Origin of the sequence: Xanthomonas sp. 3075 (assembly GCF_014197275.1) — a bacterium.
GTDB lineage: Bacteria > Pseudomonadota > Gammaproteobacteria > Xanthomonadales > Xanthomonadaceae > Xanthomonas > Xanthomonas campestris_B.
The window spans coordinates 1-57,232 of record NZ_JACIFI010000023.1; the positions used below are offsets into that span (position 1 = coordinate 1).

The 57,232-nt window shown below is 64.9% G+C and carries 54 protein-coding genes (1 of these 54 cut by a window edge); 21 read left to right on the plus strand and 33 right to left on the minus strand.

Features of this window, described 5'->3' with window-relative positions:
• Positions 1-801 precede the first annotated feature (801 nt).
• Entirely contained in the window at positions 802-3,153 is a 2,352-nt protein-coding gene (locus GGR62_RS17590; protein ID WP_184409133.1) for a hypothetical protein, read from the plus strand.
• Between the two features lie 192 nt (positions 3,154-3,345).
• Here GGR62_RS17590 and glmS read toward each other — a convergent pair whose 3' ends face one another.
• Positions 3,346-5,175 (minus strand): glutamine--fructose-6-phosphate transaminase (isomerizing), encoded by a 1,830-nt coding sequence (gene glmS, locus GGR62_RS17595; protein WP_184409189.1) that lies wholly within the window; start codon positions 5,173-5,175, stop codon positions 3,346-3,348.
• 203 nt (positions 5,176-5,378) lie between these two features.
• Between glmS and GGR62_RS17600 the strand changes: the two genes are divergently transcribed.
• The 8 genes from GGR62_RS17600 (at position 5,379) to GGR62_RS17635 (ending at position 15,542) form a co-directional block, all read left to right on the plus strand.
• Complete coding sequence (locus tag GGR62_RS17600; RefSeq protein WP_184409134.1) at positions 5,379-6,650, plus strand: efflux RND transporter periplasmic adaptor subunit; 1,272 nt, start codon at positions 5,379-5,381, stop codon at positions 6,648-6,650.
• A gap of 162 nt (positions 6,651-6,812) precedes the next feature.
• Entirely contained in the window at positions 6,813-7,532 is a 720-nt protein-coding gene (locus GGR62_RS17605) for an ABC transporter ATP-binding protein (protein ID WP_184409135.1), read from the plus strand.
• A 12-nt stretch (positions 7,533-7,544) separates the two neighbouring features.
• Complete coding sequence (locus GGR62_RS17610) at positions 7,545-8,846, plus strand: ABC transporter permease (RefSeq protein WP_184409136.1); 1,302 nt, start codon at positions 7,545-7,547, stop codon at positions 8,844-8,846.
• A gap of 54 nt (positions 8,847-8,900) precedes the next feature.
• The gene (locus GGR62_RS17615) at positions 8,901-10,121 is read left to right on the plus strand and encodes an FtsX-like permease family protein (RefSeq protein WP_184409137.1); all 1,221 of its coding nucleotides are present in this window, start codon (positions 8,901-8,903) and stop codon (positions 10,119-10,121) included.
• Between the two features lie 42 nt (positions 10,122-10,163).
• Positions 10,164-11,492, plus strand: a complete 1,329-nt coding sequence (locus GGR62_RS17620) for an ABC transporter permease (RefSeq protein WP_184409138.1) — start codon at positions 10,164-10,166, stop codon at positions 11,490-11,492.
• Between the two features lies 1 nt (position 11,493).
• Positions 11,494-12,729 (plus strand): FtsX-like permease family protein, encoded by a 1,236-nt coding sequence (locus GGR62_RS17625; protein WP_184409139.1) that lies wholly within the window; start codon positions 11,494-11,496, stop codon positions 12,727-12,729.
• Between the two features lie 108 nt (positions 12,730-12,837).
• Positions 12,838-14,181 carry a sigma-54 dependent transcriptional regulator gene (locus GGR62_RS17630; RefSeq protein WP_184409140.1) on the plus strand — a complete coding sequence of 448 codons (1,344 nt, stop codon included), beginning with the start codon at positions 12,838-12,840 and terminating at the stop codon, positions 14,179-14,181.
• Between the two features lie 8 nt (positions 14,182-14,189).
• The gene (locus tag GGR62_RS17635) at positions 14,190-15,542 is read left to right on the plus strand and encodes a HAMP domain-containing sensor histidine kinase (RefSeq protein ID WP_184409141.1); all 1,353 of its coding nucleotides are present in this window, start codon (positions 14,190-14,192) and stop codon (positions 15,540-15,542) included.
• A 181-nt stretch (positions 15,543-15,723) separates the two neighbouring features.
• Here GGR62_RS17635 and GGR62_RS17640 read toward each other — a convergent pair whose 3' ends face one another.
• Positions 15,724-16,665: a right-handed parallel beta-helix repeat-containing protein gene (locus tag GGR62_RS17640; RefSeq protein ID WP_260306266.1), complete on the minus strand. Its 942-nt coding sequence runs from the start codon at positions 16,663-16,665 to the stop codon at positions 15,724-15,726.
• Between the two features lie 118 nt (positions 16,666-16,783).
• On the minus strand, positions 16,784-18,148 hold the full coding sequence (gene glmU, locus GGR62_RS17645) for a bifunctional UDP-N-acetylglucosamine diphosphorylase/glucosamine-1-phosphate N-acetyltransferase GlmU (RefSeq protein ID WP_184409143.1): 1,365 nt from the start codon (positions 18,146-18,148) through the stop codon (positions 16,784-16,786).
• A 144-nt stretch (positions 18,149-18,292) separates the two neighbouring features.
• Here glmU and GGR62_RS17650 point away from each other — a divergent pair, with 144 nt between their 5' ends.
• On the plus strand, positions 18,293-18,676 hold the full coding sequence (locus GGR62_RS17650; protein ID WP_184409144.1) for a GtrA family protein: 384 nt from the start codon (positions 18,293-18,295) through the stop codon (positions 18,674-18,676).
• A gap of 240 nt (positions 18,677-18,916) precedes the next feature.
• On the opposite strand, the gene GGR62_RS17655 is transcribed toward GGR62_RS17650, so the two are convergent.
• The 10 genes from GGR62_RS17655 to GGR62_RS17700 all read right to left on the minus strand — a co-directional run bounded on the left by GGR62_RS17655 (position 18,917) and on the right by GGR62_RS17700 (position 27,093).
• Positions 18,917-19,486, minus strand: a complete 570-nt coding sequence (locus GGR62_RS17655; protein ID WP_184409145.1) for a chorismate mutase — start codon at positions 19,484-19,486, stop codon at positions 18,917-18,919.
• Positions 19,487-19,721: 235 nt separating this feature from the next.
• Positions 19,722-20,144 (minus strand): F0F1 ATP synthase subunit epsilon, encoded by a 423-nt coding sequence (locus tag GGR62_RS17660; protein ID WP_184409146.1) that lies wholly within the window; start codon positions 20,142-20,144, stop codon positions 19,722-19,724.
• A 167-nt stretch (positions 20,145-20,311) separates the two neighbouring features.
• Positions 20,312-21,718 (minus strand): F0F1 ATP synthase subunit beta, encoded by a 1,407-nt coding sequence (gene atpD / locus GGR62_RS17665; protein WP_184409147.1) that lies wholly within the window; start codon positions 21,716-21,718, stop codon positions 20,312-20,314.
• 122 nt (positions 21,719-21,840) lie between these two features.
• A complete protein-coding gene (gene atpG / locus GGR62_RS17670; protein ID WP_184409148.1) occupies positions 21,841-22,704 on the minus strand; it encodes a F0F1 ATP synthase subunit gamma in 864 nt (287 codons plus the stop codon).
• Between the two features lie 112 nt (positions 22,705-22,816).
• Entirely contained in the window at positions 22,817-24,364 is a 1,548-nt protein-coding gene (gene atpA / locus GGR62_RS17675; protein ID WP_184409149.1) for a F0F1 ATP synthase subunit alpha, read from the minus strand.
• Between the two features lie 47 nt (positions 24,365-24,411).
• Entirely contained in the window at positions 24,412-24,939 is a 528-nt protein-coding gene (locus GGR62_RS17680) for a F0F1 ATP synthase subunit delta (protein WP_184409150.1), read from the minus strand.
• A gap of 3 nt (positions 24,940-24,942) precedes the next feature.
• Positions 24,943-25,413 carry a F0F1 ATP synthase subunit B gene (locus tag GGR62_RS17685; protein WP_184409151.1) on the minus strand — a complete coding sequence of 157 codons (471 nt, stop codon included), beginning with the start codon at positions 25,411-25,413 and terminating at the stop codon, positions 24,943-24,945.
• A 113-nt stretch (positions 25,414-25,526) separates the two neighbouring features.
• Positions 25,527-25,829: a F0F1 ATP synthase subunit C gene (atpE, locus tag GGR62_RS17690; RefSeq protein ID WP_002814105.1), complete on the minus strand. Its 303-nt coding sequence runs from the start codon at positions 25,827-25,829 to the stop codon at positions 25,527-25,529.
• Positions 25,830-25,901: 72 nt separating this feature from the next.
• Positions 25,902-26,702, minus strand: a complete 801-nt coding sequence (atpB, locus tag GGR62_RS17695; RefSeq protein ID WP_039421795.1) for a F0F1 ATP synthase subunit A — start codon at positions 26,700-26,702, stop codon at positions 25,902-25,904.
• A gap of 25 nt (positions 26,703-26,727) precedes the next feature.
• Positions 26,728-27,093, minus strand: coding sequence for a hypothetical protein (locus GGR62_RS17700; protein ID WP_016901016.1), 366 nt, complete (start codon positions 27,091-27,093; stop codon positions 26,728-26,730).
• A 543-nt stretch (positions 27,094-27,636) separates the two neighbouring features.
• Here GGR62_RS17700 and GGR62_RS17705 point away from each other — a divergent pair.
• Entirely contained in the window at positions 27,637-28,449 is an 813-nt protein-coding gene (locus GGR62_RS17705) for a hypothetical protein (protein WP_184409152.1), read from the plus strand.
• Between the two features lie 78 nt (positions 28,450-28,527).
• On the opposite strand, the gene GGR62_RS17710 is transcribed toward GGR62_RS17705, so the two are convergent.
• From GGR62_RS17710 to GGR62_RS17735, 6 genes are all read right to left on the minus strand, one after another.
• A complete protein-coding gene (locus tag GGR62_RS17710) occupies positions 28,528-29,121 on the minus strand; it encodes a DUF6624 domain-containing protein (protein WP_184409153.1) in 594 nt (197 codons plus the stop codon).
• Between the two features lie 239 nt (positions 29,122-29,360).
• Positions 29,361-31,196, minus strand: a complete 1,836-nt coding sequence (gene lpdA, locus GGR62_RS17715) for a dihydrolipoyl dehydrogenase (protein ID WP_184409154.1) — start codon at positions 31,194-31,196, stop codon at positions 29,361-29,363.
• Between the two features lie 16 nt (positions 31,197-31,212).
• Positions 31,213-31,860, minus strand: a complete 648-nt coding sequence (locus GGR62_RS17720) for a hypothetical protein (protein ID WP_184409155.1) — start codon at positions 31,858-31,860, stop codon at positions 31,213-31,215.
• On the minus strand, positions 31,857-33,635 hold the full coding sequence (locus GGR62_RS17725) for a dihydrolipoyllysine-residue acetyltransferase (protein WP_184409156.1): 1,779 nt from the start codon (positions 33,633-33,635) through the stop codon (positions 31,857-31,859). The genes GGR62_RS17720 and GGR62_RS17725 overlap by 4 nt, the downstream gene beginning before the upstream one ends.
• Before the next feature lie 128 nt (positions 33,636-33,763).
• On the minus strand, positions 33,764-34,531 hold the full coding sequence (locus GGR62_RS17730) for a DUF2884 family protein (RefSeq protein WP_184409157.1): 768 nt from the start codon (positions 34,529-34,531) through the stop codon (positions 33,764-33,766).
• Between the two features lie 154 nt (positions 34,532-34,685).
• Entirely contained in the window at positions 34,686-35,246 is a 561-nt protein-coding gene (locus GGR62_RS17735) for a DNA-deoxyinosine glycosylase (protein WP_184409158.1), read from the minus strand.
• Positions 35,247-35,388: 142 nt separating this feature from the next.
• Between GGR62_RS17735 and GGR62_RS17740 the strand changes: the two genes are divergently transcribed.
• Positions 35,389-36,060, plus strand: a complete 672-nt coding sequence (locus GGR62_RS17740) for an OmpW family outer membrane protein (protein WP_184409159.1) — start codon at positions 35,389-35,391, stop codon at positions 36,058-36,060.
• A gap of 229 nt (positions 36,061-36,289) precedes the next feature.
• On the opposite strand, the gene GGR62_RS17745 is transcribed toward GGR62_RS17740, so the two are convergent.
• The 5 genes from GGR62_RS17745 to GGR62_RS17765 form a co-directional block, all read right to left on the minus strand.
• Positions 36,290-36,847 (minus strand): DUF1453 domain-containing protein, encoded by a 558-nt coding sequence (locus GGR62_RS17745; RefSeq protein WP_184409160.1) that lies wholly within the window; start codon positions 36,845-36,847, stop codon positions 36,290-36,292.
• A 304-nt stretch (positions 36,848-37,151) separates the two neighbouring features.
• A complete protein-coding gene (locus GGR62_RS17750; protein WP_184409161.1) occupies positions 37,152-37,955 on the minus strand; it encodes a MetQ/NlpA family ABC transporter substrate-binding protein in 804 nt (267 codons plus the stop codon).
• A 121-nt stretch (positions 37,956-38,076) separates the two neighbouring features.
• Entirely contained in the window at positions 38,077-38,772 is a 696-nt protein-coding gene (locus tag GGR62_RS17755; RefSeq protein WP_184409162.1) for a methionine ABC transporter permease, read from the minus strand.
• On the minus strand, positions 38,769-39,776 hold the full coding sequence (locus GGR62_RS17760; protein ID WP_184409163.1) for a methionine ABC transporter ATP-binding protein: 1,008 nt from the start codon (positions 39,774-39,776) through the stop codon (positions 38,769-38,771). Before GGR62_RS17760 ends, GGR62_RS17755 begins: the two co-directional genes overlap by 4 nt.
• A gap of 140 nt (positions 39,777-39,916) precedes the next feature.
• Positions 39,917-40,813, minus strand: a complete 897-nt coding sequence (locus GGR62_RS17765) for a DMT family transporter (protein WP_184409164.1) — start codon at positions 40,811-40,813, stop codon at positions 39,917-39,919.
• A 107-nt stretch (positions 40,814-40,920) separates the two neighbouring features.
• On the opposite strand from GGR62_RS17765, the gene GGR62_RS17770 reads away from it, so the two are divergent.
• From GGR62_RS17770 to GGR62_RS17795, 6 genes are all read left to right on the plus strand, one after another.
• On the plus strand, positions 40,921-41,406 hold the full coding sequence (locus GGR62_RS17770) for a YajQ family cyclic di-GMP-binding protein (RefSeq protein WP_016903460.1): 486 nt from the start codon (positions 40,921-40,923) through the stop codon (positions 41,404-41,406).
• 145 nt (positions 41,407-41,551) lie between these two features.
• Positions 41,552-42,016: a hypothetical protein gene (locus tag GGR62_RS17775; RefSeq protein ID WP_184409165.1), complete on the plus strand. Its 465-nt coding sequence runs from the start codon at positions 41,552-41,554 to the stop codon at positions 42,014-42,016.
• A complete protein-coding gene (locus GGR62_RS17780; RefSeq protein WP_184409166.1) occupies positions 42,009-43,760 on the plus strand; it encodes an ATP-binding protein in 1,752 nt (583 codons plus the stop codon). Before GGR62_RS17775 ends, GGR62_RS17780 begins: the two co-directional genes overlap by 8 nt.
• Positions 43,732-44,562, plus strand: coding sequence for an alpha/beta fold hydrolase (locus GGR62_RS17785; RefSeq protein WP_184409167.1), 831 nt, complete (start codon positions 43,732-43,734; stop codon positions 44,560-44,562). The genes GGR62_RS17780 and GGR62_RS17785 overlap by 29 nt, the downstream gene beginning before the upstream one ends.
• Before the next feature lie 138 nt (positions 44,563-44,700).
• A complete protein-coding gene (locus tag GGR62_RS17790; RefSeq protein WP_184409168.1) occupies positions 44,701-45,258 on the plus strand; it encodes a DUF1415 domain-containing protein in 558 nt (185 codons plus the stop codon).
• A 104-nt stretch (positions 45,259-45,362) separates the two neighbouring features.
• Positions 45,363-46,169 carry an SDR family oxidoreductase gene (locus GGR62_RS17795; RefSeq protein ID WP_184409169.1) on the plus strand — a complete coding sequence of 269 codons (807 nt, stop codon included), beginning with the start codon at positions 45,363-45,365 and terminating at the stop codon, positions 46,167-46,169.
• 86 nt (positions 46,170-46,255) lie between these two features.
• Here the strand turns inward: GGR62_RS17795 and GGR62_RS17800 are convergent, their stop codons facing one another.
• Together GGR62_RS17800 and GGR62_RS17805 are read right to left on the minus strand one after the other, a co-directional pair.
• Positions 46,256-46,969 (minus strand): pseudouridine synthase, encoded by a 714-nt coding sequence (locus tag GGR62_RS17800; protein WP_184409170.1) that lies wholly within the window; start codon positions 46,967-46,969, stop codon positions 46,256-46,258.
• A complete protein-coding gene (locus GGR62_RS17805; RefSeq protein WP_184409171.1) occupies positions 46,966-48,033 on the minus strand; it encodes a class I SAM-dependent methyltransferase in 1,068 nt (355 codons plus the stop codon). Before GGR62_RS17805 ends, GGR62_RS17800 begins: the two co-directional genes overlap by 4 nt.
• 193 nt (positions 48,034-48,226) lie before the next feature.
• Here GGR62_RS17805 and GGR62_RS17810 point away from each other — a divergent pair, with 193 nt between their 5' ends.
• Entirely contained in the window at positions 48,227-48,487 is a 261-nt protein-coding gene (locus tag GGR62_RS17810) for a hypothetical protein (protein WP_326520271.1), read from the plus strand.
• Positions 48,488-48,741: 254 nt separating this feature from the next.
• Here GGR62_RS17810 and GGR62_RS17815 read toward each other — a convergent pair whose 3' ends face one another.
• From GGR62_RS17815 to GGR62_RS17835, 5 genes are all read right to left on the minus strand, one after another.
• Positions 48,742-50,076, minus strand: a complete 1,335-nt coding sequence (locus GGR62_RS17815; protein WP_184409172.1) for a sorbosone dehydrogenase family protein — start codon at positions 50,074-50,076, stop codon at positions 48,742-48,744.
• A gap of 107 nt (positions 50,077-50,183) precedes the next feature.
• A complete protein-coding gene (locus tag GGR62_RS17820) occupies positions 50,184-50,492 on the minus strand; it encodes a DUF3247 family protein (protein ID WP_184409173.1) in 309 nt (102 codons plus the stop codon).
• Between the two features lie 138 nt (positions 50,493-50,630).
• On the minus strand, positions 50,631-52,664 hold the full coding sequence (locus tag GGR62_RS17825) for a PAS domain-containing sensor histidine kinase (RefSeq protein ID WP_184409174.1): 2,034 nt from the start codon (positions 52,662-52,664) through the stop codon (positions 50,631-50,633).
• 118 nt (positions 52,665-52,782) lie between these two features.
• On the minus strand, positions 52,783-53,073 hold the full coding sequence (locus GGR62_RS17830) for a hypothetical protein (RefSeq protein ID WP_184409175.1): 291 nt from the start codon (positions 53,071-53,073) through the stop codon (positions 52,783-52,785).
• Positions 53,060-53,506 (minus strand): hypothetical protein, encoded by a 447-nt coding sequence (locus tag GGR62_RS17835; protein ID WP_184409191.1) that lies wholly within the window; start codon positions 53,504-53,506, stop codon positions 53,060-53,062. The genes GGR62_RS17830 and GGR62_RS17835 overlap by 14 nt, the downstream gene beginning before the upstream one ends.
• 249 nt (positions 53,507-53,755) lie before the next feature.
• On the opposite strand from GGR62_RS17835, the gene GGR62_RS17840 reads away from it, so the two are divergent.
• Positions 53,756-54,331, plus strand: coding sequence for a DUF3016 domain-containing protein (locus tag GGR62_RS17840; protein ID WP_184409176.1), 576 nt, complete (start codon positions 53,756-53,758; stop codon positions 54,329-54,331).
• 270 nt (positions 54,332-54,601) lie between these two features.
• Here the strand turns inward: GGR62_RS17840 and alr are convergent, their stop codons facing one another.
• A complete protein-coding gene (gene alr / locus GGR62_RS17845) occupies positions 54,602-55,711 on the minus strand; it encodes an alanine racemase (RefSeq protein WP_184409177.1) in 1,110 nt (369 codons plus the stop codon).
• Positions 55,711-57,000 (minus strand): D-amino acid dehydrogenase, encoded by a 1,290-nt coding sequence (locus tag GGR62_RS17850; protein WP_184409178.1) that lies wholly within the window; start codon positions 56,998-57,000, stop codon positions 55,711-55,713. Before GGR62_RS17850 ends, alr begins: the two co-directional genes overlap by 1 nt.
• Before the next feature lie 147 nt (positions 57,001-57,147).
• On the opposite strand from GGR62_RS17850, the gene GGR62_RS17855 reads away from it, so the two are divergent.
• A protein-coding gene (locus tag GGR62_RS17855) for an Lrp/AsnC ligand binding domain-containing protein (RefSeq protein WP_005992148.1) crosses the window boundary here: on the plus strand, positions 57,148-57,232 show its 5' portion. 395 nt of this gene lie beyond the right edge of the window; 85 of the gene's 480 nt are visible here — the first part of the coding sequence; the start codon lies at positions 57,148-57,150; its stop codon lies beyond the right edge, outside the window.

Below are 57,232 nucleotides of genomic sequence, written 5' to 3' on the forward strand. Positions count from 1 at the left end.
TGCCCAGGCCCTCAGCGTCACCGAACGTCAGTTGCATGGATCACTCCTCAACATCATGCGGGTAGTGTCGCGTATCTGTGGTGCGTTGTTCAGAGGTTCCCTAACGCGAGCAGTGCCCACGATCCTGAGCAATCGATAGCGAGGAGCCATTGCCATCCGCATTTGCGACATCCTTGCAGCGAGACGGGAGATGTTACCCCCCGCGACGCGCCGCTTACTTGCACATACCGCTGGAACACAAGGCACACAACACGGCTCCTGTCACGAGGTAGGCCAGCTGGTGGCGCATGCACCATGCCAGTGGCATCAAACCGCATCCCCATCGCAATGACCGTGCGGTTCTGTCCCACCTCGCTATACCGATGCCTCGGCATGTTGGCGAAACCTTCACCACCGCATGATCGGTCCGAAAAAGTGACTTGGCTCGCGCCGTGAGACATTGGCGTCAAACGAACCCAACTGTGTGATCCCTGTTCGCATTCAAACGCGTGCGTATCTCTAGGATGGCCGCTGCCCGGCAAGCCCCACGCAACTGGACACCATAGTTCTGCGATTGCAACGGCAACATGCGCATGCATGACGCCCAGCCTGTGCCTTCCTCCATCGACGGCCGCAAAACTGCCATGCGAGATCACGACGCGTGTTTTGCGCGCGCTCGCGCCTTCCGGAAGATGTTCGCTTCCGTATCAGGAGTCATTCGAGATGGTTGTAAAAACGTCCACGTTCATTGCGTTACTCGCATCGACACTATTCCTTTCAAGTAGCGATGGCGATGCGTCGCCACAATCAGGCGCGCCCGGCATGCGTGCACGCGCAGGCGCGGTGATCTCTCCTGCATCTGCGGCCTATCCAGGCCCGGCAGAAGTACCTGCCGGCACCGCGATCACGTTCTGGGCATCACAACCGGTCGATCGCGACGAGACGGTGGTAGTCAGCGGCGGCAACATCAGTCCCACCGCGACAGTGCGGCTTACCCGGCTCGACGATAGCGCGGCAGGCAATCCGCTGGAGACAGCAGACAGCGCCAACAATGGCTGGAGCAGCGTGACTCCGATCCAGGCTACCGAGCAATCGCTCAAGTTCCAACTTCCCGATATCGCGCGTGGCGTCTACGCGTATCAGATCGTCACCGGCAACGGTGCGGGTGCGACGACGCTGGTGAATGCCCCGGACATCTGGTTCGTGCAGGGCAATGTCGGCAGTGGTGCATCGCCGCGTGGCAGGCTCAATGTGTTCGGCACCGCATTGGGCAGGATGTCGGCATCGACCCAGCCTGTGCAGCTTGCGCTGGTCAGGAATGGCACCGTGCAACGCATCCTGATCGCCGACGAATCCAACCCCAAAGAAGGCATGTACGCACAGAGCTTCGCCATTCCGGCCGACATGCCCGAAGGCGATTACGAGCTGTATTTGCATAACGGCTCCGGCGGCCCAAGCGCATGGAGCCGCTATCAGAATTTCGGTGTCGGCGCAGATCGCACCGCTCCACGTCGCACCATCACCACCGTCAGCATTGCCTATCCGACCAACTGGCCGAACATCCAGTGCAGGGTGGCCCCGGCGATCGGCAATGGCGCACCGGACGATGCGAGTTTTGCCGCAGCATTCGCCTGCGCGGCCAACGGCGGTGTGGTGTCGATTCCCGCCGGCAGATACACCTTGTCGCAGCAATACGCACAAGGATTCAATCAGACGATTCCTAACCACGTGGTGATCGCGGGCGCGGGCAAGGACGCCACGGTGCTGTCCTTTCCGATTGCCAATAACACCACGTTGTTCAAGGGCAACGGCATCTTTTACACGCCGCCACGTCAACCCAAGTGCGATCAGCAGATCAACTGGGCCACCAACCTGTTTGGCATACGCGACCTGGCCATCGAAGCGCCCGCCATGCGCGAAGGAACCGGCATCGTGTTCGAGCATATGCCGCTGACGGATCTGCGCTCGGTCCCCTTCGTGCGCGATATCCGGCTCACCCTCGGCAGGCAAACCGATCGCACGGCCAGCGGGCCGCTGACGACCGGCATCCAGGCGAGCAATATCTCCAACCTGCAGATCAGCGGAAACGACATCACCGCCAGCAAGCCGATCACCATGGATAAGCATGTGTACGGCGCCACCGTGCAAAACAACACACTGCGTTGGCACGAGCTGGCACTGACCTTCAATCACGATGTGCAGAACGCGCTCATCACGCACAACCAGCACATCTCCGCCGGTGCGCCGTACCACAAGACGCCGTCGGAACTGGGCTTTGCTGCGCCTGGTCGTGATGTGTATTACGCAGACAATGCCAGCCAGTATCCGCAGGATGCGCAGCAGACCTGGCAGCTGACGATGGACGAAGGCATCGGCAACTATCTTGGCAAGGTCGCTGCCAGCTCTGGCACGACGCTGACGTTGGCCAGCAATGCAAAAGACGTTCCGTATCTGTGCGATCCCGATGGCAACTCGGTGATGATTGTCTCCGGCAAGGGCGCCGGCCAGATGCGTTACCTGATGGGCAATGCATCGCCGCTGGGCAACCGCGTGAACCTGGACCGTGCATGGGACATCCCGCCCGACCAGAGCTCCATCGTCACCATCGTGACGACCAATGGGCGGATGTTGTTCGTCAATAACGACCATGGTGGCGCTGGCCCGATCACCAACTTCTTTCCATCCGCCGACGTCATCCATGCATACAACCGGCTGCATCGCTTTGGTGCTGGAATCGTGCAGCCCACCGGGTTTTATACCGATGCCAACTCGCTACTGGCAGGCTGGCATTCGCAGATGCTCAATAATGAAATTACTGCAGATGCGGTTGCCAACCCGTCCTCGATCGGTGGCCAGACGGCAGTATTCAACCTGCAGGGAAGCAACCTGATGATCAGCGAAGGCAATCGAGAAAACGCCTGGTACACCGATGCGGTCACCAACACCGGCATCATCCGCAATAACCGCTTCGCTGTCGGCGCAACTGGCAGCGTGGGCCTTTGGGATCGGGTGAAGAACTCGCTGATCGAGAACAACATCACCCCGGAGGTCCGCATTCAAAACGAAAACGTCAAGGACGCATTGATCCGAGGCAACCGTACGGCAAGCGGGCAAACGTCGCCGGTCATCATGAATGAGCCACGCCCGGACAACGGCAATCTGGTGGTGCCGTAACGCGGATGTTTGCCGGTACGTTGCGTGCCCCTTGGGTCGCAACGTACCGGCTCATCGCCTCACGCGCGCAAATCAGCGCGCTGCACCCACAGCGTGGAGTGGATAACACACCGTAGCAGGCAGTCGTCGGCAGGATTCCGGGCATTGGGTGCGCCCATCGTGCAATGAGCGCAGCCCTTCGACGCGCCGCGCTTACTCCACCGTCACCGACTTGGCCAGATTCCGTGGCTTGTCCACATCGGTGCCGCGTGCCAGCGCGGTGTGATAGGCCAGCAACTGCACCGGGATGGTGTGGATCACCGGCGACAGCACGCCGGCGTGGCGCGGGGTGCGGATCACGTGCACGCCTTCGGATTCGCTGAAGTGACTGTCCTGGTCGGCGAACACGAACAGCTCGCCACCACGCGCGCGCACTTCCTGCATGTTGGACTTGACCTTTTCCAGCAGGCGATCGTTGGGGGCGATCACCACCACCGGCATCGCCGCGTCCACCAGCGCCAGCGGGCCATGCTTCAACTCGCCGGCCGGATACGCTTCGGCGTGGATATAGGAGATTTCCTTGAGCTTGAGCGCGCCTTCCAGCGCGATCGGGTAATGCAGGCCACGGCCGAGAAACAGCGCGTTTTGCTTCGGTGAGAAACGCTCGGCCCAGGCCACGATCTGTGGCTCCAGATTCAAGGCGTGCTGCACGCTGCCAGGCAGAAAACGCAACTGTTCCAGATAATCGGCTTCTTCTGCCGCGCTGATGCGCCCCTGCAACTTGCCCAGCACCATGGTCAGCTGGAACAGCACCGCAAGCTGCGTGGTGAATGCCTTGGTCGAGGCCACCCCGATCTCGGCGCCGGCACGCGTGTAGCAGACCAGTTCGCTGGCGCGTGGGATGGCGCTTTCCGGCACGTTGCAGATCGACAGCGTGTGCAGATGCCCCAGCGATTTGGCATATTTCAGCGCCTCCATCGTGTCCAGCGTTTCGCCGGATTGGGAGATGGTGACGATCAGATGTTTGGGGTTGGCATAGGCGGCGCGATAGCGGTATTCGCTGGCGATCTCCACGCTGCACGGCAAACCGGCAATGGCCTCGATCCAGTAGCGCGCGGTCATGCCGGCGTAGTAACTGGTGCCGCAGGCCAGGATCTGCACGCCTTCGATATCGCGCAACACCGCTTCGGCATGCGCGCCGAACAAAGAGGCAGGAAATCCTTTCGCATCGATCGCCGCCTCGATGGTATCGGCAAGCGCGCGCGGCTGCTCGTGGATTTCCTTCTGCATGAAGTGGCGGAACGGGCCCAGTTCCAGCGAGGCCAGCGACACATCCGACAGATGCAGCGGGCGTTGGACCGGCGCATCGTTGCCATCGAAGATCCGCACACCGTCGCGGCGCAATTCGGCCGTGTCGCCCTCTTCCAGGAAGATCACCTGGCGGGTGGCCTGCACGATGGCCGAGACGTCGGAGGCGACGAAGTTCTCGCCCTCGCCCACGCCGATCAGCAACGGGCAGCCCATGCGCGCGCAGACGAAACGCTCCGGTTCGGCCTGGCTCATTACCGCCAGCGCGTAGGCACCGGTGAGTTCCTTCACCGTGCGCTGCAGTGCGCTGAGCAGATCGCCCGCATCGGCCAGATGGTGATGGATCAGATGCGCGATGACTTCGGTATCGGTCTGCGACTCGAAGGTGTAACCGAGCGCGCGCAACTTCTCGCGCTGCTGCTCGTGGTTTTCGATGATGCCGTTATGCACCAGTGCCACGCCGGCACTGATATGCGGGTGCGCATTCGCCTCGGTGACACCGCCGTGGGTGGCCCAGCGCGTGTGGCCGATGCCCAGCGTCGCGCCGAACTGCTCGGCCTGCGCCGCCTGCGCCATCTCGGCCACGCGTCCGGTGCGGCGCACGCGGCGTACCTGCGCGCCATCGAGTACCGCGATGCCGGAAGAATCGTAGCCGCGGTATTCCAGGCGCTTGAGTCCTTCGATCAGGACCGGAACCACGTCGCGCCCGGCGATCGCTCCAACAATGCCGCACATAGGCCAACCCTTCAGAAATAAGCCACTCAGTTTAGCGTGTCCGATCTTGTCCACTCCATGACCGTGCCCGGACAGCGTGTCCGCGCCGGTGTCCGCGGACATCGCGGACACCGGCAGCTGGCGCACAAAACACATGTATTTCAACAAATTGAGAACTGGCACAGGTTCTGCTTGATCGCAGTGACGCCATCAAGCCAGCCGATATGATTCGCGATACTTCTGCCCAGGATCAGGTTCTCCGTACACCCGCCCAGGGCGCGCCATGGCGGCGTTGGCTGTGGCCCGGCATCGGTGTGGTGGCGGTGCTGGCCGGCATCGGCTGGGCGGTCAGCGCATGGAGCGCCGGCAGTCGCTCGTTCGATGCCGGCCGGGTGCGTATCGCCACGGTCGGCCAGGGCGACTTGGTGCGCGACATCGCCGCCGATGGCCGCGTCATCGCCGCCAACAGCCCGGTGCTGTACGCCATCTCCGCCGGCACGGTGACGCTGAGCGTGGTGGCCGGCGACGTGGTCAAGCAGGGCCAGGAGCTGGCGCGCATCGACAGCCCCGAGCTGCGCAGCAAGCTGGCGCAGGAGCAGGCCACGCTGGCCGGCCTGGAAGCCGAATCCAGCCGCACCGCCCTGGACGCGAACCTGGCGCGTGCCAACGCCAGCAGGCTCACCGACCAGGCCAAGATCGACAAGCAGGCAGCCGCACGCGACCTGGAACGCTACCAGCGCGGTTATGACGGTGGCGCCGTGCCGCAAGTGGAGTTGGCCAAGGCGCAGGACACCTTGAAGAAGACCGACATCGACCTGCAGCACGCCCAGCGCGATGCCTCATTGAAGAGCCAGGGCGCGGATCTGGATTCGCGCAACAAGCGCCTGCTGGCGGATCGCCAACGCGCGGTAGTGGCCGAGGTGCAGCGCCAGGTGGATGCGCTCACGCTGCTGTCGCCGTTCGATGGTCAGGTCGGCCAGGTACAAGCGGTGCAGCACACACAAGTCGCCGCTAACGCGCCGATCCTGGGCGTGGTGGATCTGTCCAACTTCGAAGTGGAGATCAAGGTGCCGGAAAGCTTCGCGCGCGATCTGGCGATCGGCATGCCCGCGCAGCTCACCAGCGGCAGCGGCGAGCCGTTTCCGGGCGCCATCTCGGCGGTATCGCCGGAAGTGGTCAATGGCGAAGTCACCGCACGTATCCGCTTCACCGACAAGCAGCCGCCCGGCCTGCGCCAGAGCCAGCGCATGAGCGCGCGCGTGGTGATGGACACGCGCCGCAATGTGCTCAAGGTCGAGCGCGGCCCGTTCGTCGAACAATCCGGCGGCAGCTACGCCTACGTGATGGACGGCAACACGGCGGTGCGCCGGCCGGTGCGCATGGGCGTCAGCAGCCTGGGCGAAGTGCAGGTGCTGTCCGGGCTGCAGGTCGGCGACCGTGTGGTGGTGTCGGGCGCGGATAACTTTGGCGATGCACCACGCGTCACCGTTCACTGAGCGCGGCGATCCATCTGCCCGCGCGCGCCGTGCGACAGGTGCCCGGAAGCCTCATGTAACACCTGTAGATTCCGCGTCCGCAACCGCCTGGCGACTGCTCGCCACGCATTGCTGACCACCCTGAATCCCGTTCGCACTCCTCTTTTTTGCAAGGACTCGGCAATGCTCAAGATGCAATCGGTCTCCAAGGTCTTCCGTACCGAACAGGTGGAAACGCACGCGCTGCGCTCGCTGGACCTGCATGTGCGCGAAGGCGAATTCGTTGCGGTCACCGGCCCTTCCGGCTCGGGCAAGACCACCTTCCTCAACCTGGCCGGGCTGCTGGAGACTTTCACCAGCGGGCAATACCTGCTCGACGGCGAAGACGTCAGCCATCTGTCCGACGACGCGCGTTCGCGCCTGCGTAACCGCAAGATCGGCTTCATCTTCCAGGGCTTCAATCTGATTCCCGATCTCAACCTGTTCGACAACGTCGATGTGCCGCTGCGCTATCGCGGCATGGCGGCGGCCGAGCGCAAGCAGCGCATCGAAGAAGCCCTGACCAAGGTCGGTCTGGGCTCGCGTTTGAAGCACTACCCCACCGAGCTGTCCGGTGGTCAGCAGCAGCGCGCCGCCATCGCGCGCGCGCTGGCCGGTAGCCCGCGCCTGCTGCTGGCCGACGAACCCACCGGCAACCTCGACTCGCAAATGGCACGCGGGGTGATGGAGCTGCTGGAAGAGATCAACAGCCAGGGCACCACCATCGTGATGGTCACCCACGACCCGGAACTGGCCGCACGCGCGCAGCGCAACGTGCATATCGTCGATGGCCAGGCCACCGACCTGGAACGCAATCCTGCCTTGATGCGCACGCGCGATGGCGCATCCACCCTGGCCGAGTAAGAGGCAGACCCCATGTTCGGCTACTACTTCAATCTGGCGCTACGCAGCTTCCGCCGCAACAAGGTGCTCACCGCACTGATGGTGCTGGCGATCGCGCTCGGCATCGGCGCCAGCATGACCACCTTGACGGTGTTCTATGTGCTGTCCGGCGATCCGATTCCGCACAAGAGCGATCGTTTGTTCAACGTACTGGTCGATCCACAACCCAAGGCCGGCTTTCAACCGGGCGAAGAGCCGGACGGCCAACTCACGCGCTTCGATGCCGAAACATTACTGCGCGAGAAGCGCGCCAAGCGCCAGGCGATGATGACCGGCGGCAAGGTTGCGATCGAGCCAGACAGGAGCGACCTGAGCGCTTTTCGGTCTGACGCCCGCTACACCTCGGCTGATTTTTTCCCGATGTTCGACACGCCTTTCCTGTACGGCCAAGGGTGGTCGGCCGCCAGCGACGAGCGGCATGAGCGGGTTGTGGTGATTACCAGGACGCTCAACGAAAAACTGTTCGACGGGGCCAACAGCGTCGGCCGCGAACTACGCATCAATCGAGCCACGTTTCGCATCGTCGGTGTACTCGCTGCATGGCAGCCCAACCCCCGGTTCTACGACCTCACCAACGCCTACGGCTCCGACGAGCAGGCCTACCTGCCGTTCTCGGTGGCCATTGACCTGAAGATGGAGCGTTACGGCAGCATGAATTGTTTTGGTGACGGGGACAACAGCGATCAAACCTCGCTCAATGCATCCTGCAGCTGGTTGCAGTACTGGGTCGAACTGGACAGCCCTGCGCAAGCGGGTGACTACAAGGCCTACCTGGAAAATTATTCCGACCAGCAACGCGCTGCCGGACGCTTCCAACGCCCCAACAACACGCGCTTGCGCAACGTCATGGAATGGCTGGAATACAAAAAGGTCGTTCCCAGCGACGTGCGTCTGCAGGTATGGCTTGCCATGGGCTTCTTGCTGGTCTGCCTGCTCAATACGGTGGGCCTGCTGCTGGCCAAGTTCATGCGGCGCAGCGGCGAGATCGGTGTACGCCGTGCGCTGGGCGCCTCTCGTCGCGCGATTTTCGCGCAGTGCCTGGTGGAGGCAGGAACTGTCGGCCTGGCGGGTGGCATCGCCGGACTGGGCCTGGCGTGGCTTGGGCTCTGGGCGGTGCGTCAGCAACCGGTCGACTATGCGTCGCTTGCGCATCTGGATCCAAGCATGTTGCTGCTGACATTCGTGCTGGCCTTGGGCGCCAGTCTATTGGCCGGCCTGCTGCCGTCCTGGCGTGCGATCCATGTCGCACCGGCGCTGCAGCTCAAGGCGTCCTGATCACCCCGTTCGTCGGTTTGCATCGGACCCGGCCTCTTATCGAAGGTATTGCCAATGGATATTCGCCCCATCATTTCCACATTGCGTCGGCACAAGACGGCTGCAGCATTGATCGTGCTTGAGATCGCATTGGCCTGCGCAATCATCTGCAACGCACTCTTCTTGATCGGCAACCGCATCGAGACGCTGCAAAGGCCCAGTGGCATTGCAGAATCCGAATTGCTCAGCATCGGCTTGAGCGGAATTGGCACCCAAGTCAACGCCGAGGTACGCACGCGCGAAGACCTGGCCGTACTGCGTAGCGTTCCGGGGGTGCGCAGTGCCATTATCACCAACCAGGTTCCGTTCGTGAATTACTCCTGGAACACCGGTATATCGGTGTCGCCCGACCAGGAGCGCTCCACGCTCAACGCAGCGCAGTACCTGGTGAGTGAGGGCGGGGTTGGCACCTTCGGCCTCCAGCTCGTCGCAGGCCGCGATTTCAGCGCAGACGAATACATGGACGATGCGGCATCCAACAAGATGCCTAATGACAAGGCGATGGCCATGATTGTGTCGCAGGCGACCGCCGACAAACTGTTTCCTGATCACAGCGCAGTCGGCAAGACGGTTTACGCAGGCAGAGCGCAACTGAAGATCGTCGGCATTGTGCAGACGCTGGCGCGCCCCAATCCCGCCAATGGCCTGAACCAGATCGATTACACGATCATGCTGCCGATACGCATCGCGTATACCGATGGACAATATATCGTGCGGGTCACCGATCCATCCCGGCGGCAGGAAGTCCTGCAGTCTGCCGTGAGCGCGTTGATGAAACTGGATGGCAGCAGATTGGTGCTGGAACAAAAAACCTACTCCGAGATCCGCGACAAGCACTTCCAGAACGACCGCGCAATGGTCTGGTTGCTTGGTGCGGTGTGCATCGCGCTGCTGATCGTCACCGCATTGGGCATTGTCGGCCTGGCCAGCTTCTGGGTGCAGCAGCGCACCAAGCAGATAGGCATTCGCCGCGCGCTGGGCGCCACACGCGGCCAGATCCTGCGCTATTTCCAGATCGAAAACTTTCTGCTGGCCTCGGTCGGCATCGTGCTCGGCATGTTGCTGGCTTACTCGATCAATGTCTGGTTGATGGCCCGCTACGAGCTGCCACGCCTGCCACTGCTGTATCTGCCGATCGGCGCGCTGCTGCTTTGGGTGCTGGGCCAGATCGCGGTGTTCTGGCCCGCCCGCCGCGCCGCGCTGGTGCCGCCGGCGGTGGCCACGCGTAGCGCGTGAGATGACCCGGATGCCGATCGACACCAGCAAAGGTCTTCGGTGATGTTCCGCTATTGCCTGCGGCTGGCGTGGCGTAGCCTGCGGCGCACCCCGATTGCCAGCGCACTGATGGTGCTGGCAATCGGTCTGGGCATTGGTGCGAGCATGACCATGCTGACCGTGCTGCATGTCATGTCGCGCGACCCGTTGCCGGCAAAAAGTCAGGTGCTCTACACGCCGCACCTGGACCCGTTACCAACCGACCTTCCCCGTGCGCAGGAATGGGGCGACCCCTCCGACAACCTGACATGGCCGGATGCAATGGCCTTGCTGCGGGCAGCGCCGGCTGTCCATCAGGCGGCAATGGCGAGCGGACAATCGCTGATCTGGCCGATGCAGGCCGCCACAGCGCCGCTCGACCTCAACGGCCGCTATACAACATCAGCGTTCTTTACGTTGTTCGGCATCCCGCTACAACAGGGGAACAGCTGGAGCACCCACGACGACCAGAATCATGCGCGCCTGATCGTATTGAGCCAGCGGCTGGCGAACACCTTGTTCGGATCGCGCGACCCGATCGGCCAGACGGTCGCCATCGGCGAGCAGCGCGTCGGCTTTCGCATCGTCGGTGTCATTGGCACATGGCATCCGCAACCGTTGTTCTATGCCGATCCAGGCCGCAAGGGCGCCTTCGGTGACCAGGACGAATTCTTTGTTCCGCTATCGACAGCGATGGAACTGGAGCTGGCGACCGGCAACAGCATCAGCAATTGGGAGACGCGCAGCGACAGTGGCGTCAAGCAACTCGAAAGCCCCTCCACCAGCTGGCTGCAGTTCTGGGCGCAGCTGGATACCCCACAGCAAGTCGCTGCCTACGAGCGTTTTCTCTACGACTACGCCGCGACCCAATATGCCAGCGGCCGCTTTCAGCGCCCGCCACAGACGGCTCGCCTGTATTCGCTGATGGGTTGGCTGGCGCACCTGCAGATGGTGCCGGATGACCTGCGCCTGCAGACGCTGTTGGCACTGGGATTTCTGTGGGTCTGCCTGATCAACGTGGTCGCCTTGTTGCTGGCAAAGTTCTTGCGGCGCAGTGGGGAAATCGGCGTGCGCCGTGCGCTCGGCGCTCGACGCCACCACGTGTTGCTGCAGTTCGCCACCGAAGCAGCGTTGATCGGAGGATTGGGCGGCTTGCTGGGCATCGCCATTGCCCAGGCAGGGCTCTGGAGTGTGCGCCAGCGCCCCGACGACTATGCCGCGCTGGCCCATCTCGATACGCCCATGCTGCTGAGCACCGTCGTGCTGGCCATCGTAGCCGCCCTGTTGGCCGGGCTGCTGCCGGCGTGGCGGGCCAGCCGCGTCAATCCGGCCCTGCAGATCAAGGACGTCTGAGATGCGCGTACCACTTCGCCCGATGCTTTCCAGCCTGGCACATCACCGGCTCACCGCCGGGCTGTTGGCCTTGCAGGTGGCACTCAGCTGCGCCTTCGTCACCAATGCGGTCTTTTTGATCGGCGACCGGGTCGACAGGCTGCGGACGCCGAGCGGCCTGCCCGAAGACGAAGTATCGCTGATCTCCGTGCGCGGCCTAAACAACAAGGCCGATGCGCAAGCACAATGGCAAGCCGACGTGATCGCGCTGCGCGGCATCCCCGGCGTCACGGCGGCCACCGCGATCGGCGCGACCCTTCCGCTGTCGGGCGGTGCCGACGACAGCGGCATCTGTGCCGATCAGCGCGCATTGGAGCGCGCGATCGCACTCCGTTCCAGCGGCGCTGCCGGTTGCGTGGATGTCAGCGCTTACACCGGTTCACCCGGGTTTGTGCAGGCCCTGGGTGCGCGCCTGATCGCCGGCCGCGATTTCCATCCGGCCGAGTACTCGACCTCCACGCCGAGCACGACCATCATCACCCGCGCGCTGGCACAGCAACTGTGGCCGGGGCAAGTGGCGGTCGGCAAGACACTCTACGGATGGGAGAGCCGAAGCACGGTCGTCGGCGTGGTGGAGGATGTGCTGCGGCCGAGACTGCGCAAGGCCGAGCTCGATCATCTGGTCACCTTGTCGCCGCAGCTACCCACCGGCAATCAGACGCACTATCTGTTGCGCAGCGCCCCGCAAGATCGCCGCCGCGTATTGGCGCAGGCGGCCGTCGTGCTTGCCACATCAGGACCGCTGCGGATCATCCCCGCCGACAAGCAACGCAGTTTTGCGCAGGTGCGCGCACGCTATTTCCAGCGCGACACGACGATGATCGGCCTGTTGCTTGCGGCCACCACGGGCCTGCTGTTCGTCACCGCGCTGGGCATCGCAGGACTGGCCAGTTTCTGGGTGCAACAGCGTCGCCGGCAGATCGGTATCCGCCGCGCCATCGGAGCGACCCGCCGCGACATCCTGCGCTACTTCCAGGCAGAGAATATGCTGATCGTCGGCAGCGGCAGCGCGTTGGGCATGCTGCTGGCGCTGCTGCTCAACCAATGGCTGATGCTTCGCTACGACGCTGTCCGCTTGCCGCCGATGTACGTGCCAGCCGGCGCGGTGGCCCTGTTGTTGCTCGGCCAGCTCGCGGTGCTATGGCCAGCACGGCGCGCCGCAGCGGTGGCACCTGCGGTGGCCACGCGCACGGCATGAGCCATCCGAGCGGCCCGACAACGGCACGACAATCCCTCGCGTGGCTGCGATGATGCGTGCTGCTTGCTCCGTTCGCTCGTTTATGACCGCAACCCGACAAGGCTTCCGATGCCGCAGATCCTGATCATCGACGACAACACCGCCGTGGCCACTGCGCTGGAGGTGCTGTTTTCGCTGCACGACATCGATGCGCGGCACGCGCATTCGCCGCAGGCCGGATTGGCGCTGCTGGACGAGCAGGGGTTCGACCTGGTGATCCAGGACATGAACTTCAGCGCCGACACCACCTCCGGCGAGGAAGGCGAAGCCTTGTTTACCCAGATCCGTCAGCGCCACCCGGATCTGCCGGTGATCCTGCTCACCGCCTGGACCCATCTGGGCAGCGCGGTAGGCCTGGTCAAGGCCGGTGCGGCCGACTACATCGCCAAGCCCTGGGACGACACCAAGCTGCTGACCACGGTCAACAACCTGCTGGAGCTGTCCGAAGCGCGGCGCGAACTGGAGCGCCGTCGCGAGCGTGAGCGACGTGGCCGCGAACAACTGACCCAGCGTTACGATCTGCGTGGCGCGGTGTTTGCCGACCCGGCCAGCGAACGCGCGATCGCGCTCGCCTGTCAGGTCGCGCGCTCGGCGCTGCCGGTGCTGATTACCGGCCCCAACGGCAGCGGCAAGGAGAAGATCGCCGAGATCATCCAGGCCAACTCGCCGGCAAAAAATGGCCCGTTTATCGCACTCAACTGCGGTGCGCTGCCTGGCGAATTGATCGAAGCCGAATTGTTCGGCGCCGAAGCCGGCGCCTACACCGGCGCCAACAAGGCACGCGAAGGCAAGTTCGAAGCGGCCGACGGCGGCACCCTGTTCCTGGACGAAATTGGCAACCTGCCGTTGGCCGGGCAGATGAAGCTGCTGCGCGTGCTGGAAACCGGCCGCTACGAGCGCCTGGGCTCCAACCGCGAACGGCACGCCAAGGTGCGCGTGGTCAGCGCCACCAACGCCGATCTACAGGCGATGATCCGCGATGGCAGCTTCCGCGAAGACCTGTACTACCGCCTCAACACCGTGGAAATCACCCTGCCCGCACTGGCCGAACGCCCCGGCGATATCGGGCCGTTGGCCGAACACTTCCTGGCCGGCGAAAAACCGCTGTCCACACAGGCGCGTGATGCCTTGCAGCGACACCCCTGGCCGGGCAATGTGCGCGAGCTGCGCAATGTGCTGCAACGTGCGTCCCTGCTTGCGCAAGGTGCGCGCATCGAAGCCAGCGATCTGAATCTGCCGCGCACCACTGCGCCACGCCCGGCCGCGCCCGCAGCCGGCGAGCCGGATCGCGCCCGCATCGAGCAGGCACTGGCGCGCGCCCAGGGCGTCATCGCCCAGGCTGCCGCCGAGCTGGGATTGAGCCGGCAGGCGCTGTACCGTCGCATGGACCGCTACGGCATCACTTCGGAATGAGTCCCGGCATGCGGCAGCGCTCTTTCACTTTCTCGCTGTTCTTACGGCTATTGCCGGTGTTGGCGCTGGCCGCCGCGCTGCCCTGGTTCATGGCGTATTGGCTGGACCGTGGCTGGGAAGTGGCCGTGGTGTCGGCGGTGCTGCTGCTGTCGGCGATGTGGTTCAGCCTCAGCCGCGCCACCGCACCGATGCGCTCGCTGTTCCGCGCACTGGCCGGCACCACCAGCAGCTATCGCGATGGCGAATACAACTTCGGCGTGTACTGGCGCGGCACCGACGAATTGGCGCAACTGGTGCAGGCGCACGCAGAGTTGGGCGATGTGTTGCGCGCGCAACGGCGCGACCTGGTGCAACGCGAATTGATGCTCGACACCATGCTGCAGAACACCCCGGTGGCGATGCTGCTGGTGGTGGCCGGTGGCGATGGCATGCGCCGCATTGGTTTTTCCAACAACGCGGCACGCAAACTGCTACATGAGGGCCGCAAGCTCGAAGGCCAGCATCTGGACGATGTGCTCGGCCGCATGCCGGACGAACTGCGCGATGCACTGGCACGCGGTGGCGATTGCCTGTTTGCGGTACGCGAGGATGGCGATGACGAAGACGACGAGCAGATCTATCACCTGTCACGGCGCAGCTTCCATCTCAACGGACGCAGCCACGAACTATTGCTGATCCGCACCCTGACCACCGAATTGCGTCGCCAGGAAGTGCAGACCTGGAAGAAGGTCATCCGCGTGATCAGCCACGAGTTGAACAATTCGCTGGCGCCGATCGCCTCGCTGGCGCACTCCGGTGCCGAGTTGCTGCGTCGCGAACGCACCGACCGGCTGGGCACGGTGTTCGAAACCATCGAAGAACGCGCACGTCATCTGGAAGGTTTCATCCGCGGCTACGCACGCTTTGCCAAGTTGCCGCAGCCGCAATTGCAGACCATCGACTGGGCGCCGTTTCTGGAACGTTTGCGGCAGCAGATTCCGTTCCAGCTGCAAGGCGCACTCACCGATGTCTGCAGCCGCATCGATGCCGCGCAGATCGAGCAGGCGCTGCTCAACCTGCTCAAGAACGCGCACGAAGCCTGCAGCGAAGTGCAGCCACCCAACAGCGATGTCGCCGTGCGCGTCACGCGCGTGCCGCAATGGCTGCGGATCGAAGTGCTCGACCGCGGCAACGGCATGAACGAGGCGGTATTGCACAATGCCTTGATGCCGTTTTACTCGACAAAACGCAACGGCACCGGGCTGGGCCTTGCACTCACGCGCGAGATCGCCGAGGCGCACGGCGGCCGCATCTCGTTGCATAACCGCGAACACGGCGGCCTGTGCGTCACCTTGTTGCTGCCGGCTGCGACCGCAGGCTAATTCGCTGCGACCGATTTCGAACGCGAATGCTGGCGGTTCTGCGGTGTCGCAGGCACACGATGGCGCATCCGATCGGACGCCCCCTCACCGGTGCGGATGCACCACGCCGGCAAACCATCGTTTGGGCAAACGCATTCGCGTTGCTGACAGCGCATCGCAAACGGCGGCCTGATCTCCGCGTTCAGTCGCCGCCAAGCGTGGCACGCTCTTCGATGCGCGGCTTCTTCAGTGCGCCACAGGCATCGTCCGCCCCCGTCGTCCGGGTGGCAGCAATCGCACGGTAGTAGCCGACGCCCACCGTATTGTCGAAAAACTGCCCGCCCTGCGAGGGACATTCGCCATCGGGCTTGAACCAGTCCGAAAACGCCGCGTACTTGCCCGCCCTGACGAAGCGGTTGCCCGCCACGTACGTATTGTCCGACGCATCGCGGGTGCGCACCGCGTCGCCGTTGATGTCGCTGAAGGTATTGCCTTCGACGCGATTGCCCGACGAATGCCGCGCCAGGTAGATCGCATGGACGAAACCGGAGGTCTTGGTGTCGTTTTCGATCGACACGAAGCGATTCTTTTCGATGCGGTTGTCGCGCGAATTCTGCAGCCGGATTGCCGCAAACGCGTAATCCGCTTCGCTACTGCGGCCATACAGGCCACCGATGCGCTCAAACGTCATGTCGCGGATGACATTGCCGCTGTTGCCGTCGTCGCCACGCTTGCTGCTGCCCAGATCCAGCGCCATCCAGTAATGGCTGACCTTCAAACCTTCGAAGGTCAATCGCGTCGCGGTATTTTTTCCACCTTTCAAGGTGAACCAGGTGGCGCCACCGCGCCCGTCGAACAGTGGTGGCGTTGCGGCGCCAGGGGTGGCGATAAAGCGGATGGGCGCTCCGTTGGTGAAGGTCCATTGCACGGACTGGCCGGGATAGGTGCCTGCGGCGATCAGCACGTCTACCGCACCGGTCGGCCGCCGCTCCAACAGGTGCTGCTGGGCCGCGCCAAGGCTGCGCAGCGCCGTCGACGCGCTGGTGCCGGCGGCAGCATCGTTGCCATCGGGCGCCAGATACAACCGATAGGCCTGTGCATGGAGCGCACCGGGCAGCCCGCCTGCCACCATCAGCAAGAACATCGCCAGTAACAAGCACCGCCGGGTTTGCATTGCGCACCTCGTGATCAGTTGTGCCCTACATCGTCTATCGGTGTCGGCGCTGCCGCAGATCTGCAGGACAGTGCGGCCGAGCAGCGCGCTACTTCTTGCTCGGTCGCTCCCAGCCTTCGATCACGGTCTGACGCGGACGCGTCACGCTGAGCTGGCCTGCGGGTGCATCGCGGGTGATCACCGAGCCCGCGCCGATGGTGGCCATGGCGCCGATCTCGACCGGCGCCACCAACGCGCTGTTGGAGCCAACGAACGCGCCATCGCCGATGGTGGTCTGCGACTTGTTGACGCCATCGTAGTTGCAGGTGATGGTGCCGGCGCCGATGTTGACCTTGCTGCCGATCACCGCATCGCCGAGATAGGTCAGATGGTTGGCCTTGCTGCCCACGCCCATCGTGACGTTCTTGGTCTCGACGAAGTTACCGATATGCACGCCGTCGGCCAGGACGGTGCCGGGACGCAAGCGCGCGAACGGGCCGATCATCACCGCGCCTTCGGTGACCACGCCTTCCAGATCGCAATGCGCACGCACCTGCGTGCCGGCGCCGAGGTCAACGTCGCGCAGTCTCACGAACGGGCCGATCACGACACCATCGCCCAGCGTCACATCGCCTTCCAGAATCACATCGATATCCAGCTGCACATCGCGTCCCACCTGCACCGTGCCGCGCTGTTCCACGCGCGCCGGGTCGGCCATGCGCACGCCTTGCAGGCAAAGCGCACGCGCGGCCCGCAGCTGCCAGGCGCGCTCGAGTTGGGCCAGTTGCCATGGGTCGTTGGCGCCTTCCACGTCCTGCACGTCGCTCACATGCACCATGTCGGCCGGGGTGAAATCCGCCGCGGCGCTGGCAAACACGTCGGTGAGATAGAACTCGCCCTGGGCATTCTCGTTGGACAGACCGGCCAGCCAGCGCCGCAGCGCGGTGGACTCGGCGGTGAGGATGCCGGTGTTGATGGTGCGGATGCGGCGCTGCTCATCATTGGCATCCTTCTGCTCGACGATCGCGGCCACCTTGCCTCCGGCATCGCGCAGGATCCGGCCATAACCGGCGGGGTTGGCCACATCGGCAACCAGTACCGCCATGCGGCCCGGTGCATGCAGCAATTGCAGCAAATCATCGGCCTGGATCAGCGGCACATCGCCGTACAACACCAGCACCGTGGCCGCATCCGGGATGGCAGGCATGGCCTGCTGCACCGCATGCCCGGTGCCCAGTTGCTGACGTTGCTCGGCCCACTGCAGATCGCTCTGCGCGGCGAATGCCGCCTGGACCTGCTCGCCGCCATGCCCGTACACCACATGGATCGCCGCCGGTTGCAGCTGCCGCGCGGTGGCAATCACGTGCGCCAGCATCGGCTGGCCGGCCACCGGCTGCAGCACCTTCGGCAAGGACGAGCGCATGCGCTTGCCCTCGCCTGCGGCCAGGATCACGACGTGCAGAGGCAAGGTCATCGAGACGTTCCAATAACGAATAGAGACGCAAATTCTAGTCGCTGCGCCAGCTCGCGTCGTGACCGGGCCAGTCGTCCAGCCGCGATCACACTTTGGGTGCAACAGCCGCTAGCATGGGCGCCCTCGTCCGCTCACCCCGCACACATGAGTCTGTTCCGCCAAGGCAGCCAATTCATGATCATTGGCGCCCTGCAGTTGGCCGTGGACTGCGGCATCTTCATCGCCGCCACGGCCGCAGGCATGCCGGCGGTGCCTGCCAATCTGCTCGGACGCATCAGCGGCGCAATGCTCGGATTCTGGCTCAACGGCCGCTTTACCTTTGCCCAGGACAACGGGGCACGCCTGGGCTGGCAGCGCTTCCGACGCTTTGCGGTGATGTGGTTGGCACTGACGTTGATCAGCACCTGGCTGCTCTCGGCAACGGTCGATCTGGTCGGCCTGCGCCAGGCCTGGCTGGCCAAACCGCTGGTGGAAGGCGGACTGGCGATCGTGTCGTTTTTCCTGGGCCGGCATGTGGTGTATCGCTGAGCGAGCGCACCGACGCTAGCGCGGTGACCAGCGACGGTGATGCTGCGTTGAAGCGATCTGTGTCGCCCATGGGCAGATAGACCAGGGGCTTTAGTGCGGCCAACAACACGCCTGCACAGCCGCCAGGCGGCGCGGCCAGTGCCCGGAGCAGCATGTACTCCGGTTCTGCGCACGCATCGTCCGCACCCACATGAAGATCGCGCACGACGTCTTGTTGGCCGCTCTTGGACGACGCCCCACTCAGCGGCAGAAATCGCCCAGGCTGCGTACCAAGGCCGCGCGATGCAGCGCATCCAGCTGCCATTGCGCTGCGTAATGGGCTGCGGCGCGCGCGGTGCTGGTCGGGCATTGCGGCGCGGAACGGGCCGCCGCGACGTCGGCGAGTGCGTCGAGCAATTCGCCCTGCAATTGATCCAGACGCGTGCGCAGGCTCGCCAGGTCAGGACGCGCCGTATCCGGTGCCCGCCCCCGTTCGCGCCAGTGGTTCAACAAGGCGTACTGCACCGATTTGTTGGCCTCGATCTGCGCAGCGAAGAAGCGCGCAGCATCGTCGGCGTCCAGCCCGCGCGCAGAAGCCTGATCGCGCACGCTCTGCAGCACCGCCGCCTCGCGCGTCTGGTCCAGCACCGGCTTGCCGCTGTCCCACTTGCTCAGCGCCACTGCATCGCCGATCGCATTGCGTTGCACGATGCGGTCCAGCAACGGATCCAGCGGCGGCTGGCTGCGCGCCGGCAGCGCACACCCCAGCATCGCCACGGCCAACAGGCCGGTCAGCGCGAAACCACGAAAACCATCGATCTTGCGGGCCATCTGGCGTTCCTTAACGGGCATGCATGAGGTGCCGGACCGCTGGCAAGCAGCGGCACGATGTAAGGCATGCAGTGTGCCTGCTGCCTCGACGCGTGCGGGCCGCATCACGCACGCGCATCCGCAAAAACGAAAAACGCCGACACGATGGTCGGCGTTTCGATTTCCACACGCGCAGCTGGCCGTGCTTCCAACCCTCGGGGTGCATGCGCCATCCGACGCCCGCATGCCCTGACACTCAGTGCTTGAGAGTGCGACGCAAACGTTCGAGCGCCTGCAACTGCACGGTCGCCTCGGTCAACCGACGCTGTGCTTCCGCCACATCCACCGCGTCGCCACGGTTGGCCAGCAGACGTTCGGCCTCTTCCTTGACCTTGCGCACGGCGGCTTCGTCGATGTCCTGCGCGCGCACCGCGGTGTCGACCAGCACGGTCACCACCTGCGGCTGCACTTCCAGGATGCCGCCGGAAATGGCGAAGTCCAGCTGCTCGCCGCTGGCGGTGGTGACCACCACCTTGCCCGGCTTCAGACGGGTGATCAGCGGCGCGTGCTTGGGCGCAATGCCCAGCTCGCCCAGTTCGCCGGTGGCCACGACCAGCGTCGCCTCACCGTGGAAGATTTCCTTCTCGGCGCTGACGATGTCGCAACGGATAGTGCTCATGGTGCCTCACAGTGTGAAGCGGGGAATCGGGAATCGGGAGTGGGGAATCGGAATAGCGGTTTGCTGCGCGCTTTTCCATTCCTCTCAATTCCGATCCACCGATGACCCGCTTTTACGATTCCCGATTCCCGATTCCCGATTCCAGCCGCACAGCGGCTGGAATCGCATCAGGCCTTGGCGCTCATCTTGTTGGCTTTCTCGACCGCTTCTTCGATGCTGCCGACCATGTAGAACGCCTGCTCCGGCAGGTGGTCGTATTCGCCGTCGCAGATCGCCTTGAAGCCGCGGATGGTGTCCTTCAGCGAGACGTACTTGCCCGGCGAGCCGGTGAACACTTCGGCCACGTGGAACGGCTGGCTGAAGAAACGCTCGATCTTGCGTGCGCGCGACACCGACTGCTTGTCTTCTTCGCTCAGCTCGTCCATGCCCAGGATCGCGATGATGTCCTTCAGTTCCTTGTACTTCTGCAAGGTCTGCTGCACGCGCTGGGCGGTGTCGTAATGCTCGTGACCGATCACCAACGGGTCCATCTGGCGGCTGGTGGAATCCAGCGGATCCACGGCCGGGTAGATGCCCAGCGAGGCGATGTTACGGCTCAGGGTGACGGTGGAATCCAGGTGGGCGAAGGTGGTCGCCGGCGACGGGTCGGTCAGGTCGTCCGCAGGCACGTACACGGCCTGGATCGAGGTGATCGAACCGCTCTTGGTCGAGGTGATGCGTTCCTGCAACACGCCCATTTCTTCGGCCAGGGTCGGCTGGTAGCCCACTGCCGACGGCATACGGCCGAGCAGCGCGGACACTTCGGTACCGGCCAGCGTGTAGCGGTAGATGTTGTCCACGAACAGCAGCACGTCCTTGCCCTTGCCGTTCTCGTCCTTCTCGTCGCGAAAGTACTCGGCCATGGTCAGGCCGGTCAGCGCAACGCGCAAACGGTTGCCCGGCGGCTCGTTCATCTGGCCGTAGACCATCGCGACCTTGTCCAGGACGTTGGAGTCCTTCATCTCGTGGTAGAAGTCGTTGCCCTCGCGGGTACGCTCGCCCACGCCGGCAAACACGGACAACCCCGAGTGCGCCTTGGCGATGTTGTTGATCAGTTCCATCATGTTGACGGTCTTGCCGACGCCGGCGCCGCCGAACAGGCCGACCTTGCCGCCCTTGGCGAACGGGCACATCAAATCGATGACCTTGATGCCGGTTTCCAGCAACTCGGTGCTGGAGGACTGGTCTTCGTACGACGGCGCAGCGCGATGGATTTCCCAATGGTCCGAGGCCTGCACCTCGCCGGCTTCGTCGATCGGACGACCCAGCACATCCATGATGCGGCCCAGCGTCCCGGCGCCGACCGGCACCGAAATGGCGCGCTCGGTGTTGGTGGCCAGCAGGTTGCGCTTCAGGCCGTCGGTGGAGCCGAGCGCAATGGTGCGCACCACGCCATCGCCGAGCTGCTGCTGCACTTCCAGGGTGATTTCGGTGCCTTCGACCTTCAACGCGTGATAGACCTTCGGCACTTCATTGCGCTGGAATTCGACGTCGACGACCGCGCCGATGATCTGAACGATCTTGCCCTGACTCATTTGGATAACTCCACTAATGTCTGTTCGATTCTGGTGTCGGGAATAGGGAAACGGGAATAGGGAATGGGAAGATCAAGTGCTGCTGCTTCGACCATTCCCGATTCTCCATTCCCTATTCCCGGCTATACGGCGGCTGCGCCGCTGACGATTTCCGAAATTTCCTGGGTGATCGCCGCCTGACGTGCCTTGTTGTAGACCAGTTGCAAGGTGCCGATCATCTTGTTGGCATTGTCGCTGGCGGCCTTCATCGCCACCATGCGCGCGGCATGTTCGGACGCCACGTTTTCCAGCACGGCCTGGTACACCAGCGACTCGATGTAACGCGTCATCACGTGCTCCAGCACGGTCGCGGCATCGGGCTCGTACAGGTAATCCCAATCGTGATGGGCCACTTTATGTTCTGCGGCCGGCAGCGGCAGCAGCTGGTCGAAGCTGGCCTTCTGCGTCATGGTGTTCACGAAGCGGTTGTAGACCAGGTACACGCGGTCCACCTTGCCCTCGACGAACGCGTCCAGCATCACCTTGATCACGCCGATCAACTGCTCCACCTGCGGGCTGTCGCCCAGGTGGGTCACGCTGCCGACCATGTTGACCTTGATGCGACGGAAGAATGCCGAGGCCTTCTGACCGATGGTCACCACGTCGATCTCGGCGCCCTTGTCCTGCCACGGGCGCACTTCGCCCAGCATCTTGCGGAACAGGTTGTTGTTCAGACCGCCGGCCAGGCCGCGGTCGGAAGAGATCACGATGTAACCAACCCGCTTGACCTGCTCACGCTCGACCAGGAACGGATGCTGGTAGTCGGTGCTGGCCTGCGCCAGATGTCCGATCACCTGCTTCATCGCCTGCGCATACGGACGCGAGGTCTTCATGCGCTCCTGCGCCTTGCGGATCTTGGAGGCCGAGACCATTTCGAGCGCGCGCGTCACCTTGCGGGTGTTCTGCACGCTCTTGATCTTGGTTTTGATTTCGCGTCCGCCTGCCATACTCGCTCGCTTCGCTCGCTTAGTGGGAATGGGGAATCGTGAGTCGGGAATTGGCACAGCCAACCCGCTTTGACGATTCCCGATTCTCTATTCCCGATTCCCGCAGCTGGTCTTACCAGCTGCCCGTGGTCTTGAACTCTTCGATGCCCTTCTTGAACGCGGCTTCGATGTCGTTGTCCCAACCGCCGGTGCTGTTGATCTTGGAGATCAACTCGCCCTGGGTGTTGGCGAAGTGCGCATGCAGGCCTTCTTCGAACGCCAGCAGCTTGTTGACCGGCACTTCATCGAGGTAACCCTCGTTGACGGCATAGATCGACAGCGCCTGGTTGGCGATGGACATCGGCGCGTACTGCTTCTGCTTCATCAACTCGGTGACGCGCTGACCGCGCTCGAGCTGCTTGCGGGTGGCTTCGTCCAGGTCCGAGGCGAACTGCGCGAACGCCGCCAGCTCACGGTACTGCGCCAGCGAGATACGGATGCCGCCGGACAGCTTCTTGATGATCTTGGTCTGGGCCGCACCACCGACGCGCGACACCGAGATACCGGCGTTCACGGCCGGACGGATACCGGCGTTGAACAGGTCGGTTTCCAGGAAGATCTGGCCGTCGGTGATCGAGATCACGTTGGTCGGCACGAACGCGGACACGTCGCCGGCCTGCGTTTCGATGATCGGCAGCGCGGTCAGCGAGCCGGTCTTGCCGGTCACCGCACCGTTGGTGAACTTCTCCACGTATTCCTCGGACACGCGCGCGGCGCGCTCCAGCAGGCGGCTATGCAGATAGAACACGTCGCCCGGATAGGCTTCGCGGCCCGGCGGACGCTTGAGCAGCAGCGAGATCTGGCGGTAGGCCACGGCCTGCTTGGACAGATCGTCGTACACGATCAGCGCGTCTTCGCCGCGGTCCATGAAGTATTCGCCCATGGTGCAGCCGGCATACGGGCTGATGTATTGCATCGCCGCCGATTCGGACGCGGTCGCCGCCACCACCACGGTGTGCGCCAGCGCGCCGTTCTCTTCGAGCTTGCGCACGATGTTGGCGACGGTCGAGGCCTTCTGGCCGATCGCCACGTACACGCACTTGATGCCGGTGCCCTTCTGGTTGATCACCGCATCGATCGCCAGCGCGGTCTTGCCGGTCTGGCGGTCGCCGATGACCAGCTCGCGCTGGCCGCGGCCGATCGGGATCATCGCATCGACCGACTTGTAGCCGGTCTGCACCGGCTGGTCGACCGACTTACGCCAGATCACGCCGGGCGCAACGCGCTCCACCGGTGCGGTCTGGGTGGCGCCCAGCGGGCCCTTGCCGTCGATCGGCTCGCCCAGCGCGTTGACCACGCGACCCAGCAACTCCGGACCCACCGGCACTTCCAGGATGCGGCCGGTGGTCTTGGCCACGTCGCCTTCGCGCAGGTTCTCGTAATCGCCCAGCACCACGGCGCCGACCGAATCGCGCTCCAGGTTCAGCGCAAGCGCGAAGGTGTTGTTCGGCAGTTCGATCATTTCGCCCTGCATCACGTCGGCCAGGCCGAAGATGCGCACGATGCCGTCGGACACGCTGGTCACGGAGCCTTCGTTGCGCGACTCTGCGGACAGCTTGACCGCATCGATGCGGGTCTTGATCAGGTCGCTGATTTCGGAGGGGTTGAGCGTGGTTGCCATCGTTCAGTCCTAGGTGCCGGCCGCGAGGGCCGTGCGTTTATGTGAATTCAGTGGGCGAGCGAGCTTTGCAGACGCGCAAGCTTGCCCTTCAGCGAGCCGTCGATGACCACGTCGCCGGTGTCGATCACCGCGCCGCCGATCAGCGACGCATCCACCGCGGTGGTGATGTCCACCTCGCGGCCGAAACGCTTCTTCAGCGCAGCAGCAATCGTGTCGAGCTCTGTCTGGTGCATTGCGGTGGCCGAGGTCACTGTCGCCTTGACGACGTGTTCGGCTTCGGCACGCAGTTGTTCGTACAACCCTGCCACTTCCGGCAGCAGCGACAGCCGCTGCGCATCGGCCAGCACGCCGAGAAAACGCAGGTAGTCGTCGCCAGCCTGCGGCGGAGCGAGCAATGTCACCGCTTCTTCCTGGCGCAAGGCCGGGTTGAGCAGCAGCGCAGCCACGCGCGGGTCGCCGGCCACCTGCGCCGAAAACGCCAGCGCATCGGACCAGGGCGCGAAGGTGCCGCCCTCACGCGCGATCGCAAACGCGGCGCGGCCGTACGGACGGGCAAGTGTGAGGGCCTGACTCATCGATTAAATCTCCGCCGCCAGCTCGTCGAGCAGCGCCTTGTGGGCGTTGGCATCGATTTCGCGCTTGAGCAGCTTCTCGGCACCGCTGACGGCCAGCGCGGACACCTGCTTGCGCAGTTCCTCGCGGGCTCGCGTGGCGGACGCGTCGATCTCGGTCTGCGCCAGATCCTTCTGACGGTTGGCTTCGGCAATCGCCTCGTGCTTGGCCGCTTCGATGATCTGGTTGGCGCGCGCGTGGGCCTGGTCGATGATCTCGTTGGCCTTGGTGCGTGCGTCCTTCAGTGCTTCGTTGACCTTTTCCTGCGCCTGCGCCAGATCCTTCTGACTACGATCGGCCGCAGCCAGACCTTCAGCGATCTTTTGCTGACGCTCTTCGATCGCCTTCAGCAGCGGCGGCCAGATTTTGGTCGCGACGATCCAGATCAGACCGGCGAAGGCCAACGCCTGGGCAAAAATGGTAAGGGTGATATCCATGGGTCGCTCAATCGCTCTTTAGGGGTGAAAGCGCCACCGCATGGCGGCGCTTTCCGACCTTCATCCGCGGAGCCAACCGCACGCGGTTGCCTCCACATCCTGCTACCGCTGGATCAGCCGGCAGCCTGCGACAGACGCTCGATGAACACCTGGGCCAGCGGGTTGGCGAAGGCGAACAGCAGGCCGACAGCGACGCTGATGATGAACGCGGCGTCGATCAGGCCGGCGGTGATGAACATACGAACCTGCAGCACCGGGATCAGTTCCGGCTGGCGCGCGGCCGATTCCAGGAACTTGCCAGCCATGATGGCCAGACCGAGGCCGGCACCCAGCGCGGCCAGGCCGATCATGATGCCGACGGCGAGGACGGTGGAGCTCTGGACTTGAGCGAGGTTGGTCAGGACGGCGAGGTACATGGTGATCTCCGAACGAAAGTTTCTAAGGGTGATGGATGAAGCGGGATAAAGCAGATGAAGGGTGCAGCAAACTCAGTGACTGTCTTCGGCAAGGCTCAGATACACGATCGACAGCATCATGAAAATGAAGGCCTGCAGCGGAATCACCAACAGGTGGAACAGCATCCAGCCGAGGCCGAATACGCCGCCAGCGACCATGCCGGCGATGCCCGCACCGCCCAGCACCCAGATCAGCAGGAAGACGATCTCGCCGCCGAACATGTTGCCGAACAGTCGCATCGCCAACGAAATCGGCTTGCTCAGCCACTCGACGATGTTCAGGAGCAGGTTGAACGGCATCATCCACTTGCCGAACGGCGCCGTGAGGAATTCCTTGGTCATGCCGCCCACGCCCTTGGAGCGCAGCGAGAACACGATCATCAGGAAGAACACACTGATCGACATGCCCAAGGTGGCATTGACGTCGGCGGTGGGCACCGGCTTCCAGGCGTGGATGCCGGCCCAACCCAGCGGGATGGCGATGAAATCGGCCGGGATCATCTTGATGAGGTTCATCAACAGGATCCAGAAGAAGATGGTGATCGCAATCGGCGTCACCAGCTTACTGCTGCCGTGATAGGTGTCCTTGGCCTGCCGGTCGACGAATTCCAGGCAGATTTCCACGAATGCCTGCCACTTGCCCGGCACGCCGGCCGTGGCATTGCGGGTCGCTGTCCAGAACGCCAGCACCATGACCAGGCCCATCAACACGGCCATGACCAGGGTGTCGACGTGGATGGTCCAAAACGTACCGCCACCCTCACGAACCGGATAGATCAGGTTCTGCAAGTGATGCTGGATATAGGAGGTAGGGGTTGCTGCCTCGCCCGCCATGTGTCTGGAGCCCTTTAAGTTCGAATCAACGTCTGGCCAGAGCCAGAACCTGAAAAATCAACCCGATGGCGATACCCGCCAACAGAGCCAGAGGAGGCAGCCGCCACAGGCCGAAACCAAGCGCCAGCGCCACGAAAACCAACACCCACTTCAACACCATCGCCAGAATCAGCCGCACCATGGCAATGCCGGCTGCCTGGATACCGCCGCCTAGCGCGGTCCGTGCTGCCACCCAACCGCCCAGCACCGTCGCAAACCCGGTCAATGCCAGACCGGCAGAGTAACGGGGACCGACCAACAGCAACCCCAGACTGGTTATAGCTACGGCGGCAAGCGGATATACCGCAGCGCGCAGCATCAACCGCCGACCCGCGTCAACGGAGTTCAGCACTACGGTTACCTTACGTGTGGATGAGGGGGAAGCGCAGTTGCGCCTCGTCGAGCCGCGAAAGTATAGCAACGGGACAAATTGCGAGACAACCGGCAAAGGTCGCGGGGTGCTGCGATGCACCATACACGTGCCGCAGCAGAGGGTGGGAACTTTGCCACAAACCGGCTGTCAGAACTTCGCTAGCCTGCACATCCTCGTCGAAAGGTCGTGCCGCAGGCCGCGTCAGGGAGCCCTGGGAGACCAGGGCTCCTGCTTTTTTTACGCATTTTGTCGCACCCTGCGAGCTTTCAGCGATGTCCCGCCCGTGGTCCAATCGCGGCATCGATCCACACACGCGCCCCCCCGTGTGCAAGCGATCACGGCGTCATGCGCACAGAAGACATGGGCAGCATTGGCACGCCTATGTATGGCGGACCATTTTGTCCGATTGCTAAGTTTCCTTCACGCATAACGGACAGAAACTTCACAAATTGACGACATGCGCTTATCGACTATGCGCGGCACAAGCTCGACTGACCAACCATTCCAAGATTCGGAGCCCCCATGAAAAACCTCCTCGCACTGGTGATCCCGTGCGTTCTGGCCGCAGGCTATGCCCTTCCGGCGCACGCTGAAGATACCGACGATCGCTTCCAGATCCGTCTCGGCGCGATGAATGTCGACAACGACAACACGATCCGTGGCAACACACTGGTCGCAGGAAACAATGTGTCGGTCAATGAAGACTTCAAGCTGGGCGGCAAGGAATGGGAGCCGCGCGTGGATGGCGTGTTCCGCATCAGCACCCGTCAACGCCTGATCTTCGATTACTTCAAGTACGACAAGGATCGCCGCGAGACCCTGACCCAGGACGTGAGCGCCGGTGGTTTCACCGTGCCGTCGGGCAGCTTCATCAAGGGTGAACTGAAGTATCAGGTCGCCACGCTGGTGTATGACTATTCGGTCATCGATTCGCCGGAATTCAGCCTGGGCCTGCAGCTCGGTGCCGAATACGCCAAGGTCGAAGCCAACGCGTATGCAGATCTGGGCAGCGTGTTCACCGGCGACGTGCTCGAAGAGAAGGCCGACGGCGTCGCGCCGGTGGTCGGCATCCGTTTCACCGCACGTCCGAGCGAGCATTGGCTGTTCAACGTGCAGGGTCAGTACCTCAACACCAGCTGGGGCAACTTCGACGACTACAAGGGCGATCTGAGCCGCGCCAACGCGATGGCCGAATACCGCTTCACCAAGAACTTCGGCATCTTCGCCGGCTACGACTGGTTCAAGCTCGATGTCGACCAGCGCGGCAGCGATGGCCTGATCGGCCTGAAGCAGGAGTTCAAGGGCCCGGTCGCAGGCGTGACGTTCGCGTTCTGAGTTGCATAGACCGGTTGAACCAAAAGGCCCGCTTTTTGCGGGTCTTTTGTGTTTTGGGGCGTTTGATATGGAAGGCCGTTACGGCGCAGGAAAGAGCTGCGCGGCCACGCAGATGTAATCGGCCAGCGGCATTTCGCCCACAGCGGTACGCCGCTCATCGACGTGTTCCGGATCCTCGATGGGCTTGGGCACCCAGCGGCCCTGCTGCGCGGCCAGCTGACTGCCATAGCGTTGCGGCTTGCCGTTGCCGACAAGGACGCGGTCGGTCAACAGCACTAGAGAGCGTGCCGGAATTTCGCCGCGCGTAACGTGCTGCGCCAGCGTGCTCAATACCTGCTCCTGAAACGCAGGATCGGCATCGGCATGCTGCACCAGCAGCCAGGCTGCAGCGACACCATCGCGCCCCACCTGGGCCGCGCTCGGCAGGCCTTCGTGCTCGGCAACGATGCGGCGGATCTGCGGTAGATGCGCGGCATCCACAGCGGCCATCCTGGTCACGGCCGCTTGCGACCAATCGCCATTGCGGACCAGTTGGTCGGCGCGCTCCATCTCCAGCAGACGCGCGCGTAGCGCCGGATCGGAAGGCGTTGCGAGTTCGGATGCATGCGCTGCCTCGGCACGCGCTTTTGCCTGCCGTTGCGCACGATCGAAGGTTTCGGCCCCCCCGGGCACTTCGCCAACGCAGCGGCCAATTGAGGATCATCCGGTTCTTGCGCGCGGGCGGCAGACACCGCCGCGATGCTGCACAGCATCACCATTCCCAGCATTCCATAGCGCATTGCAGTGTCTCTCCATGCGATCGGCTGCACTGCCTGTCTGACGCGCCCTGCAGCCCGTCCTGGCAGCATGCCCAAACGACGACGCCCCGCGCAAGGCGGGGCGTCGTTGGCAGTGCACGCGATGTGCGCGGCTTACTTCTTCTTCGGGATATACAGATCGGTGATGGTGCCGTCGTAGACCTCGGCCGCCATGCCGACCGACTCGCTAAGCGTCGGGTGCGCGTGGATGGTGTGGCCGATGTCTTCGGCTTCGGCGCCCATCTCGATCGCAAGCCCGATCTCGGCCAGCAGGTCACCGGCATGCACGCCGACGATGGCACCACCGATGATGCGGTGGGTCTCTTCGTCGAAGATCAGCTTGGTGAAGCCTTCGGTGCGGCCGATACCGATCGCACGGCCACTGGCCGCCCACGGGAACTTGGCCACGCCGACCTTCAAACCCTTGGCCTTGGCTTCGGTTTCGGTCACGCCCACCCAGGCGATTTCCGGGTTGGTGTAGGCCACCGACGGAATCACCCGCGCCACCCATTCCTTCTTCTCGCCGGCAGCCACTTCGGCGGCCAGCTTGCCTTCGTGAGTGGCCTTGTGCGCCAGCATCGGGTTACCAACGATGTCGCCGATGGCGAAGATGTGCGGCACGTTGGTGCGCATCTGCCGGTCCACCGGAATGAAGCCGCGCTCGGTGACGGTGACGCCGGCCTTGTCGGCGCCGATTTTCTTGCCGTTGGGCGTACGGCCCACTGCGACCAGCACGCGATCGTAGGCGGTCGCCTGCAGACCGGGCTTCTCGCCCTCCACGGCCGCTTCGAAGGACACGGTGATACCGCTCTTGTCGGCGGTGACGTCGGTGGCCTTGGTCTTGAGATGGACCTCCACGCCCTGCTTCTTCAGGCGGTCGGCCAGCGGCTTGACCAGGTCCTTGTCGGCGCCCGGCATCAGCTGGTCCATGAACTCGACCACGGTGACCTTGCTGCCGAGCGCGCTGTACACCGTGGCCATTTCCAGGCCGATGATGCCGCCGCCGACCACCAGCAGGGTCTTGGGAATATCGTGCAGTTCCAGCGCGTCGGTGGAGTCCATCACGCGCTTGTCGTCCCACGGGAAGTTCGGCAGCTTCACCGCCTGCGAGCCGGCGGCGATGACGCAATGCTCGAAGCGCAGCAGCTGGGTCTTGCCGCCGTCGCCGACGATCTCCAGCTCGTTGGGCGAGACGAAGCTGGCCACACCGGTGACGGTGCGCACCTTGCGCTGCTTGGCCATGCTGGCCAGGCCGCCGGTGAGCTTGCCCACCACTTTTTCCTTGTACTCGCGCAGCTTGTCCAGGGTGATCTTGGGCTGGCCGAAATCCACGCCGAAATCACCGGCATGCGCCACTTCATCGATCACCGCGGCGGCATGCAACAGCGCCTTGGACGGGATGCAGCCGACGTTGAGGCAGACCCCGCCCAGACTGGCGTAACGCTCGATCAGCACCGTGTCCAGGCCCAGGTCGGCAGCGCGGAAGGCGGCGGTGTAGCCGCCGGGGCCGGCGCCGAGCACCACCATCTTGCATTCGATATCGGCCGGCTTGCCGCTGGCCAGCGCCGGCTTGGACGGCGCTGGTTCGGCCGGGGCGCGGTGCGACGGTGTCACCGGCGGCTTGCTGCCGGGCGCGGCGGCTGCAGGGGCCGCAGCAGGCGCAGCGGCCTTGGTCTCGGCCTTGGCGGGCGCAGCCGGTGCAGCGGCCTCGCCTTCGGTCTCCAGCAGCAGCACCACTGCGCCTTCGGACAGGTTGTCGCCAATCTTGACCTTGAGTTCCTTGACCACGCCGGCGGCCGAGGACGGCACCTCCAGCGTGGCCTTGTCCGATTCCAGCGTTACCAGGCCCTGGTCCTTGACCACGCTGTCGCCGACGGCGACCAGCACTTCGATGACGGGGACATCGCTGTAATCGCCGATGTCGGGAACCTTGATTTCAATGACCGCCATTTGCTTCTCCTGTGGCTCAACCGGCCGTGCCGGCAAGCGTCTGCTGGAGTTCATCCAGCGACGATTCGATTTGGGTCCAGCGCTTGTCGCGCTTGTTTTCCTTGCCTTCGCTGGCTTCGATCAGCAACGCGGCCTGCTGCACCAGCAACTCGCCGGCGCCGCAGCCCGGACGCGTGCCGCTGTAGCGCACACCATCGACCTGGAACGACAGCACTTCGCCTTCGCTGACCGGCGCGGTGCGACCGGTCGGTGCCAGCTGGGTCAGTGCGTTGGTCCAGTTACTGACCAGGCGCCTTGCCAAGGCCGCCGGAATCGGGATCTCGACCGTTTCCGGGGTCTGCTCGGTGCGCAACTGCACCGCGCCGCGATCGCTCTGGCTGACCCAGCTGTAGACGCGCTCGTCGGCGCGGCTATGCCGCAGGGTCCAGTCGGCGCCGTCCTTGCCCGGCACCAGCGACACACCGCTCTCCACGCCGCGGGTGGGCAGCGTGAGCAGGGTCAGGGTTGGCTTGGTAGCGCCGTCGAGCAGCGTGGTCACCGCGGTGCCGTAATTGCCCACCGCCGGCGGCCAGCCGCGCCCGAGCGTGCTGCCGCACTCGCGTGCGAGTGCAGACGTCCACGGCAGCATGGCCAGCACGGCGATCGTCAGCAGCGCTGCTCTCACAGCAGGACGCGTCGCATGTCGGCCAGCACCTGGGCGAGATAGGTGGTGAAACGTGCAGCCAGCGCGCCGTCGATGACGCGATGGTCGTAGCTCAACGACAACGGCAGCATCAACTTGGGGGCGAACTCCTTGCCGTTCCACACCGGCTGCATCGCCGACTTGGACACGCCCAGGATCGCCACTTCCGGCGCATTGATGATCGGCGTGAACGCCGTACCACCGATACCGCCTAGCGAGCTGATCGAGAAGCAGCCGCCGCTCATGTCAGCCGGGCCGAGCTTGCCGTCGCGCGCCTTCTTGGCCAGCTCGCCGCTTTCCTGGGCGATCTGCAGCACGCCCTTCTTGTCGACATCGCGGATCACCGGCACGACCAGGCCGTTCGGCGTATCGGCGGCAAAGCCGATGTTGATGTACTTCTTCAACGTCAGGTTTTCGCCGGCCGCGTCCAGCGAGGCGTTGAACTCGGGGAACTTCTTCAGCGCCGCAGCGCTGGCCTTGACCAGGAAGGCAAGCATGGTGAGCTTGATGCCCGTCTTCTCGTTTTCCTTGTTCAGCGCCACGCGCAGGGCTTCCAGGTCGGTGATGTCGGCCGATTCGAACTGGGTGACGTGCGGAATCATCGCCCAGTTGCGTGCCAGGTTGGCACCGGAAATCTTCTTGATGCGCGACAGCGGCTGGGTTTCGGTCTCGCCGAACTTGCTGAAGTCCACCTTCGGCCAGGCCAGCAGGTTCAGGCCGTTGCCGCCACCGGCCGGTGCGGCACCCGCTGCGGCAGGTACGCCTCCACTGAGTGCGGCCTTGACGAAGCGCTGTACGTCTTCGCGGGTGATGCGGCCGCCCTTTTCGCTGCCCTTGAGCTGGTGCAGGTCCACGCCGAGCTCGCGTGCGAACACGCGCACCACCGGGCTGGCATAGGCCACCTTGGACGGCAGCACGCTATCGGCATCGAAGGTCACCGGCGGGCTGCTCGGGCTGCCGGCAGACGGCTGGCCGCCCTGCGCAGGTTGCGAGGCGTTGCTGGAGCGCGCGCCCTGCACCTGCGCGATCTCGCGCTGGGCCAGCTTGTCCGGCACCGCAGACACGGCGACCGGCTCGACCTTGCCGGATGTTTCGGAGGTTTCGGTGGTGGGCTTGGCCGGCGACTGCGCCGCACCGGCGCCGCCATCGCTGGCCGCGATGATCGCCACCACATTGCCCTGCGACAGCGTGTCGCCGACCTTGACCTTGAGTTCCTTGACCACGCCGGCGGCCGAGGACGGCACTTCCATCGTGGCCTTGTCCGATTCCAGCGTGACCAGGCTCTGGTCCTTGGCAACCGTGTCGCCGACGGCGACCAGCACTTCGATCACCGGGATGTCGGTGTAGTCGCCGATATCGGGCACGCGGGCTTCGACCAGGCCGCCTTCCGAGGAAGCGGCTGGCGCAGCCGGCTCGGCCTTGGCGGCAGGCGCCGGCGCGGCAGCGGGCGCAGCCTTGGCCGGGGCAGCAGGCGCTGCGGCCGGTGCGGGTGCGGCTGCGCTATCGGCACCGGCATCGGCCACTTCGATCAGCGCCACCAAGGCGCCCTGCGACAGCGAATCGCCGACCTTGACCTTGATCTCCTTGACCACGCCGGACACCGACGAGGGCACTTCCATCGTGGCCTTGTCCGATTCCAGCGTGACCAGGCTCTGGTCCTTGCTGACCGTATCGCCGACCGACACCAGCACCTCGATTACCGGGACATCGCTGTAGTCACCGATATCGGGGACAAGTGCTTCCTTGATTTCGGCCATACGGGGAACTCCGGCAACAGAATGGGGAAACCCCTATTGTGGCCGGCTGCGGGCCGCAGCGCCAACCATTGCCGTGGAAAAAATCGCACGGCCGGCGGGATGCAGCGTCTGCGCACGCAGATGCATGCTTATTTCGAGGCGCGTCGATCCACCCGCAACAGTTGCAGTGGCTCGCCCGAGGGCAAACGATACGCCAGCGCATTGTCCAGCCCATCCAGCGCTTCGACCCGTTCGCATAGGTGCTCGGCGCGCGGCCGCAACGCGCGCGCCTGCGGCTCGATCAGGCGCTGGATGCGCGTCTCCACCCCGTCCAGCGAACGCAGCTGCACGTCGTTTCCGCTCAACGCCGACTGCACCGCACCGGCGACGACATCGCCGATCAGCTGCGGCAGCAGCTCGGCCACCATCGCGCCGATGTCGTCATCGATATCGATCGAGGTGAGCTGATTCTTGCCGAAGCTCTGCTTCAAGCGCGTATCGAGCTTCTCGCGCACGCTTGCCAGCTGCACGCGCGTGGTTTCGGGGCTGCGACTGAAACCGGCAGCCACTTCGCCGAGCGCGGTGATGGCGATATCGGCCGCTTCGCGCCCGACCTCCTGCGCCAGCGGCACTACCTCGCGGGTCTGGCGCTCAAACTGGATCAGGCGCGTGCGGTCGGCCGCATTCAACGCGACCCAGCGGTCGTCGACGAACAAGGCACCCTGGCGCATCACCAGCCGCTCGGGCGCGCCGGAGGATGCAGGCGTGCGGATCAGGATCAGGCTGCGCGGGTTGAGCGTGAGATCGTAGTCGCTGCTGACATTGCAGTGCAGATCGTCGGCCATTGCGGTGCCCACGCCGCCCAGCATGCCTGTCAGCAAACCCAGTGCCATCGTCCATCGCTGCGTGATTGCCATCGGTTCGCTCCGTGATGTGCGGGGACTGCAGCATGCATGCGATCGCCACACCGCTGCCCGTGCCGGACGCTGGCATGACTTCTGGCGCGTGGTCGATGCCGGCAGTGCAGAGCACACTGCCGACGCGGCGCTTGTCCGGTCTTTTCGCCTTTCGCTAGGCCAGCGCATCGCATAGCGGCTGCCAGGCCTCGCACAGGCGCGGCAACGACCACGCGGCATTGGCCGGACTGGTCGAGGGCAATGCCCATACCGGCACTGCCGGCACACCGACCGGTAGCTGCGGTTGCACATACCGATGCCAGGCCTGCGCCGCAGCGGCGCCATTGCAGGCAATCGCGCGCAACTGCGGCAGTGTCGGGAGCACGCTGGCCAGCGGATTGACCACGATGCTGCCCGCCACGATGGCGGTGTCCAGGCTGCCGCGCCGCTCGCATTGGCCGATCACGTCCCACAGGCCGACGCCGCCTTCGGTCAGCATCTGCAGCCGCACTGCATACGCCGATCCTGCGTCGATGCCCAACACCGCCTGCATCAGCGGCCAGAATCGGTTGCGCGGGTGTGCGTAGTACCTGCGCGCCTCCAGGGAGGCATTTCCCGGCATCGAGCCCAGCACCAGCACGCGGCAATCGCTGCGAATGTGCGCTGGAAGGCCTTTCAACACGTTGTTTTTCGTCACGGCGGTCGCATCTGCGTGAATGTCTTTTTCAGCTTGCATGTCGTAACCACGGCCTTCTTCGGAAACTTGCTGAACAAACGAAATTTTAGCGAGCCGCAGGTAGGCGTGGATTCAGATTTTCGGGAATAGCTTTGGCGCGGCCCACTCCACGGGCCTAAACAAGAAAACGAGGAGACCCCCAATGCGTTCCATTTCCATCCTGAGCCTGGCCGCCGTATCCGCACTTGCGATTGCGCCGTCTGCGTTTGCACAAGACACCACCTACACCGGTGACACCTCCTCGACGTCCACCAGCGCCGACAGCGCGTCTGGCAAGCATTGGGCAGTGGTCGGCGGTGTCGCTCTGATCAAGCCGAAGAACGACCCGGCTCCTGGCCTGGACGTCGATGGCGGCCCGGCGCCGACGCTGAGCGCCAGCTACTACATCAACGACAACTGGGCCGTTGAATTGTGGGGCGCCGCCGACAAGTTCAACCACCGTGTCAACGCCGATGGCGTGGGCAAGCTGGGCACCGTCGAGCAGCAGCCGATCGCCATCAGCGGCCAGTACCACTTCGGCCAGGCCGACAACGTGTTCCGTCCGTTCGTGGGCGTGGGCTACTACGAGTCGAACTTCAGCAACGAGAAGATCGATGCGGCGTCGACCACCGGTCAGCACGTGGGCCTGGACACCGCCAAGGGTGTCATCGGCACCGTCGGTGTGGACATGAACATCAACTCCACCTGGTTCGCACGTGCCGACGCCCGCTACATGCGTTCGCGTCCGGAACTGCGCGTGGGCGGCCAGGGCACCGGCAGCGAGCTGGAACTGGATCCGTGGACCGTCGGCTTCGGTGTCGGCGCGCGCTTCTAAGCACGTCCGATCCAGCGACTTGTCAGTTGAGAAAACGGGCCGAAAGGCCCGTTTTTTTGCCTGCAATTCGCGGTGCCCCATCCATTTTGGAGCGCTGACTTGCCCGCATGGCGCGTGTGCAAGCGCAGAGCGTGATGCGCCATGCCCCTGCGATGCCATCCGCCGCCCCATGTCACCGGCAATGCAGCACCAACCGAGCACCGACAGCTGCTGCGCTGCGAGCGCCAGCTCACCGCCAGTAAACGCTGCCGCGCAGGCGCGCGCTGCGCCAGCGCCACCACAGCAAGGTGGCATAGGCCAGCGCATACCCCAGCAGCACGCCAGCCGCGCCCAGCAGACTGGCGTGACTGAGCCAGCCGTCAGTAGGCCAGGCGACGCCCTGCCAGGTGCTACGCCAGCCCTGTACCATGCCGGCGATCACCCGCACCACCACCAACGCCGTCAATGCCAGCACCAGCCACAGATTGGGCCGGTAGAACAGACCCTGCTGGGTGCGCTCGAAGCGGGTCAGGCGCAATGCCAACACCCCCAGGGCCAACCCGCAGGCCCAGCCGAAGGCGCCATGGCTGATCGCGCCCGGCCAGAACGCCGCAGCGATCAACGCGAAGATCACGAACAACACGTTGGACAGCGCGGCCGACACCAGGTTGATCATCAACAGCCACCCGCGCGCCTGCCGACGCGCGGTGCCGACCCGAAAGCGTTGCACCAGCGACAATGGAAACAGCACTGCAAACACTGCCAGGGCGATGATCACGGCCAGCGGAATGGCAAGAAGAAGTGGCATCGGATGCTCGGTTGCGGTGAACAATTGGCTGACAACACGTCACCCTGGCAGCCGTCAGCCCGGCGCAGGCGGCGCGCACTTAACCCACCGTGCACGCGTGGTGGAGGCCGCGACCGGCAACGACTGCGCCTGACGACAGGTGCGGCCTTGTCGATGACCGCGCCAAGCGTGGGTGGCGTAGCGTGGCGCGCCGTTGCCATGCCTCTGCGGACAGTAAGCAGCCGGTGCGGTGTCCGTCTGCTCCACGCCGACGCCGGGCGCCGATCGCGCCCGGCGCTGGCGGCGTATGCCTGTTGCTGCGCCTTCAAAAGGCGGGCAACACCGCGCCCTTGTACTTCTGCTCGATGAAGGCCTTCACTTCCGGGCTGGTCAGGGCCTTGGCGAGTTTCTGCACGCGCGCATCGTCCTTGTTGTCCGGGCGGGCCACCAGGAAGTTCACGTACGGCGAGTCCTTGCTTTCGATCGCCAGTGCGTCGCGGGTCGGATTGAGGCCGGCGTCGAGTGCGTAGTTGGTGTTGATCAGCGCCAGATCGACCTGATCGAGCACGCGCGGCAGCATCGCCGAATCGAGTTCGCGGAATTTCAGCTGCTTGGGGTTCTCGACGATGTCGCGCTGGCTGGACAGCGCATTGGTCGCATCCTTGAGTTTGATCACCCCGGCCTTGTCGAGCAGGATCAGCGCGCGGCTGTTGTTGCTCGGGTCGTTGGGAATCACCACATCGGCGCCGGTCGGCAGGTCCGCCAATGCCTTGAACCGGCGCGAATACGCACCGAACGGCTCGATATGCACGCCGACCACGGTGACCAGCTGGCTCTTGCGGTCGCGGTTGTAGGCATCCAGGTAGGGCTCGGTCTGGAAATAGTTGACGTCGATCTGCTTCTGCACGACCTGGTCGTTGGGCTGCACATAGTCGTTGAACACGCGCACATCCAGCTTGACGCCCTGCTTGGCCAGCAGCGGTTCGACCACCTCGAGGATTTCGGCATGCGGCACCGCCGTGGCGGCCACGGTGAGGGTGTCACCGCCGCTACTGCCGCCACTGCCGCCGCAGGAAGCCAGTGCCAGCGTGGCCGCAGCCAGGAGGGAACGAAACGCGAATGTGCTCATAGAGGGGTCCGTGGGAGGAGGAATGCGGCACTGCCGCAGGCATTCAACCTAGCAGACACTGCGTGCGACGGCGATGCGCCTGCCGCCGACCCTGCCGGACGGCGCCGGCCGCCCGTGCCCCTCAACGCCGGCTGTAACGCGCCACCAGCCAGTCACCCAGCATCTGCAGCAGCTGCACCAGCACCAGCAAGGCGATCACGGTGATCAGCGCGACATCCGAATGCGAGCGCAGATAGCCTTCGCGGTAGGCCACATCGCCCAGCCCGCCGGAGCCGATCGCACCGCCCATCGCGGTGAAACCGATCAGCGCGATGGTGGTGACGGTGGCCCCGGCGATCAGACCGGGGCGCGCTTCCGGCAGCAGCACGCGCAGGACCAGTTGGCGGGTGGTCGCACCCATCGCCTGGCTGGCCTCGATGATGCCGCGATCGACCTCGCGCAACGCGGTTTCCACCAGGCGTGCATAGAACGGCGCGGCGCCGACCACCAGCGGCAGGATCGCCCCGCGCACGCCCAGCGAGGTGCCCATAAGCATCAGCGTGAGCGGAATCATCGCGATCATCAGGATGATGAAGGGCACCGAGCGCAGCAGGTTGATCACCGCCGCGAGCGCACCGTACAGCACCGGGCGGCGGCGCAGCTGCGGGGCGCCGCACAGGAACAGCGCAACGCCCAGCGGCAGGCCGATCAGCAGCGTCAGCGGCAGCGCGCCGGCCAGCATCAGCAAGGTATCGAGGGTGGCCTGGCCGATGTCGCCCCACTTGGCGGCATCGAGATTGCGGAAGAAACCGCTGGCGGTGGCGATCAACAGATTCATACGCGCAGATCCTCCACGTGCACGCCGGCGGCGACGAAGCCGGCGCGTGCCGCGTTATGGTCGCCGCCGGTCAGGGCGACGATCAGCTGGCCATACGGGGTGTCCTTGATGCGGTCCACGCGCCCGGACAGGATGTTGTAGTCCACGCCGGTCTCGCGGGCGATGCGGCCCAGCACCGGCTCGTAGGTGCCGTTGCCCAGGAAGGTCAGCCGCACGACGCGCCCACCCACCGCGGCGAAATCGCGGTGCAGTTCGGCTTCGTCCACATGCTCGGCTTCGGACACGAAGCGCCGGGTGGTGGCGTGCTGCGGATGCAGGAACACCTCGGTCACCGGGCCGGTTTCCACCAGCTTGCCGGCGTCCAGCACCGCGACGCGGTCGCAGACGCGGCGGATCACGTCCATCTCGTGGGTGATCAGCACGATGGTCAGGCCCAGCTCGCGGTTGATCTGCGCCAGCAGCTGCAGCACCGAGGCGGTGGTCTGCGGGTCCAGCGCGCTGGTGGCCTCGTCGCACAGCAGGATCTGCGGGCGGGTGGCCAGCGCGCGCGCGATGCCCACGCGCTGCTTCTGGCCGCCGGACAGTTGCGCCGGATACTTGTTGGCGTGCTGCTCCAGCCCGACCCGCGCCAGCAGCTCGGCCACGCGCGCATCGATCTCCGCGCGCGCGGTGCCGGCCAGTTCCAGCGGGAACGCCACATTGCCGGCCACGGTGCGCGAGGACAGCAGGTTGAAGTGCTGGAAGATCATGCCGATACGCCGGCGCAAGCTGCGCAGGCCCTGGCGGTCCAGCGCGGTGACGTCCTCCTCGCCGATCAGCAGGCGCCCGCCGCTGGGTTCTTCCAGCCGGTTGATCAGCCGGATCAGCGTGGACTTGCCGGCGCCGGAATGGCCGATGATGCCGAACACCTCGCCGGGGCCGATCCGCAGATCGAGCGGATGCAGCGCCACGATCTGGCGCCCGTCAACGGAATAGGACTTGTGCAGCCGCTGAAACTGGATCACCGCGCATGACCGGCTTGGGGGGTCGTGAAGCCTACCAGTCAATGTTTGCGGCCGGGAGTCGGGATTAGGGATTGGGGATTCGCAAGGACAACGGCATTCCTGCTGTTGCCAATCCCGAATGCCGAATCCCGACTCCCCAATCACAGCCTATCCAACGGCGGCGGCCTGTCAGCCTGCCGTATCCGCTCCCGACGCAGCAGATACAGCCCGCTGGCGACGATGATGCCGGCGCCGGTCCAGGTCCAGCTGTCGGGCAGGGTCTGCCACAGCAGCCAGTCCCAGCCGATCACCCAGACCAGGCCGGTGTATTCCAGCGGCGCGATCATCGACGCTTCGCCGCGCAGGAAGGCCTGGGTCAGCGCGATCTGCCCCAGTGCCCCGGCCAGGCCCATGCCGGCGATCAGCCAGGCGTGCTCGCCCCGCAACGGCACCCAGTCGGGAATGGCCAGCAGGCCGGCGCCGATCGCCATGAACAGCAGAAACCACACCACCATCGCCTGCGGAGTGTCGGTGCGGGTCAGCAGACTCACGGTGATGGCCGCGATGGCGTAGGCGGTGGCCGCCAGAAGCACCATCAGCCCGGGCAACGAGATCAGCCCGTCCACGCCCGGGCGCAGCACCACGCTCACCCCGACCAGGCCGATGCCAATGGCCGTCCAGCGCCGCGGCCCGACCCGCTCGCCCAGCAACGGTACCGACAGCGCCGCCACCAGCAACGGGGCGACGAAATACAGCGTGTACGCGGTCGATAACGGCATGCGCTTCAAGCCGTAGACGAAGCAGCCGATCATCACCATGCCCAATACCCCGCGCAGCAGGTGCAGCCCCCAGCGCACCGGCACGATGGCACGCGCACCGGCAGTGGCGAACACCCACACCAGCACGAACGGCAGCGAGGCGGCGCCACGCAGCAAGGTGACCTGCAACGGCGGGTAGTGCGCCGACAGCAGCTTCATCCCCGCATCCATCAGCGAGAAGCAGGCCACGGCGGCCACCATCCAGGCGATGGCGGGAAGCGGAGAACGGGTGGTGGGCATGGCGCATTATCGCCGCGCTTGCAGGCAGGCCGCCAACACCTGCATCGACAGCGCGCACGACGCGATGCCATAGAATGGCGGCTGTTTATAAAGAGCAGGAGCTTTGCATGCCTTCCTTCGACGTGGTGTCCGAAGTCGACAAGCACGAACTGACCAATGCGGTGGACCAGGCCAATCGCGAGCTGGATACGCGGTTCGACTTCAAAGGCGTCGAAGCCAGGTTCGAGCTGGAGGACGGCAAGGCGATCAACCAGTCCGCGCCCAGCGATTTCCAGGTCAAGCAGATGACCGACATCCTGCGCGCGCGCCTGCTGGCACGCGGCATCGACGTGCGTTGCCTGGAGTTTGGCGACATGGAAACCAATCTGGCCGGCGCGCGCCAGAAGGTCACCGTCAAGCAGGGCATCGAGCAGAAGCAGGCCAAGCAACTGGTGGCCAAGTTGAAGGAAGCCAAGCTCAAGGTGGAAGCGCAGATCAATGGCGACAAGCTGCGCGTGAGCGGCAAGAAGCGCGACGACCTGCAGGACGCGATGGCGCTGCTGAAGAAGGCCGATTTCGAGCTGCCGCTGCAGTTCGACAACTTCCGCGACTGAGTGCGGCGCAGTGCGCGTGATGGTCGACGAGTGCGTGTGTGTGTGCAGATGCCGAGCCCCGGGTACGCGCACAGCGTGCAAGGCCGGCGGCGTAAGCGCGCCGACCGCGCCCACCCTCGTCGGTTCGCAGGCTTAGCCGGCAACGATGCGTCGCCTGTTCGCCCGCCTGTTGCAGCGTCCGCGTGTCAGCGGGCAGGCGCAGGCACCGCGCGGTGCTGCGGCACACACGGCCACCGCGCACGCGCAGCCGCGCATCGAAGTCGGCTCGACCTTGCACACGATGGCAGAGCTGGACCCGGTGGCGGCGGCCGCATTTGCCGATGCATTTGCCGTGGAGATCGAGCAGTCCATCGCAACCTGCGCGCTAGGCGATGCCGCCACTCCGCAGGCCAAGGCGCTGGAACAGATCCACGCCTTGAAGAACACGATTTCGCTGACCGGCTCTCAGCCCTTGCTGAAGGCATGCGACCAGCTACGCGGCGATGTGGGTCGCCACGTGCCGGGCGACACGCTGGCGCACCGCTTCACCGCCATTGCCACCGCCGCAGGGTTACTGGTCAGGCACTATCGACGCATGCTCCCTCCCGATGACACGAGTCCTCATGTCTAGCACTCCCAGGCGCACGGCGCCCGGACTGATCCTGGCCGCCCGCCAGCTGCGTAACGACAGGCTGGTGCAGCTGTTCGACGCGTTTCTGGAATACCGCGCATGCCTGGGCCGCGTGATCGTGCAGACCATCGCCACGCTGTGGTGCCTCGCCTGGCTCTACGGACCGCAGCCGGTGCTGGTCGCCGATGCGAAATCGGTCTTCCCCACCTCTGTGACACTGTGGGTGGTCGCGGTGGTGTGGATGGTGCTGGTACGACGCAAGATCATCCCGCAGGGCGACTGGCTGGATGCCCTGGGCTTTGCGATGAACCTGCTGTTCATCGGCATCCAGATCTACCTCGCCTTCATCCTGCTGATGGCGTTGAACGCGTTTGTACCGTTCATCACCATCGTGGCGGTGGCCCGTTACGGGCAAAAGGCGGTCCTTCCAACCTTGCTCAGCACCTTCGTGCTGATCGTGCTGACCGCACCGGCCGGCTACTGGTTGTCGCGGCCTGCCTACTTTGTGTACGCGCTTGCGTTCAGCATGCTGTTGCCGTTGCTGGTTGCGCGCATTGTGACCGCGATGCAGGAAGTGGCGCAGCAGGCGCTGGCATCCCGCGATGCGCAAAGCCGCTTCATCAGCACCATGAATCACGAATTGCGCACGCCGTTGAATGCGGTCATCAACTGCGCGCAGCTGATCGACACCGACAGCATGCCGGCCGCGCAACGCAACCTGTTGCAGGCAGTGACGGTCAACGCGACCGCATTGCGCCATCGTGTGAATGACGTGCTCGACGTGGCAAGCATCGACGGCGGACGACTGCAGCTGCACAGCAAGCCATTGAGCCTGCTGGACGTGGTCACCACGGTAGAAGCCATCTGCGCCACGGCCGCCTCCACCAAGGGCATCACCCTGGACGTGCGCGTGGAGGCGCAAACGCCGCATGTGCTGGGCGACGAAGGCCGCATCGAGCAGGTCATCAGCAACCTGGTCATCAATGCAATCAAGTTCACACCGGCCGGCGGCGCGGTCGATCTGCGGATCGCAACGGCCCAGGCACACGATCGCGCGCGCATTGCAGTGACCGTCACCGATACCGGCATCGGGATTCCCGACGACCGGAAGGCCGACATCTTTACGCCATTCACCCAGCTCAGCACCGGTTTCAACCGCATCGAAGGCGGCGTCGGGCTGGGCTTGTTCATTGCGTTGTCGGTGTCGGACGCGATGGGCGGCACGCTGACGGTGCACGACAACCCGGGCGGCGGCAGCATCTTCCGCTGGACGTTCGAGCTGCCTGTCGCCACGGCCGAGCACAGCCACAGGCTCGACCTGCGCGATGCGCTGGCGCTGCATGCGCAGACGGTGCCGTCGCTGCATTGCCTGGTGTTCGAGGACATGGATACCAACCGCTTGGTGATCGGCAACCTGCTTACCCGCGCCGGCCACCGGGTGAGTTTTCATGTCGATGGCACCGATGCGCTCGCGCGTATCGGCGAAGCGGCGCCGGATATCGTCTTTCTCGATCTGCACATGCCTGGCACCTCGGGTTGGGACGCGCTGCGCCAGGCGCGCGACGCGATCACCGCATTGCCGCCAATCATCGTCCTGACCGCCGATACGCGTCCCGATTCGATGCGCGAGGCCTCCGCCGCCGGTACTGCCGGCTATCTGTCGAAACCAATCAATGCACACGAACTGCTGGCCATCCTCACCCGACATGCCGCCCATGCATCGCACCGACCTCAAGCCGGGTAACGCGGCGCGTTGCCACTGGCACTACGCCACGCAGACCGCCACGCCGCTGGTGCTGCTGTACCTGCACGGCTTCACCGCCGGCCCGGGAGAGGCCGGCGCGTTGCCCGAGCAGATGGCCGATGCCTTGGCTGCAAACCTGTACGTGCACCGCTGGCCCGGTCATGGTTTCGACGCGCCCGAGGCGATGCAGGGACTCACGCCCGCCGCGCTGCAGGCGTCGGCGCTGGAAGCCTTGGCGCAGGCGCAGCGCCTGGGCGAGCGCGTGGTCATCGTCGGCTCGTCGATGGGCGCTGCGCTGGGCTTGTGGCTCACCGCACATCGCCCGGACGCGATCGCCGCCGTCATCGCGTGGTCGCCGGCCATCCAGGCCACCGACCCTGCCCTGCTCGACCAGGTCTGCGCCGCGCAACTGCCGCTGACCGATCCACGCCCGCGCACGCCTGCCGAATTGGCGTTCTGGTCGCAGGCTGTGCACCCGGACGGCTTCCGCGCCCTGCGCAGCCTGTTCGCTGCCAATGCCGCCGATCCACCGTGGCCACGTGTGCATTGCCCGGTCTTTATGGGCTACTACCGCGCTGCCAATGGCGACGAAGATCCCAGCGCGTCGGTGCCCGCAATGCTGGAAATGTTCGCTGCACTGGGCACCGCACCAGCGCGCAAATCGGCCGTTGCCTTCGACACCGGCGCGCATGCCGTCGGTTCGCCGCACAAGACACCGCTGGCCGGCACCGTGGCGCAGGCGTCGGTCGATTTCTTGCGCGCCCAGCTTGGCGGCGGCACCACGCACGCCGACAGCCGCTAGAGCGACAGCAGCGTCGCGCGATGGCAAAGCGCGCGCCTGCGGTTCGTACTGCCGTTCATGCCTGCCAGATAGGGCAAGCGCGCGCGGCCACGCCTGCAGCGATCGCATACACTGGCCCGCCATCACGCCGCCGCCACGATGACGTCCACGCCTTCCACCGATCCGTTGACCGCCACCCGCACATGGATCGAGCGCGCGGTGATCGGCTTGAACCTGTGCCCGTTCGCCAAGGCGGTCTACGTCAAGCAACAGGTGCGGCTGGTACTCAGCGACGCCAGCACGCCCGAAGCGCTGCTGGAGCAACTGGCCGAAGAACTGGTGCTGTTGCGCGATACGCCGGCCGAGCAGATCGACACCACCCTGATCGTGCACCCGGACGTGCTCACTGACTTTCTGGACTACAACGACTTCCTCGACAACGCCGATGCGGCAGTGGACGCGCTGGATCTGCAAGGGATCCTGCAGGTGGCCAGCTTCCACCCGGATTATCAATTTGCGGGCGCAGCGCCGGACGATGTGGCCAACTTCACCAACCGCTCGCCCTTCCCCACCCTGCATCTGCTGCGCGAAGACAGCGTCGAGCGCGCGGTGGCGGCCTACCCGGACCCGGACGTGATCGTGGAGCGCAATATCCAGACCCTGGAACGCCTGGGTCACGCTGGCTGGGAGCGGGTATTGAACGGGGCCGAGCACTGATCCACCCAGGCCTCGGCGCGCAGTTGCCGGCCGCGCAACGACGTCCCGCGACGACCACAGCGCACCGGTTACAGTGCCGGTGAATTCATTGTCACGGTGCGCAGATGTCCTTGATTCCCGCTATTTCCGCATGGAACCCGTCACCGCTGCAGGATCGCGTGGTGGTGATCACCGGCGGCGCGCAAGGCATCGGGCGCGGCATTGCGCAGGCGGTGCTGGGTGCCGGCGGCAGCGTGGTGATCGGCGACCTGGATGCGGCGGCCGGCAAAGCCTGCGTGCAGGAGTGGGCGTTGCCGCAGCGCAGTGCGTTCGTACGTTGCGATGCCGCGCGCCAAGCGCAGGCCGCACGCCTGATCGCCACCGCACTCAAGCGCTTCGGGCGACTCGATGGCCTGGTCAACAACGCCGGCGTGCCCGATCCGCATGTTGCGCCATTGCCGCAACTGGACTGGGACGAATGGAACCGACGCCTGTCGAGCCTGCATGGCGCGTTCCTGTGCAGCAAACAGGCCTTGCCTGCATTGGCGCAGGCCGCAGGCGGCGGCGCGATCGTCAATATCGCCTCCACCCGGGCCTGGCAATCCGAGCCGCATAGCGAAGCCTATGCCGCCGCCAAAGGAGGGCTGGTCGCGTTCACCCACGCATTGGCGTTGAGCGAAGGCCCGCAGGTGCGCGTCAACAGCATCAGTCCGGGCTGGATCAGCACCGAGGCCTGGCGTGCGCCGCAGCGCCGGCGCGCGCCCAAGCTGTCGCGTCGCGACCATGCGCAACACCCGGCCGGGCGCGTGGGCACACCCGAAGACATCGCGCAGTTGGCGGTCTATCTGCTGTCGCCCCAGCTGTCCGGCTTTGTGACCGGGCAGGACTTCATCGTCGATGGCGGCATGTCGCGCAAGATGCAGTACGTCTGAGGATCTGCAGCGCAGTTCGCTTGACCTCTGCCCATGCCTCTCGAAGATCGCCGAGAGCGGCATGCCCGCCAGCGCAGCGACCTTGCCTATGCCTGTTCGCCGCGCCCGAACAAGACCTCCAGATCGCTCGCCTCCAACGCACGCCATTGCCCGGACGGCAGCCCGTCCAGCGACAGCCCGCCGATGCGGCTGCGGTGCAACGCCGCCACATGATTGCCGGCGGCAGCGAACATGCGCCGCACCTGGTGGTAGCGACCCTCGTGCAAGGTCAGGCGTGCCTGGCGTGGGCCGAGCACCTCCAGTTCGGCCGCCAGCAGCGGCTTGGTTTCGCCTTCCAGCAGCAGCGTACCGCTGGAAAACAGCGCCGCTTCGTCGCCACGCAGGTCTTCGGCCAGGGTGACGTCGTAGACCTTGTCCAGCGCCGACTTGGGCGCAATGATCCGGTGCAGCAGCGCACCGTCATCGGTCATCAGCAACATGCCGCTGGTCTCGCGATCCAGCCGCCCCACCGGCGCCAGCACCGGCGCGCGCGACCGAAAGCGCGGCGGCAGCAATTCGTAGATCAGCCGGCCGGTGTCCTTGGTCGAGCAGGTGTAGCCGCCGGGCTTGTGCAGCAACAGGCTGAAACCTGGTGGCGGGTCGAGTGGTTCGCCATCGATGCGGATCGCCGCGTGCTCGACCTGGTCGTCTGCGTACAGCACCTCGCCATCGGCATCGGTGACCGCGCCCTGGCGAAACAGCTGGGTCACCTGCTTGCGGCTGCCGTAGCCGAGATTGGCGATGTGCTTGACCAATTTCATGCGCGCGCTCCACGCCCGCGGATGGCGGAGATCAGCTTGAACCCATCGCGTTCGGCGGCCACGCGCACCTGCCCGAAGCTCTCGTTGAGCACGTATTCGTAAGGCAGGTGCCGGTTGGCGACCAGCAATAGCTGCCCGCCCGGGCGCAACGCCTGCGCGGCCACCGCGATGAAGCGCTGCCCGATGTCCGGGCGATCGGCACGCGATGGTGTGTGGAACGGCGGATTGCTGACGATGAAATCGTACTGCGCCACCAGCCCGGCGGTCACGTCGTGCCAGTGGTAGTGCAGTTGCGCCGGATGCGCGATGGCCTGCAGATTGCGCTGCGCCAGGGTCAGCGCACGCGCCTCGGCCTCGTACAGATCCAGCGCGGTGACCTTGGGGCAACGCGCCAGCACTTCGGCCGACAGATACCCAAAGCCGGCGCCCAGATCGGCGCCATGTCCGGCCAGGGTCGTCGGCAGATGCTCGACCAGCAGCGCAGAGGCAGGATCGATGCGATCCCAGGCGAACACGCCGGGGCGGCTGACGAAACGCCCGTCCAGAATCTTGCGCGGCGCATCCAGTGCGGCCCAGCGCGCTTGCAGCTGCGCATCGGTGTCGGCAGGCAGCGGGGCGCTCCAATAGGTGCGGCAGTGGTACTTGGTCAGGCTGCCGGCCAGACCGGTGAGCTGACGCAGATCGGCTTCGCCCGAGCGCGCGCCTTCGTTGTTGGACTGGCAGGCCACCACCCGGCCGCCCGGTGCGGTCAGCGCCACTGCGCGTGCAAACAACGCACGCGCTTCTTCGCGCTGGCGCGGCGGCAACACCAGCACCAACGCGTAGCGGGTGCTGTCGGCTTCGATGGCGCTCTCTTCGCGCACGGTCCAGCCGCTACGCTCCAGTGCCTCGGCAAACGGCCGGAAGCTCTGCTCGCAGGTCAGCGCCTGAGCGCTCGCGTGCTCGCGCAACGCGAAGCCGTCGCGCGCGCGCAGAAACAGGACCGGCCCCTCGGGCCACGGCAGTACGCCCTGGGCAAAGGGCAGGAACAGGGCTTGAAGCGGAGCATCGTGCGGGCCAGCCATCGGATCATCGGGTCAGGAACAGGCAGCCATTGTAAGGGACCGCTGCCGACGACCTCGCCAACCGTCGACACCGCGCGCTTTCCATTGCGTGACACACGAACGCAATGCCTTCCAATGTCTACACGGACTATTGATGCGTACGCAACATTCGCCCACCTAGGCTGGACGCAACGCCAATAGCCGGAGAGACGCGATGCGAGCCTTGTTCGTCGGGGGTGTTGTCGACAACAGCGAAATGGATCTGGACGACACCACGCCACCGCTGCATTACCCCGAAAACACCGGCGCCGGCCGGCCACGTTATCGCCTGCATCAAGTCGGCGAGCGCGACGATGGCAGCTTGGCCTACGCGGTCTACGGCGCGCCGGAAATGGACGACGATGCCATCAGCCGCATTACCGAAGAACGGGGTTATGCACGTCGCTTCAGCGCATCACCGGAACCACCGCGTTGATGCAGCGCCATTGGGCCGCGAGGGCGACGTCTGGTGTCGGTGCACGTCGCGCCTGTCCACGCGGGATTGTCGTCAAAATCAAAAAAACCGGGGCTGGGCCCGGTTTTTTTTTACTTGAACTGCTGATGCAAGCGCTTGCCCAGCTCCCCCAGCAACAGGTGTGACCTGGCAAGCGCCTGCGCCCGGACAACGCAGCAGGCAGGCGGTCCGCACAGCATCCATACCGGTTGCGCTCGGCAGGCGCCCGGTGGGGTTTAGCGCGGCTTCGGCGTCACCCGCCAGATCACGTTGCCCACATCGTCTGCCACCAGCAACGCGCCGCTATTGTCGGGCGCAACGCCCACCGGGCGCCCCTGCGCATTGCCTTCGGCATCCAGGAAGCCATCCAGCACCGTGATCGGCGTCCCGCTGGGCTTGCCATCGACGAACGGCACGAACAACACCTTGTAGCCACTGGGCGGATCGCGATTCCACGAGCCGTGCTGGCCGATAAAGGCGCCTTGGCGGAAACGCTCCGGCAGCAGCGTACCGCTGGCGAAGCTCAGTCCGAGCGAGGCGGTATGCGGGCCCAGTGCATAGTCGGGCTTGATCGCCTTGGCGACCAGTTCCGGATTCTGCGGCGCGACCCGCTCATCCACATGCTGGCCGTAATAGCTGTACGGCCAGCCGTAGAAACCGCCGTCGCGCACCGAGGTCAGATAGTCGGGCACCAGGTCGCTGCCGATTTCATCGCGTTCGTTGACCACCACCCATAGCGACTTGCTCTGCGGCTCCCAGGCGGTGCCGACCGGATTGCGCAAGCCGCTGGCGAACACGCGGCTACCGCCGGTGGCAGGGTCGATCTCCAGGATCGCCGCACGGTTGAGTTCGGCCTCCATGCCGTTTTCGGCCACGTTGCTGTTGGACCCCACGCCCACGTAGAGCTTGCTGCCGTCCGGGCTGGCCAGCAGTGACTTGGTCCAATGGTGGTTGAGGCCGCCGGGCAGATTGGCCACGAAGGTCGGCTTGGCGGCGATGTGCGTATCGCCGGGCTTGTACGGAAAACTCACCAGCGCGTCGGCATTGGCGACATAGAAGCGATCGCCGACCAAGGCCATGCCGAACGGCGAGAACAGGCCGCTGATGAACTGGGTGCGCACTTCGGCCACGCCGTCGCCATCGACGTCGCGCAGCAGGGTGATGCGATTGGCGCTGGGCACGACGGCACCGGCCTTCTTCATCATCGCCCCCTGCACCTTCTTGCGCAGTCCACCGCTCTCGGCGTCATCGGGCTTCTGCGGTTCGGCGGTTTCGGCCACCAGCACATCGCCATTGGGCAGCACGTACACCCAGCGCGGATGATCCAGATCGCGCGCAAACGCGTTGACCTGCAAATCGTCGGCGGCCACCGGCTTGGCGTTTTCGGCCCAGCGTTTGACCGGCGCCACCTTGACGGTGGGAATCAGGCGTTTGACCGGCTCGGGCAGTTGCGGGTTCGGCCCGGTCCCCTGTTCGATGGCAAGCGTGGCGGTATCGCCGCAGGCGGCGAGTGTGGCGACTGCCAACAACGACAGCGGCCAGCGAGCGAGCTTCAACAGGGGTGCATTCATTGCGAGGGAATCCTGAACAGTTGCGACAGTCGGCCATCATGCCGGCAACACGTCGGCGAGAAGTAAACAGACCGTCAAGTCATCTCGCTTAAGGCATTCCAGCCCGCTTACGGCATGACCTGGGAGTCTGCACTCAGCGGCAAGGGGTGCACCGCCACGATCCGATCCATCCAGATCCACTGCGGTTGCTGCGTGGCATCGAGCTGATCCAGGCGCAGTTGCCCATTCATGCCTTCCTTGCCGTGGTCGTCCAGATAGGTCTGGATGGTCGGGCGCACTGCAACCGTGCCGGTGAGCATGCTGCCGTCGTCGAGTTCGATCTGCACGCGCTCCTGACCGTCGAGCAGGGAAACCCAATGCTCGAGCGTGGCGATCTGTGCCTGTTCGGAATAGACGTGCGGGGCGTATTTGGGCATGGCGACATCTCCAACGTGGAGTGCGTCACGCTAGGCCAGCACGCGTGAAAACAGCAGCAAGCCGCTGCGTTCCTGCAGGAGACTGCGTTTGTGCAGGAAGAGGCACATGCGGCGTCGCTACCGCATGGGCACCACCACTCATTCCACCGATTCGCGTGCGGCGCGCACCGCGGTGACCAACTGCGCCACGCTGTAGGGCTTGGCCAGATGCTCCTGAAACCCGGAGTCCAGCGCGCGCTTGCGGTCGTCCTCGCGGGCCAATGCCGTCACCGCCACCGCCGGCAGCGCGGTCGCATCCAGGCCCATGTTTTCGCGCACGGTGCGGATCAGGCCATAGCCATCCATGCCGGGCATGCCGATATCGGTCAGCATCAGGTCGAAACGTGCGTGACCGCGATGATCGATCAGCGCCAGCGCATCGGTGGCGCTGCCGGCGGTGACCACTTCGGCGCCCTGCTCTTCCAGCAGACGGCGCAGGTAATCGAGCATGTCCGGCTGGTCTTCGACCGCCAACAGGCGCAAGCCATTGAGTGCGCGTGCTTCGACGATCTGTTCGGACATCAGCCGCCGGCGCAATTCGCGGCGCGGGCGCTTGGCCTGGTCGGGCACGTGTTCGGGCAGGCGCACGGTGAAGGTGGCACCCTTGCCACGGCCGCCACTGGTCGCGCCCACCTGGCCGCCGTGCATTTCCACCAGTTGCTGCACGATCGCCAGGCCCAGGCCCAGACCACCGTGTTGCCGCGTGGTCGTGCCATCGGCCTGGCGGAAGCGGCCGAACAGATGTGGCAGGAATTCGGCCGCGATGCCGTCGCCGGAGTCGCGTACCGCCACCAGCAGATGCCCGTCGTCGCGTTCGATGCTCACATCGATGCGGCCGTGCGCCGGGGTGAATTTGATCGCGTTGGAAAGCAGATTCCACAGCACCTGCTGCAGGCGCGTGGCATCGCCGAGCACCAGGCATGGCGTGGACGGCACATGCAGTTCCAGCACCTGATCCTTGCCTTCGGCCGCCAGTTCCTGGGTGCTCAAGGCTTCGCGCAGCTGCTCTGCCAGATCCAGCGACTCGACCTCCAGCTGCACCTTGCCGAGCAGCATGCTGCTGAGATCGAGCATGTCCGAGATCAGCCGCTTCTGCGCGCGTGCGCTGCTGGCGATCACCGACAACCCCTTGTAGTTGGGATGCCCTTGCTCGACCCGCTGCAACAGCAACTCGCTCCAGCCCAGGATCGTGGTCAACGGCGTGCGCAACTCGTGCGACAGCGTGGCCAGAAATTCGTCTTTCAGCCGCGCCATGCTCTCGGCTTCGTTGCGCGCGCTGCGCTCGGATTCGAGCAACTGCTCGCGTGCCTGCTCGATCTCGCGTTGCTCGGTCACGTCCGGGCTGCTGCCGGCCAGGCCGATGAAGCGGCCATCGGCCGAATACCGCGGGGTGGCGGTCATTTCGATCCAGCGCCACTTCCCGTCATGGCGACGGGCGCGGACCAGTGCGCGCAGGCCGCGCTGTTCTTCCAGCGAGGCGGACAACTCGAACTGGAAGATCGACAGATCGTCCGGGTGCAGCAATTCGCTCCACGCCGACACCGTCCCGCTGGAAATGTCGATGCCGAAAAACTCGCCATAGGCGCTGTTGACGAACCGCACCACGCCTTGCGCATCCAGCACCCACACCGGCATCGGCAAACCGTCGGCCAGCGCACTGAAACGCGCCTCGCTTTCGGCCAGCTCGCGCTCGACGCGCTTACGTTCGGTGATGTCCATGAACAACACCGCCACCCTCGCCTGCTCCGGCTGCCCAACCCGAAATGCATCCACCGAATACCAGCGGCGCAGCGCCTGGGCCTGCATTTCGAAATGGATGCGATTGCCGGTGCGGGCCACGTGCCCGTAACGGTCGAACCATTCCTGCTCGTGATCGGCGAGCATGGCCCGGATCGACAGGTTCACCACGTTGGACAGACCGGTATAGCGCTCGAACGCACCGTTGGTCATGCGGATGACGTAATCGACCGCGTGGTCGCCGTCGAACACCATATCGATCACGCAAAAACCGGCGTCGACGTTATGGAAGATCTCCTGGTACATCACCGAATCCAGGAACGGTTCGGCGACGGGGGCCGGTAGGACCGCGGCCGGATCTGTGCTGGAGGTCGAAGTACTCAAATCGGGATCCACGGCTGGTGCCAGGGCAGATGACCGACAAATGAAACCATGCACGATGTCGTCAGCGGGTGCACAGCCAACCGACCGAGTTCACACAGTGGCCCTGGTCCGGCTCAGCACGTGCCCGGAATCACCACAGCAGTGCGGCGGCCAGTGCGATACACGCAGCCAGCACCACGATACCCGCGATCACGCCACGAAGCACCCACTCGCCCTCGCGGCGGAGCTGCTCGTCAATCCAGCGCTGGGCTTCTTCGCGCCAGGCGGTGGAGCGCGCGTAGTCCGGATCCAGCAGCTGCAAGCGCACCTGCGACAGTCCCAGTGCGACGCATTCGCTCCGGCAGCGCTGGCTGAAGCCATCCTCGTCGGCGGCAACCTGCGCGCCGAGCGGCAGCTGCCATTCGAATTCAGGCCTGGACATAATGCGGACGCTCCCGATCAAGCTCGTGTTCCAGCGCCATACGCGCCAACTGGGTGTAATTGGCTCGCGGTCCCTGTCCACGGCCGGTGAGCATTCCCTGGTAATCCAGGTCCTGCCAGACCCGCCCGGTCCATTCCACGCAATCTTCGGCAATCACCAGCATCAGCGAGTAGCGATACTCCAGTCCATTGGCGGCGCGGTAGGTATAGACCGGCGGAAATTGCACCGCCACATCGACCTGACGCGCCAGCGATGCCAGATGCTCGCGCAATGCCGCGCGTGGGTCGGCGCCGGATTCCAGCCGCAATGCGCGCGTAGCCATGTCCAGATCCACGTCGCTTTGCAGCGCAACGAATGCCGCAGCCCCGGTGGTGGGATTGTGCCCATGCTGCTTCGCCCAATCGATGAACTGCAGGCGCACATCCGACGGCATGTGCGGCGGCGGCGAAGAAACTGACTTTGCGCGGAAGGAATGGGTGTCCATACAGCCAATCTTCCCGGCTGCCCCGTGAAGCGCGGGCGCAGGCGCAGTGAACCCGCCGTCATGGCAGCGACGGTGCGGATTAACCGTGCGGCAACGCGGTGGCCCGCCCTGCATGCAGCGCGTTGCGGGCGCTCACACGCGCCCCCACACTACTGAAAACGCCCGGTACGCCTCGTATCGACCGCTTGGAGACTTTCGATGAAACGTTCCAGCCTTTCCGGCGCCAGCCTGTTGCTGGCAGGACTGCTCGCGGCGACCGGTGTACAGGCCCGCGTGCGCAACGTCACCGACCCGCAAGCGCCCCGCGCACTGAGCAGCGACGGCAAGGTCGACGTGCGCTGGACCGACCCGGCGCAGTTTTCCGAAGTGCGCTTCAGCGGCAACCGCTGGGAAGCCCAGCGCGGCGATTGGGTCACCCAGCTGGCGACCTATTTCCAGCAAAGTGCCGCCCGCAAGCTGCCCGACGGCCAGCGCCTGAGCGTGACCATCACCGACATCCGCCGCGCCGGCCAATACGAGCCCTGGCATGGGCCGCGCATGCAGGATGTGCGCGTGGTCAAGGACATTTATCCGCCGCGTTTGAGCTTCAATTACACGCTGACCGGCGCCGATGGCCAGGTGATCGACCAGGGCGAACGCAAGTTGGTGGATTCGGCCTTCCTGATGAGCGGACCGCGCCTGACCGACAGCGACCCGCTGCGCTTCGAAAAGGCGATGATCGACGACTGGGTGCGCAAGCAGTTCCGGGGCGACCGGAGTACCGCCGGGCTGTAATAGGCGGGCGCCGCGGGCTGCGACAGGCATCGCGAACGTAGACAGCGGGAGCGTGAGGCGATGCGGCCTTGTTGACGCTGCTTTCGGCAAGCACGGCTCTCCCATCGGGAGGCGGGCTGGTGGGGCTGCGGCAATGCCCGCCTGTCGTTCCGGCGGCACGAGGCTTTGCGCACGCGCGCCCTCATCCGGCGCTGCGCGCCACCTTCTCCCGCTTGCGGGAGAAGGCAATCGGGGCAACACCTGTTCTCTCGACGGAGAATGGACGATGGCTTATGGCGTCACGCCCTCGCCCACTACGGCGCCTGCGGAGCCGCCCACATACGCTCTCGGCACACGCTTGAGCCCACACAGCAGTTGATACGCGCTGACATTGCACTGCATCGCCAGCGGGCTCACCTGCGGCGACGCGCCCCACAACTGCACGCTGGCGCCGATCCCGGACTGTGGCTGATCGGTGAGATCGACAGTGAGCATGTCCATCGATACGCGGCCGATCAGCGGGCAGATCTGCCCATCCACCAGCACCGGCGTGCCGTTGGGCGCGAACTGCGGGTAGCCGTCGGCATACCCCATCGCCACCACGCCCACACGCGTTGGCCGCTGGGCGACGAAGCGGGCGCCGTACCCCACCGGCTCGCCGGCCGGCAGTTCGCGCACGGAAATGATGCGCGAGCGCAGCGTCATCACCGGACGCAGCTGCGCAGTGGTCTCTGTCTCCAGCGGAAACGGGTTTGCGCCGTAGAGCATCAGGCCCGGGCGCGACCAGTCGTTGCGCAGCGCCGGCCAGCCGAGCAGGCCGGGCGAATTGCGCAAGCTGGTTTCCGCACGCATGCCGCCGGCAGTCAGCGCGAAGGCGACCGCCTGTTCGTCGGTGCGGCTGCACTCCAGCTCGTCGGCACGCGCCAGATGCGTCATCAACACCAGCGAGGCGATCTGCGGCAGGCCGCGCAGACGCAGCCACGCCGCACGGAAATCCTCCGGCGACAGGCCCAGCCGGTGCATGCCGCTGTCCAGCTTCAACCACACCCGCAACGGACGCGGGCTCTGGAACTCGGCCAGCGCACGCACCTGCTGCGGCGTGGCCACCACCGTCCACAGATCGTGCTCGGCGATCAGGCGCAGCTCGTCGTGCTCGAAGAACCCTTCCAGCAACAGGATCGGCGCGCGGATGCCCGCCTGGCGCAGCTCCAGCGCCTCTTCGATGCAGGCCACCGCAAAGCCGTCGGCCTCGCCGTCCAGCGCCTGCGCGCAGCGCACCGCGCCGTGGCCGTAGGCGTCGGCCTTGACCACCGCCAAGGCCTTGCTGCCGCCCAGGCGCTTGGCCAGGCGGTAGTTGTGACGCAATGCATCCAGATCGATCACCGCTTGCGCAGGACGCACTACGCGGCCTCCTGCTGCGCGCGGGCGCTGCGTGGCGACAGGTAACGGAAGATGTCCAGGCCTTCGCTATCGATGTCGGGCGTACGGCCCTGCATCAGATCGGCCAGATAGCGACCCGAGCCGCAGGCCATGGTCCAGCCCAGGGTGCCGTGACCGGTATTGAGGAACAGGTTGGCATAGGGTGTCGCGCCGACCACCGGCGTGCCGTCCGGGGTGGCCGGGCGCAGACCGGTCCAGAACTCGGCCTGGGCCAGATCGCCGGCGCCGGGGAACAGATCGTTGACCACCATTTCCAGCGTGGCGCGGCGACGCGGATTCAACGACAGATCGAAGCCGGCCACCTCGGCCATGCCGCCGACGCGGATGCGTTGGTCGAAACGGGTGAGCGCAATCTTGTAGCTCTCGTCCAGCACCGTGGAGGTCGGTGCGCGCTGCGCATCCACGATCGGGATGGTCAGCGAGTAGCCCTTGAGCGGATACACCGGCAGATGCAGGCCGAGCGAGAGCAGCAGGTCGGCCGAATAGCTGCCCAGCGCCAGCACGTAGCGGTCGGCGGTTTCGATGCGGCCATCGATCTGCACACCGGTGACGCGGCCGCCCTCGTGCTGCAGATGCTCGATCTGCTGCCCGTAGCGGAACTCCACACCCACCTGCGTGGCCAGTTCGGCCAGGCGCTGGGTGAACAGCCGGCAGTCGCCGGTCTGGTCTTCGGGCAGGCGCAAGGCACCGGCCATCTGCGCGCCGCCGCCGGCCAGGCCCGGTTCGAACTGGGCGATCTGCGCCGGCGTCAGCAACTCGTAGGGCACGCCGTACTGGGCCAGTACTTCGATGTCCTGCGCGGCGGCATCCAGTTGCTGCTGGGTGCGGAACAACTGGGTGGTGCCGAGCTGGCGGCCTTCGAACTCGATGCCGGTGCTGGCGCGCAACGCGTTCAGACAATCGCGGCTGTAGTCGGACATGCGCACCATGCGCGCCTTGTTCACCGCATAGCGCTCGGCGGTGCAGTTGCGCAGCATCTGGCTGAGCCAGGCCAGCTGGCGCAGATCGCGGGTGGGCCGGATCGACAGCGGCGCGTGCTGCTCGAACAGCCACTTCACCGCCTTGCCGGGCACGCCGGGCGCGGCCCATGGCGAGGTGTAACCGAACGACAACTGGCCAGCGTTGGCATAGCTGGTCTCCAGCGCCGACGCCGGTTGACGGTCCACCACGGTGACCTCGCAGCCGGCCTTGGCCAGATACCAGGCGGTGGTGGTGCCGATGACGCCACTACCGAGAATGAGCACGCGCATGTCGCTCTCCTGAAAGGGTATTCCCCCACAACCACGCGCTGAGGGAGACAGTTAGACGCAGTATATTGCGAGCCAGGCAGTGCGATTTCTGGAATCGACCCGCCTTTGCAGTGAAACTTCCTGTCAAAGCTTGTGGAGACAAACCCCATGGCCACCCGCGCCCGCGAGTTGGACAAGATCGACCGCAAGATCCTGCGCATCCTGCAGCAGGAAGGGCGGATTTCGTTCACCG

Coding starts and splice junctions, on each gene's coding strand:
- GGR62_RS17600 (WP_184409134.1), top strand. CDS start 5,379: ATGATTCGCGATACTTCTGCCCAGGATCAGGTTCTCCGTACACCCGCC.
- GGR62_RS17625 (WP_184409139.1), top strand. CDS start 11,494: ATGCGCGTACCACTTCGCCCGATGCTTTCCAGCCTGGCACATCACCGG.
- GGR62_RS17850 (WP_184409178.1), bottom strand. CDS start 57,000: ATGCGCGTGCTCATTCTCGGTAGTGGCGTCATCGGCACCACCACCGCC.
- GGR62_RS17680 (WP_184409150.1), bottom strand. CDS start 24,939: ATGAGTCAGGCCCTCACACTTGCCCGTCCGTACGGCCGCGCCGCGTTT.
- atpA (WP_184409149.1), bottom strand. CDS start 24,364: ATGGCAACCACGCTCAACCCCTCCGAAATCAGCGACCTGATCAAGACC.
- GGR62_RS17785 (WP_184409167.1), top strand. CDS start 43,732: ATGCATCGCACCGACCTCAAGCCGGGTAACGCGGCGCGTTGCCACTGG.
- GGR62_RS17820 (WP_184409173.1), bottom strand. CDS start 50,492: ATGCCCAAATACGCCCCGCACGTCTATTCCGAACAGGCACAGATCGCC.
- lpdA (WP_184409154.1), bottom strand. CDS start 31,196: ATGGCGGTCATTGAAATCAAGGTTCCCGACATCGGCGATTACAGCGAT.
- GGR62_RS17805 (WP_184409171.1), bottom strand. CDS start 48,033: ATGGCTGGCCCGCACGATGCTCCGCTTCAAGCCCTGTTCCTGCCCTTT.
- GGR62_RS17735 (WP_184409158.1), bottom strand. CDS start 35,246: ATGCAAGCTGAAAAAGACATTCACGCAGATGCGACCGCCGTGACGAAA.
- GGR62_RS17725 (WP_184409156.1), bottom strand. CDS start 33,635: ATGGCCGAAATCAAGGAAGCACTTGTCCCCGATATCGGTGACTACAGC.
- GGR62_RS17655 (WP_184409145.1), bottom strand. CDS start 19,486: ATGGCCCGCAAGATCGATGGTTTTCGTGGTTTCGCGCTGACCGGCCTG.
- GGR62_RS17630 (WP_184409140.1), top strand. CDS start 12,838: ATGCCGCAGATCCTGATCATCGACGACAACACCGCCGTGGCCACTGCG.
- atpE (WP_002814105.1), bottom strand. CDS start 25,829: ATGTACCTCGCCGTCCTGACCAACCTCGCTCAAGTCCAGAGCTCCACC.
- atpB (WP_039421795.1), bottom strand. CDS start 26,702: ATGGCGGGCGAGGCAGCAACCCCTACCTCCTATATCCAGCATCACTTG.
- GGR62_RS17835 (WP_184409191.1), bottom strand. CDS start 53,506: ATGCCGTCGGATGTGCGCCTGCAGTTCATCGATTGGGCGAAGCAGCAT.
- GGR62_RS17795 (WP_184409169.1), top strand. CDS start 45,363: ATGTCCTTGATTCCCGCTATTTCCGCATGGAACCCGTCACCGCTGCAG.
- GGR62_RS17740 (WP_184409159.1), top strand. CDS start 35,389: ATGCGTTCCATTTCCATCCTGAGCCTGGCCGCCGTATCCGCACTTGCG.
- GGR62_RS17810 (WP_326520271.1), top strand. CDS start 48,227: ATGCGAGCCTTGTTCGTCGGGGGTGTTGTCGACAACAGCGAAATGGAT.
- GGR62_RS17840 (WP_184409176.1), top strand. CDS start 53,756: ATGAAACGTTCCAGCCTTTCCGGCGCCAGCCTGTTGCTGGCAGGACTG.
- GGR62_RS17750 (WP_184409161.1), bottom strand. CDS start 37,955: ATGAGCACATTCGCGTTTCGTTCCCTCCTGGCTGCGGCCACGCTGGCA.
- GGR62_RS17770 (WP_016903460.1), top strand. CDS start 40,921: ATGCCTTCCTTCGACGTGGTGTCCGAAGTCGACAAGCACGAACTGACC.
- GGR62_RS17635 (WP_184409141.1), top strand. CDS start 14,190: ATGCGGCAGCGCTCTTTCACTTTCTCGCTGTTCTTACGGCTATTGCCG.
- GGR62_RS17745 (WP_184409160.1), bottom strand. CDS start 36,847: ATGCCACTTCTTCTTGCCATTCCGCTGGCCGTGATCATCGCCCTGGCA.
- GGR62_RS17660 (WP_184409146.1), bottom strand. CDS start 20,144: ATGAGCACTATCCGTTGCGACATCGTCAGCGCCGAGAAGGAAATCTTC.
- GGR62_RS17615 (WP_184409137.1), top strand. CDS start 8,901: ATGGATATTCGCCCCATCATTTCCACATTGCGTCGGCACAAGACGGCT.
- GGR62_RS17830 (WP_184409175.1), bottom strand. CDS start 53,073: ATGTCCAGGCCTGAATTCGAATGGCAGCTGCCGCTCGGCGCGCAGGTT.
- glmU (WP_184409143.1), bottom strand. CDS start 18,148: ATGACCTTGCCTCTGCACGTCGTGATCCTGGCCGCAGGCGAGGGCAAG.
- GGR62_RS17765 (WP_184409164.1), bottom strand. CDS start 40,813: ATGCCCACCACCCGTTCTCCGCTTCCCGCCATCGCCTGGATGGTGGCC.
- GGR62_RS17730 (WP_184409157.1), bottom strand. CDS start 34,531: ATGGCAATCACGCAGCGATGGACGATGGCACTGGGTTTGCTGACAGGC.
- GGR62_RS17590 (WP_184409133.1), top strand. CDS start 802: ATGCGTGCACGCGCAGGCGCGGTGATCTCTCCTGCATCTGCGGCCTAT.
- atpG (WP_184409148.1), bottom strand. CDS start 22,704: ATGGCAGGCGGACGCGAAATCAAAACCAAGATCAAGAGCGTGCAGAAC.
- GGR62_RS17800 (WP_184409170.1), bottom strand. CDS start 46,969: ATGAAATTGGTCAAGCACATCGCCAATCTCGGCTACGGCAGCCGCAAG.
- GGR62_RS17755 (WP_184409162.1), bottom strand. CDS start 38,772: ATGAATCTGTTGATCGCCACCGCCAGCGGTTTCTTCCGCAATCTCGAT.
- GGR62_RS17610 (WP_184409136.1), top strand. CDS start 7,545: ATGTTCGGCTACTACTTCAATCTGGCGCTACGCAGCTTCCGCCGCAAC.
- GGR62_RS17705 (WP_184409152.1), top strand. CDS start 27,637: ATGAAAAACCTCCTCGCACTGGTGATCCCGTGCGTTCTGGCCGCAGGC.
- atpD (WP_184409147.1), bottom strand. CDS start 21,718: ATGAGTCAGGGCAAGATCGTTCAGATCATCGGCGCGGTCGTCGACGTC.
- GGR62_RS17775 (WP_184409165.1), top strand. CDS start 41,552: ATGCGTCGCCTGTTCGCCCGCCTGTTGCAGCGTCCGCGTGTCAGCGGG.
- GGR62_RS17685 (WP_184409151.1), bottom strand. CDS start 25,413: ATGGATATCACCCTTACCATTTTTGCCCAGGCGTTGGCCTTCGCCGGT.
- GGR62_RS17790 (WP_184409168.1), top strand. CDS start 44,701: ATGACGTCCACGCCTTCCACCGATCCGTTGACCGCCACCCGCACATGG.
- GGR62_RS17640 (WP_260306266.1), bottom strand. CDS start 16,665: ATGTTCTTGCTGATGGTGGCAGGCGGGCTGCCCGGTGCGCTCCATGCA.
- GGR62_RS17650 (WP_184409144.1), top strand. CDS start 18,293: ATGAGTCTGTTCCGCCAAGGCAGCCAATTCATGATCATTGGCGCCCTG.
- GGR62_RS17780 (WP_184409166.1), top strand. CDS start 42,009: ATGTCTAGCACTCCCAGGCGCACGGCGCCCGGACTGATCCTGGCCGCC.
- GGR62_RS17620 (WP_184409138.1), top strand. CDS start 10,164: ATGTTCCGCTATTGCCTGCGGCTGGCGTGGCGTAGCCTGCGGCGCACC.
- glmS (WP_184409189.1), bottom strand. CDS start 5,175: ATGTGCGGCATTGTTGGAGCGATCGCCGGGCGCGACGTGGTTCCGGTC.
- GGR62_RS17605 (WP_184409135.1), top strand. CDS start 6,813: ATGCTCAAGATGCAATCGGTCTCCAAGGTCTTCCGTACCGAACAGGTG.
- GGR62_RS17815 (WP_184409172.1), bottom strand. CDS start 50,076: ATGAATGCACCCCTGTTGAAGCTCGCTCGCTGGCCGCTGTCGTTGTTG.